This window comes from Microcoleus sp. S28C3 (assembly GCF_036700785.1).
In the GTDB taxonomy this organism is placed as follows: Bacteria; Cyanobacteriota; Cyanobacteriia; order Cyanobacteriales; family Microcoleaceae; genus Microcoleus; species Microcoleus asticus.
Window position 1 is genome coordinate 1 of the sequence record NZ_JAUBPO010000042.1, and the last position, 57,671, is coordinate 57,671.

Annotated in this window: 46 protein-coding genes (1 of these 46 running past the window's edge); 18 read left to right on the top strand and 28 right to left on the bottom strand. The window is 46.9% G+C overall.

Going from position 1 to position 57,671, the window contains the following annotated elements:
- Window positions 1–270 precede the first annotated feature (270 nt).
- Both QUA13_RS14505 and QUA13_RS14510 read left to right on the top strand, forming a co-directional pair.
- Window positions 271–1,920, top strand: coding sequence for an ABC transporter substrate-binding protein (locus QUA13_RS14505; RefSeq protein WP_333199519.1), 1,650 nt, complete (start codon window positions 271–273; stop codon window positions 1,918–1,920).
- Between the two features lie 160 nt (window positions 1,921–2,080).
- The gene (locus QUA13_RS14510) at window positions 2,081–2,740 is read left to right on the top strand and encodes a pentapeptide repeat-containing protein (RefSeq protein WP_333199521.1); all 660 of its coding nucleotides are present in this window, start codon (window positions 2,081–2,083) and stop codon (window positions 2,738–2,740) included.
- Window positions 2,741–2,934: 194 nt separating this feature from the next.
- On the opposite strand, the gene QUA13_RS14515 is transcribed toward QUA13_RS14510, so the two are convergent.
- The 4 genes from QUA13_RS14515 to acnB form a co-directional block, all read right to left on the bottom strand.
- The gene (locus tag QUA13_RS14515) at window positions 2,935–3,315 is read right to left on the bottom strand and encodes a cupin domain-containing protein (protein WP_246276847.1); all 381 of its coding nucleotides are present in this window, start codon (window positions 3,313–3,315) and stop codon (window positions 2,935–2,937) included.
- Window positions 3,316–3,464: 149 nt separating this feature from the next.
- A complete protein-coding gene (locus QUA13_RS14520; protein WP_333199523.1) occupies window positions 3,465–3,920 on the bottom strand; it encodes a nucleic acid-binding protein in 456 nt (151 codons plus the stop codon).
- Window positions 3,921–3,923: 3 nt separating this feature from the next.
- On the bottom strand, window positions 3,924–4,382 hold the full coding sequence (locus QUA13_RS14525; protein ID WP_333199525.1) for a hypothetical protein: 459 nt from the start codon (window positions 4,380–4,382) through the stop codon (window positions 3,924–3,926).
- Between the two features lie 253 nt (window positions 4,383–4,635).
- On the bottom strand, window positions 4,636–7,251 hold the full coding sequence (gene acnB, locus QUA13_RS14530; protein WP_333199527.1) for a bifunctional aconitate hydratase 2/2-methylisocitrate dehydratase: 2,616 nt from the start codon (window positions 7,249–7,251) through the stop codon (window positions 4,636–4,638).
- A gap of 571 nt (window positions 7,252–7,822) precedes the next feature.
- Here acnB and QUA13_RS14535 point away from each other — a divergent pair.
- Complete coding sequence (locus QUA13_RS14535; protein ID WP_333199529.1) at window positions 7,823–11,857, top strand: EAL domain-containing protein; 4,035 nt, start codon at window positions 7,823–7,825, stop codon at window positions 11,855–11,857.
- 233 nt (window positions 11,858–12,090) lie between these two features.
- Here the strand turns inward: QUA13_RS14535 and QUA13_RS14540 are convergent, their stop codons facing one another.
- The 6 genes from QUA13_RS14540 to QUA13_RS14565 all read right to left on the bottom strand — a co-directional run bounded on the left by QUA13_RS14540 (window position 12,091) and on the right by QUA13_RS14565 (window position 21,039).
- Window positions 12,091–16,650: a PAS domain S-box protein gene (locus QUA13_RS14540; protein WP_333199531.1), complete on the bottom strand. Its 4,560-nt coding sequence runs from the start codon at window positions 16,648–16,650 to the stop codon at window positions 12,091–12,093.
- A 1,398-nt stretch (window positions 16,651–18,048) separates the two neighbouring features.
- A complete protein-coding gene (gene mdh / locus QUA13_RS14545) occupies window positions 18,049–19,002 on the bottom strand; it encodes a malate dehydrogenase (protein ID WP_333199533.1) in 954 nt (317 codons plus the stop codon).
- A gap of 109 nt (window positions 19,003–19,111) precedes the next feature.
- Window positions 19,112–19,327 carry an NAD(P)H-quinone oxidoreductase subunit O gene (locus QUA13_RS14550; RefSeq protein ID WP_015178120.1) on the bottom strand — a complete coding sequence of 72 codons (216 nt, stop codon included), beginning with the start codon at window positions 19,325–19,327 and terminating at the stop codon, window positions 19,112–19,114.
- Window positions 19,328–19,527: 200 nt separating this feature from the next.
- Entirely contained in the window at window positions 19,528–19,680 is a 153-nt protein-coding gene (locus tag QUA13_RS14555) for a hypothetical protein (RefSeq protein WP_333199534.1), read from the bottom strand.
- Window positions 19,681–19,723: 43 nt separating this feature from the next.
- The gene (locus QUA13_RS14560; protein WP_172189653.1) at window positions 19,724–20,656 is read right to left on the bottom strand and encodes a DNA-formamidopyrimidine glycosylase; all 933 of its coding nucleotides are present in this window, start codon (window positions 20,654–20,656) and stop codon (window positions 19,724–19,726) included.
- A 2-nt stretch (window positions 20,657–20,658) separates the two neighbouring features.
- Window positions 20,659–21,039: a photosystem I reaction center subunit IV gene (locus QUA13_RS14565; protein WP_172189655.1), complete on the bottom strand. Its 381-nt coding sequence runs from the start codon at window positions 21,037–21,039 to the stop codon at window positions 20,659–20,661.
- Between the two features lie 287 nt (window positions 21,040–21,326).
- On the opposite strand from QUA13_RS14565, the gene QUA13_RS14570 reads away from it, so the two are divergent.
- Both QUA13_RS14570 and QUA13_RS14575 read left to right on the top strand, forming a co-directional pair.
- Window positions 21,327–22,151 (top strand): dihydrofolate reductase family protein, encoded by an 825-nt coding sequence (locus QUA13_RS14570; RefSeq protein WP_333199536.1) that lies wholly within the window; start codon window positions 21,327–21,329, stop codon window positions 22,149–22,151.
- Between the two features lie 191 nt (window positions 22,152–22,342).
- A complete protein-coding gene (locus QUA13_RS14575) occupies window positions 22,343–23,539 on the top strand; it encodes a GNAT family N-acetyltransferase (RefSeq protein WP_333193890.1) in 1,197 nt (398 codons plus the stop codon).
- A 384-nt stretch (window positions 23,540–23,923) separates the two neighbouring features.
- Here QUA13_RS14575 and QUA13_RS14580 read toward each other — a convergent pair whose 3' ends face one another.
- Entirely contained in the window at window positions 23,924–24,490 is a 567-nt protein-coding gene (locus QUA13_RS14580; RefSeq protein ID WP_172189661.1) for a hypothetical protein, read from the bottom strand.
- Between the two features lie 172 nt (window positions 24,491–24,662).
- A complete protein-coding gene (locus QUA13_RS14585) occupies window positions 24,663–26,258 on the bottom strand; it encodes a HAMP domain-containing sensor histidine kinase (RefSeq protein ID WP_333199590.1) in 1,596 nt (531 codons plus the stop codon).
- Between the two features lie 249 nt (window positions 26,259–26,507).
- On the opposite strand from QUA13_RS14585, the gene QUA13_RS14590 reads away from it, so the two are divergent.
- From QUA13_RS14590 to QUA13_RS14610, 5 genes are all read left to right on the top strand, one after another.
- Window positions 26,508–27,353, top strand: a complete 846-nt coding sequence (locus QUA13_RS14590; RefSeq protein ID WP_333199538.1) for a M48 family metalloprotease — start codon at window positions 26,508–26,510, stop codon at window positions 27,351–27,353.
- 112 nt (window positions 27,354–27,465) lie between these two features.
- Window positions 27,466–27,939 carry a tryptophan-rich sensory protein gene (locus tag QUA13_RS14595; protein ID WP_333199540.1) on the top strand — a complete coding sequence of 158 codons (474 nt, stop codon included), beginning with the start codon at window positions 27,466–27,468 and terminating at the stop codon, window positions 27,937–27,939.
- A gap of 264 nt (window positions 27,940–28,203) precedes the next feature.
- Window positions 28,204–30,078, top strand: coding sequence for an ATP-dependent zinc metalloprotease FtsH4 (gene ftsH4 / locus QUA13_RS14600; RefSeq protein ID WP_333199542.1), 1,875 nt, complete (start codon window positions 28,204–28,206; stop codon window positions 30,076–30,078).
- Window positions 30,079–30,384: 306 nt separating this feature from the next.
- A complete protein-coding gene (locus QUA13_RS14605; protein WP_333199544.1) occupies window positions 30,385–30,828 on the top strand; it encodes a Tse2 family ADP-ribosyltransferase toxin in 444 nt (147 codons plus the stop codon).
- Between the two features lie 29 nt (window positions 30,829–30,857).
- Window positions 30,858–31,529, top strand: a complete 672-nt coding sequence (locus QUA13_RS14610) for a hypothetical protein (protein ID WP_333199547.1) — start codon at window positions 30,858–30,860, stop codon at window positions 31,527–31,529.
- Between the two features lie 90 nt (window positions 31,530–31,619).
- Here QUA13_RS14610 and QUA13_RS14615 read toward each other — a convergent pair whose 3' ends face one another.
- From QUA13_RS14615 to QUA13_RS14635, 5 genes are all read right to left on the bottom strand, one after another.
- Window positions 31,620–32,516: a M48 family metalloprotease gene (locus QUA13_RS14615; RefSeq protein ID WP_172190088.1), complete on the bottom strand. Its 897-nt coding sequence runs from the start codon at window positions 32,514–32,516 to the stop codon at window positions 31,620–31,622.
- Window positions 32,517–32,820: 304 nt separating this feature from the next.
- Window positions 32,821–34,413 carry a B12-binding domain-containing radical SAM protein gene (locus QUA13_RS14620; protein WP_333199549.1) on the bottom strand — a complete coding sequence of 531 codons (1,593 nt, stop codon included), beginning with the start codon at window positions 34,411–34,413 and terminating at the stop codon, window positions 32,821–32,823.
- Between the two features lie 376 nt (window positions 34,414–34,789).
- Window positions 34,790–35,755 carry an NAD(P)-dependent oxidoreductase gene (locus QUA13_RS14625; protein WP_333199551.1) on the bottom strand — a complete coding sequence of 322 codons (966 nt, stop codon included), beginning with the start codon at window positions 35,753–35,755 and terminating at the stop codon, window positions 34,790–34,792.
- 336 nt (window positions 35,756–36,091) lie between these two features.
- A complete protein-coding gene (hemE, locus tag QUA13_RS14630; protein ID WP_172190091.1) occupies window positions 36,092–37,156 on the bottom strand; it encodes a uroporphyrinogen decarboxylase in 1,065 nt (354 codons plus the stop codon).
- A gap of 387 nt (window positions 37,157–37,543) precedes the next feature.
- Window positions 37,544–38,329: a hypothetical protein gene (locus QUA13_RS14635; RefSeq protein WP_333199553.1), complete on the bottom strand. Its 786-nt coding sequence runs from the start codon at window positions 38,327–38,329 to the stop codon at window positions 37,544–37,546.
- 316 nt (window positions 38,330–38,645) lie between these two features.
- Here QUA13_RS14635 and QUA13_RS14640 point away from each other — a divergent pair, with 316 nt between their 5' ends.
- On the top strand, window positions 38,646–39,191 hold the full coding sequence (locus tag QUA13_RS14640; protein WP_333199555.1) for a hypothetical protein: 546 nt from the start codon (window positions 38,646–38,648) through the stop codon (window positions 39,189–39,191).
- A gap of 26 nt (window positions 39,192–39,217) precedes the next feature.
- Here the strand turns inward: QUA13_RS14640 and QUA13_RS14645 are convergent, their stop codons facing one another.
- The 4 genes from QUA13_RS14645 to QUA13_RS14660 form a co-directional block, all read right to left on the bottom strand.
- Window positions 39,218–40,132: an LD-carboxypeptidase gene (locus tag QUA13_RS14645; protein WP_333199556.1), complete on the bottom strand. Its 915-nt coding sequence runs from the start codon at window positions 40,130–40,132 to the stop codon at window positions 39,218–39,220.
- 319 nt (window positions 40,133–40,451) lie between these two features.
- Window positions 40,452–41,213 (bottom strand): type I methionyl aminopeptidase, encoded by a 762-nt coding sequence (gene map / locus QUA13_RS14650; protein ID WP_333199558.1) that lies wholly within the window; start codon window positions 41,211–41,213, stop codon window positions 40,452–40,454.
- 43 nt (window positions 41,214–41,256) lie between these two features.
- Window positions 41,257–42,333: a glycosyltransferase family 4 protein gene (locus QUA13_RS14655; protein ID WP_333199560.1), complete on the bottom strand. Its 1,077-nt coding sequence runs from the start codon at window positions 42,331–42,333 to the stop codon at window positions 41,257–41,259.
- A gap of 107 nt (window positions 42,334–42,440) precedes the next feature.
- Window positions 42,441–43,640: a HEAT repeat domain-containing protein gene (locus QUA13_RS14660; protein ID WP_333199562.1), complete on the bottom strand. Its 1,200-nt coding sequence runs from the start codon at window positions 43,638–43,640 to the stop codon at window positions 42,441–42,443.
- Window positions 43,641–44,555: 915 nt separating this feature from the next.
- On the opposite strand from QUA13_RS14660, the gene QUA13_RS14665 reads away from it, so the two are divergent.
- Window positions 44,556–46,304: a CapA family protein gene (locus QUA13_RS14665; RefSeq protein ID WP_333199564.1), complete on the top strand. Its 1,749-nt coding sequence runs from the start codon at window positions 44,556–44,558 to the stop codon at window positions 46,302–46,304.
- A 42-nt stretch (window positions 46,305–46,346) separates the two neighbouring features.
- Here the strand turns inward: QUA13_RS14665 and QUA13_RS14670 are convergent, their stop codons facing one another.
- From QUA13_RS14670 to QUA13_RS14690, 5 genes are all read right to left on the bottom strand, one after another.
- Window positions 46,347–48,101: a Rieske (2Fe-2S) protein gene (locus QUA13_RS14670; RefSeq protein WP_333199566.1), complete on the bottom strand. Its 1,755-nt coding sequence runs from the start codon at window positions 48,099–48,101 to the stop codon at window positions 46,347–46,349.
- A 149-nt stretch (window positions 48,102–48,250) separates the two neighbouring features.
- Window positions 48,251–49,342 carry an RNA-guided endonuclease TnpB family protein gene (locus QUA13_RS14675; RefSeq protein WP_333199567.1) on the bottom strand — a complete coding sequence of 364 codons (1,092 nt, stop codon included), beginning with the start codon at window positions 49,340–49,342 and terminating at the stop codon, window positions 48,251–48,253.
- Window positions 49,343–49,441: 99 nt separating this feature from the next.
- Window positions 49,442–50,536 carry a PfkB family carbohydrate kinase gene (locus QUA13_RS14680; protein ID WP_333199569.1) on the bottom strand — a complete coding sequence of 365 codons (1,095 nt, stop codon included), beginning with the start codon at window positions 50,534–50,536 and terminating at the stop codon, window positions 49,442–49,444.
- 104 nt (window positions 50,537–50,640) lie between these two features.
- Window positions 50,641–50,820 carry a hypothetical protein gene (locus tag QUA13_RS14685; protein WP_333199571.1) on the bottom strand — a complete coding sequence of 60 codons (180 nt, stop codon included), beginning with the start codon at window positions 50,818–50,820 and terminating at the stop codon, window positions 50,641–50,643.
- 2 nt (window positions 50,821–50,822) lie between these two features.
- Window positions 50,823–51,377, bottom strand: coding sequence for a response regulator (locus QUA13_RS14690; RefSeq protein ID WP_172190102.1), 555 nt, complete (start codon window positions 51,375–51,377; stop codon window positions 50,823–50,825).
- 198 nt (window positions 51,378–51,575) lie between these two features.
- On the opposite strand from QUA13_RS14690, the gene lipA reads away from it, so the two are divergent.
- Both lipA and QUA13_RS14700 read left to right on the top strand, forming a co-directional pair.
- On the top strand, window positions 51,576–52,532 hold the full coding sequence (gene lipA, locus QUA13_RS14695) for a lipoyl synthase (RefSeq protein ID WP_333199573.1): 957 nt from the start codon (window positions 51,576–51,578) through the stop codon (window positions 52,530–52,532).
- 126 nt (window positions 52,533–52,658) lie between these two features.
- On the top strand, window positions 52,659–52,805 hold the full coding sequence (locus QUA13_RS14700) for a photosystem I protein PsaX (protein WP_172190106.1): 147 nt from the start codon (window positions 52,659–52,661) through the stop codon (window positions 52,803–52,805).
- Between the two features lie 169 nt (window positions 52,806–52,974).
- On the opposite strand, the gene QUA13_RS14705 is transcribed toward QUA13_RS14700, so the two are convergent.
- Entirely contained in the window at window positions 52,975–53,340 is a 366-nt protein-coding gene (locus QUA13_RS14705; protein ID WP_333199575.1) for a hypothetical protein, read from the bottom strand.
- Window positions 53,341–53,418: 78 nt separating this feature from the next.
- On the opposite strand from QUA13_RS14705, the gene QUA13_RS14710 reads away from it, so the two are divergent.
- A complete protein-coding gene (locus tag QUA13_RS14710) occupies window positions 53,419–54,009 on the top strand; it encodes a DJ-1/PfpI family protein (protein WP_333199577.1) in 591 nt (196 codons plus the stop codon).
- Window positions 54,010–54,263: 254 nt separating this feature from the next.
- On the opposite strand, the gene QUA13_RS14715 is transcribed toward QUA13_RS14710, so the two are convergent.
- Window positions 54,264–55,154 (bottom strand): sugar ABC transporter permease, encoded by an 891-nt coding sequence (locus QUA13_RS14715; RefSeq protein WP_333199579.1) that lies wholly within the window; start codon window positions 55,152–55,154, stop codon window positions 54,264–54,266.
- Between the two features lie 59 nt (window positions 55,155–55,213).
- On the opposite strand from QUA13_RS14715, the gene QUA13_RS14720 reads away from it, so the two are divergent.
- The 3 genes from QUA13_RS14720 to QUA13_RS14730 all read left to right on the top strand — a co-directional run.
- On the top strand, window positions 55,214–55,789 hold the full coding sequence (locus QUA13_RS14720; protein WP_333199580.1) for a GNAT family protein: 576 nt from the start codon (window positions 55,214–55,216) through the stop codon (window positions 55,787–55,789).
- Between the two features lie 270 nt (window positions 55,790–56,059).
- Complete coding sequence (purN, locus tag QUA13_RS14725; RefSeq protein WP_333199582.1) at window positions 56,060–56,731, top strand: phosphoribosylglycinamide formyltransferase; 672 nt, start codon at window positions 56,060–56,062, stop codon at window positions 56,729–56,731.
- Window positions 56,724–57,671, top strand: the 5' portion of a protein-coding gene (locus QUA13_RS14730) for a class I SAM-dependent methyltransferase (RefSeq protein ID WP_333199584.1). Its footprint extends 162 nt past the window's final position; the window shows 948 of its 1,110 coding nt (coding positions 1–948); the start codon lies at window positions 56,724–56,726; the stop codon falls past the right edge of the window. Before purN ends, QUA13_RS14730 begins: the two co-directional genes overlap by 8 nt.

Here is a 57,671-nt window from a genome sequence, read left to right on the forward strand (position 1 = left end):
GGGTCATTTTTTAACGTTATATGCTTGCTATGTAAGCATTATAACCTATTTTTATCGTATTTTATGTTTAAGTCCCGTTAGGAACTCAAAATGCCAGCGGAGGCGATCGCACTCGCGACCTCAGAAATCCGGTTTCTGACTATATTGCTCGTTAATAAACCTAGGAGCTTTGCGAAAAACCAAGTTTCTAGCCCACCCACGAGTAAACCCTGAAACTCTCCGGAGTTTTGTGATAATATTATGAGTAATTTGGAGTGTCAAAAAAAGACAATGAGAATCAACAAGCAGCAGCCTAGAATATCTATAAAACCTTCAGTGATTAAAGCTATAGCTCTGTTCTGTCTGTGCTGCTTGTTAACTGCAAGCTGCGGACAGAGAGCCAATCGATCGGTTAATGCGAGCGGCGAAAATGTTAATAACCGCGTTACTATTGGCACAACCTTGAAATTGCGGACGATCGACCCTGCGGACGCTTACGAAATTATATCGGGGCAACTGCTGCAAAATTTGGGCGATACTCTCTACACTTACAAGTCGGGAACTACTGAGTTAATTCCCCACTTAGCGACAGCACTTCCAAAAGTTAGCCAAGACGGGTTGACATATACAATCCCCTTGCGTCAAGGCGTTATTTTTCACGACGACACACCGTTTAACGCCGCAGCAATGGAATTTTCCTTGCAGCGGTTTATCAAAAATGCCGGCCGTCCTGCTTTCTTGTTGAGCGATGCAGTAGAATCTGTGAAAGCGACGGGCGAATACGAATTAACTTTTCAACTCAAAAAGCCTTTTGCTGCTTTTCCTTCCCTGTTGACATTTGCCGGTATTTGTGCAGTTTCTCCAAAAGCCTACGAGATTGGGGAGGGTAAATTTAAACCCGATACGTTTGTAGGAACTGGACGCTACAAGTTGGCGAAGTACGGCAGCGATTCTCTCAAGTTTGACGTGTTTGACAAGTATTGGGGAGAAAAACCAGTTAATCAAGGAATTGACCTTTTGCTGCTTTCTAGTTCGTCAAATTTGTTCAATAGTTTTCGGACTGGTGGAGTCGATGTGGCTTATTTGTCTATGGATGCAGACCAAGTTCGCAGCTTGGACGAGGGAGCAAAACAAGGCAAATGGCAGGAAATCGCCGGGGAAAGCAGTACGGTTAGTTACATGACGCTGAATACCAAATCTAAACCGCTGGATAAGTTAGAAGTGAGACAGGCGATCGCCGCAGCGATGGATCGCCCGCTGATTAACGATCGCGTACTGCGGGGACAAGCACAACCGCTTTACAGTTTGATTCCCACAACCTTCGACGTTCAAAAACCGATTTTTAAAGAACTGTACGGCGATGCCAACACTGCAAAGGCTAAGGAACTTTTAACGAAAGCGGGATACTCGGCCGCAAATCCTTTTGTTCTGCAAATTTGGTATCCTTCAGCTTCCACAAAACGAGCTTTAGTGGCGAGTACGATCGAGGCGCAAGCTAAACTCAAAATGGACGGGATGATGCAGGTTGAAATTAACAGCGTTGAATCTCCGACTTTGTTTCAAAATATAGAGAAGGGGATTTATCCTGCCGTTTTAGTTGATTGGTATGCCGACTTTTTCGACGCCGACAATTATATTCAGCCGTTTTTGGATTGTGCCACTGGTTCGGCCGCCGGGGGCTGTGAAAAGGGTGCTAGTCAAGGTCAGGGTTCGTTTTATTATAGCGAGCGGGTAAATCAACTGATCGACAAGCAACGAAAAGAACCAAACCCTCAAACCCGCAAAGCCCTCTTTGCCGAAATTCAAGATATACTGGGTCAAGATGTACCTTTTATCCCTCTTTGGCAGGATAAGGACTATACCTTTGCTCAGAAAAATATTACCGGCGTCCGTTTAGAACCGACACAATCTTTTCCTTTTTGGTTCCTGAAAAAGCAATAATTCTTTACAAGAATTTGCAGGAGTTGAAACGTCAATTATTATTGCATATTTTCTGCACAACAGGGTGATGATTGTCACAGTTTATGAAAGAGACCCATCACCCAACCCTCTCAAAAAATGTGGGATATTATTAAAGAGAGATATTGCTGAGGGTAAGTATATGAAACTTGGAATTTTAACAACAACAGGGCTACTGATTGCGATCGGTTTGGCCTCTGGAGTAAAAGCAGAAAACGTATCACAAGTCAAGCAACTATTAGAAACTAAAAAATGTAGCAAATGTGACTTGACAGGATCGCAACTTGCTGGTATGGATCTGAGCGGAGCAGATTTGAGCGGTGCGAATCTGCGGGGTGCAAATTTGAACGGTGCAAATTTGAACGAAGCCAAATTGAACGAAGCAAATCTGAAAAAAGCTAAATTGCAAGGTGCGAGTTTAATTGGGGCTAAATTGCACGGTGCCAATTTGGAGGGTGCTGATTTGAGCCGCGCTAATCTGAGTCTGGCCGGTTTAGTAATTGCCAGTTTGAAAAATACCAACCTCACCAGCGCTAATTTAATCGGTGCTAATTTAGAAAGCGCCGATTTGGCGGGTGCGAACCTGAGAAATGCTCGCCAGTCCGTTGCGAATTTAGCTAATATCAGCCTCAGAGGTGCCAGTGTATCGGGAATAGACGTACAGGGAGTCAACTTGCGGGATGCAAATTTGACCAATGCAAATTTGACCAATGCAAATTTGAACGGTTCCGACTTGACCGGTGCTAATTTAAAGAATGCCAATATGGCAAATGTAGATTTGAAAAACGCTTCTCTGCCGTAGGACGATCGCCAATTGCTATATCAAACTCTGGTCCTTAAAAAGCTTAATATAATAATGTAGGGGCAATTCTGAAATTGCCCCTACATTTTTTTTATTTGTAGGAATTATCAAGTTTCCGGTCGCTGCGCGGATCGTTGTTCGGTGCGAGAAGCTTTTCGCTGGCATCTGCCATTGCTTCATATTTTGATGTCGACTCAATCTTCTTCCTGAGTATCTTGGGCGAAGCGGATAATGTCATCATCGCCGAGGTATTCGCCATTTTGGATTTCAATCATCACTAGGGGAATAACGCCTGGATTTTCTACGCGGTGAGCAGTATTCATGGGAACGTAGGTTGACTGTTTCTGCATGAGAATCGTCTCTTTGTCGTCGCAGATAACTTTAGCGGTACCGGAGACGACAACCCAGTGCTCGCTGCGGTGATAGTGCATTTGGGTGCTGATGTGGTGTCCCGGTTTGACTTCAATGCGATTGATCTTGTAACGATCGCCCGCGTCTATGACTGTAACTTTGCCCCAAAACCGGGTTTGTGTGCGATCGTCAATTTTTTCGATTGTGTCCACTGTTTCCACCATCCTATTTATCTCGCTAACGGTGTCTGCAAAAATAGCTGTAGTTAAAAGTATATCAGGGATAGGGTAAGCGGGTAAGTGCGATGGGGCGATCGGCTTCTGCAACCTTCGCTAACGAGTTCATTCCTAAGTTTTTATCCCAGAATCCAGCTTCATGAGATTAATCGCCATTCGTGAGCATCCACAAACTGAGACAAATGACCCACATTTGTTGTCGCAATCACCACTTCATTGCCTGCATTTACTTCCAATATTGCTTGAGCCGCCAGAATCACATCCCCGTCAAGTGCATTGGGTTCTGCTGTTGTCTTTCCTCTGTTTCGTGCATCCGCCCACAACTGAGCCGCTAGAAGCATTACCTCGGTAGTCAAAGGACGGTAGGGGATTTGCGATTTAAGTTGATCGAGTCGTCTAATACCTGCCGTTTTATCTGCACGAATTAATTCGCGCCTCACCTCATAGTCAGCAATTTCAGGAAGCATGACAATGTAACCTTTTAGCGGCAAAGATTGCAGCCAGACTTTACCCTCTTGAGATAAAGGAGAGGCGGCTTTGGGATTTGTAACAATTCCTAAAGGCCCAGAATCTAACAAAACTATTCTGCTCATGGACTATATATGCACCGGGTTTTCTTCTAGTGCCTTGCGGAGAACTTCAGCGGTTTCTGTTTGTTCCTGTTCATCTCCATCGTCTATCCAAGACTGTAACAGCTTGCTCAGAGCTTCGTGCTGCTGTAAATAATCGATAATTTCTGGTTTTTCGTTATCCTCATTTCCTTCCTTTCGCCCCGCTAGTATTGCTCTCCTCATATTTTGATCTCTGTTGATACTTCCCTCCTTCGACTGTTTAGTAAAATCTACATTTTCAGGTGTCTCGGCGGGTTCCGACAATCCTGGCTTAATTGTCACAGTTTCCAGAAATAACCTCATCATTTTAAGCAAATTAGGCCAATATTCTCTCGGAGTTTGCTGAATTACACTGAGAAACTCTACCATTTCATTACCAATGCGAGTTTCTGGCGCTGAAGTTGGTGTCTCTGGGTTTTCAGTGATTAAAGCTCGTTCAGACATACTTTTTTTCTCCTCAAACGGATTTATAGAAATTGGCAGGTCGATATCCTGGCTCGGAATTAGAGATTGGCTATCGAACTCGCCTCTACTTATATTTTAAACAAAAAACGGGGGATGATTCATGGAGATTCTGGGATGTTTTGTTACCGCAGATGTCAGCGGATTAACACAGATGAACGCAGATAAAATTCATCTGCGTACACCTGCGTTCATCTGCATTTCAAAATAAGCAGTTCGCTGATTTTCGATGAAATTACTTGCTCAACACACCATCGGTAATTCCCAAAAGATCCTCAATGCGAGGCATATCTTCCAAAGCAATCACTCTGCCTTCATCCTCAAAACCAGCAATTTGATCGAAATTCAAATACCGATACAAATCACTAGCAAAAGGATCGATTCTTTTTGACACAATGTCGTTGTATTCTTGGACTGTGGGAATTCTACCTAACAGCGAACAAACGGCAGCCAATTCCGCCGAGCCGAGATAAACTTGGGCATCTTTGCCCATGCGGTTGTTAAAGTTGCGAGTAGAAGTTGAAAACACCGTTGTCGCATCTTTAACCCGCGCTTGATTTCCCATACAAAGACTGCATCCGGGCATTTCTGTGCGAGCTCCAGCAGCTCCAAAAATGCTGTAATAACCTTCTTCTTTGAGTTGCTGTTCGTCCATCCGAGTTGGCGGACAAATCCACAGGCGAGTTTTCACTTCCCCTGCACCTTCTAACACCTTCGCAGTGGCGCGGTAGTGACCGATATTTGTCATGCAAGAACCGACAAATACTTCGTCAACCCGATCGCCCGCAACCTCACTCAACAACTTAACATTATCCGGGTCATTGGGAGCAGCCACAATTGGCTCTTTAATCTCGTTCAGATCGATTTCGATGATTTCAACATACTCCGCATCAGCATCCGCCTCCAGCAGCACCGGATTAGCCAGCCATTCCTCCATCTTCGCTACCCGGCGCATCATCGTCCGCGCATCTTGATAGCCCCGCGCCACCATGTTTTTCAGCAGCGCCACATTGGAACGAATGTACTCGGAAACAGTCTCCACACTCAGTTTAATCGTGCATCCGGCGCAAGAACGCTCGGCCGTCGCATCGGTCAATTCAAAAGCCTGCTCGACCTTCAAATCTGGCAAACCTTCAATCTCCATAATCCGCCCAGAAAAGACGTTCTTCTTATTCTGTTTCGAGACTGTCAGCAAACCTTTTTTAATCGCCACGTAGGGAATTGCATTCACAACATCCCTGAGCGTTACTCCGGGCTGCAATTCACCCTTAAACCGCACTAAAACCGATTCCGGCATATCCAAAGGCATCACGCCCAAGGCAGCAGCAAAAGCTACTAATCCCGAACCCGCAGGAAATGAAATTCCTAAAGGGAAACGAGTGTGAGAATCGCCGCCAGTTCCCACTGTATCCGGCAATAACATTCGGTTCAGCCAAGAGTGAATAATGCCGTCTCCTGGCCGCAAAGCTATGCCGCCCCGCTGTGCCATGAAATCCGGCAATTCGTGGTGAGTTTTGACATCAACTGGTTTCGGATAAGCGGCGGTGTGGCAGAAACTTTGAATTACCAAATCGGCGCTAAATCCCAAGCAAGCAAGTTCTTTCAATTCGTCCCTAGTCATCGGCCCGGTGGTATCTTGCGAGCCGACTGTTGTCATGGCTGGTTCACAAGATGTACCGGGACGAACGCCGGACAAACCGCAAGCTTTGCCTACCATTTTTTGTGCTAAAGTGAAGCCTTTGCCTGTATCGGTGGGAATAGTCGGGCGGGTGAAAATAGTGCTGGGTTCTAGTCCTAAAGCTGCGCGGGTTTTGTCGGTTAAAGTGCGTCCAATTAATAGCGGAATTCGGCCGCCGGCGCGAACTTCGTCTAGAATTGTGTCGGGTTTGAGGGTGAAGGTGGAGATGATTTCTCCGGCTTCGTTGGTGATTTCGCCTTTGTAGGGATGGATGGTAATTACCATTCCTGTTTCCATTTTGGAGACATCGCATTCGATCGGCAAAGCGCCGGAATCTTCAGCGGTATTGAAGAAAATCGGGGCGATCGCACTTCCTAAAATATAACCGCCGCTGCGCTTGTTCGGCACAAACGGAATATCATTGCCAATGTGCCACAGCACCGAATTAATCGCCGATTTCCGCGAGGAACCGGTACCGACAACATCGCCGACGTAGGCTACGGGATGGCCTTTTTGCTTCAACTCTGCGATCGTTTGCAGAGCTCCTGGTATCTTACTTTCCAGCATCACCAAAGCGTGCAGGGGAATGTCCGGCCGGGTGGTAGCATGAGGTGCTGGCGACAAGTCGTCAGTATTGGTTTCTCCGGGAACTTTGAAGACTGTAACGGTAATGACTTCCGGCAGTACGGGGCGGCTGGTGAACCACTCGGCTGCAGCCCAAGAATCGACTACCTGCTTGGCGTAGGGATTGGTATCGGATAAAGTCAGAATGTCGTGGAAGGCGTCGAATACTAACAGGGTTTTGCTCAAGGCCCGGGCTGCGGTAGCGCCAATGGCGGTTTCGGCAGTGGGATTGAGCAAATCGATTAAAGATTGCACGTTGTAACCGCCCATCATTGTCCCCAGCAGGTAAACTGCCCATTTGGGAGCAATTAGGGGGCTGTGGATTTCACCTTTAGCAATGCCGGTTAAAAAACCAGCTTTGACGTAGGCGGCGCTGTCTACTCCGGGCGGGACGCGATCGCGCAATAATTCTATTAAGGTTTCTTCTTCTCCAGCCGGCGGACTTTTCAGCAGTTCACACAGTTCCGACGTTTGCTGGGCGTCTAGCGGCAGCGGTGGAATTCCCAAAGCGGCCCGTTCGGCAGCGGTACGGCGGTAAGATTCAAGCATTTCTCCTCTCTCCTCGGATAGTATTCGGTGGTTGGCAAGCAGGTGACTTTACTTTTTAGATTAGGAGCTTCCGCTGCTGATTGGGTAAAGTACCTCGCCATACATAAAAACTTAACGCAAGTTTAAAAACTGTAGATTTTCATACCAAAGACAGATGTGCTCTCGACTGGGATTGGATCGTATCAAACTCCAGCCGAGCAGTTTAAGGCGTTCATTGGTATTGTTCTGGTTAAGATTAATGTGTTGTGGGCTACTGTCGATCGTCCTCTGCATCCATTCCTAACAAGTTAAGCTAGGGAAGCATTTGTCAATCAGCAATTATGCTCAAAGTTTACTCGGATTTTGAGTAGAAAAACCACATTCGGGCGATCGAGGAATTATGCCGAGCGCCATATTTATGCCCGCTCACTCCCAAATCGCGAATTTCCACTCCTAGAAAAGCAGTTTTTTTGCGTAATATTACTGATTGACAAATGAAATTAAGTCTTCAGTTGTTACCAATGCTCTGCATCTGAAATCGTCATTTACCGCAAGTTGAAAAAAGTTGTCCTGCTAATGGATCGGTTAACAAATGGAAAGTTTTATCCCTGAAAACTCTGAAGACTGTCAGGGCTGTGCCTCCAAGGCAGACTTGTATCAAGAGCTGCAAGGAACAACAGAATTACTGCTGACGATCGCCAACTCAATGCCGATGCCCCTGATCGTCAGCAGTCTGGCGGACGGCACAATTCTTTATAGCAACGATTTATGCCGTCAGGCTTTCGGGCTCACAGAGTTCAAGTCGATAAAACGCCAAAAAGCCGAAATGTTCTACCACAACCCCGCAGACCGCCAGGAACTGCTGTCGCGACTCGCCGACAACGGACACGTCCGCGAGACAGAAGTCCGCCTTAAAAAAGCTGACGGCACGCTGTTTTGGGCAACTGTATCGATGCGGTATTTGACATTGCGGTCGGAAAAAGCTGTTCTGTCGGTGTTCTGCGATATTACCGATCGCAAGCGAGCCGCCGCGAAGGAGCAGGAATTGCTCGCGTCAATCCACTTGCGGGCCCGCCAGCAAGCGGCCGTCGCTTACTTGGGGCAGCAGGCCCTTGCTGAAACAGATTTGTCCGCACTCATGGACAAAGCTGCGGTTTTAATTGCTCAAACGCTGGACGTTGATTATTGTCAGTTGTTAGAACTGTTGCCCTCTGGCCATGCTTTTATGCTGCGAGCGGGGGTTGGCTGGCAGCCGGGCCTTGTCGGCAGCGCTACTGTTACCGCTTCTGCCCGATCGCAAGCAGGTTACACATTGCTAGTGGGCGAACCGACTATCGTCGAAGATTTGCGCGTGGAAACGCGCTTTAGCGAGTTGCCGCTGCTGCACAACCACCGGGCTGTCAGCGGCGTCACTGTCATCATTCCGGGCAATCGGGGAGTGGGAAGCAACTGGGGACAAGCAGAACCAGCGAACAGTTCCTCCTCGCCGGCCTGGGGCATTTTGGGGGTGCATACCAGCCAAGGGCGGGTTTTCAGTCAAGATGACGTTTATTTTGTAGAAGCGATCGCCAACGTATTAGCCGCGGCGATCGAGCGCATCATATCGCAAGAACGCTTACAAATGATGGAACGGGCGATCGAAAGTTGCAGCAACGGCATTGCAATCACCGACGCGACCGTTGCAGATAATCCGATTATTTATGTCAATCCCAGTTTTGAGCGGATCACCGGTTATCGCAGAGACGAGTTAATGGGGAAAAATTGCCGGTTTTTGCAGGGCGCCGACAGGGACACCGCCGCTGCCAAACAATTGCGAGTTGCGATTGAAGAAGGGAGAGAATCTCAAGTTATCCTGCGCAACTTTAGGAAAGACGGCACGCCTTTTTGGCACGAACTGTCGATCGCTCCGGTTTACAACTCGCGGCGCCACTTAACCCACTTTATTGGAGTGCAAACAGACATTACCGACCGCCAGCGCTCGGAAGAAGAATTATTTTTAAATTCTCAAGCTTTAGCAGCTTTTAGCGCTAATCTCAAACACTTGCACCGGATTACAACTTATCATTATCAAAACTTTGAAGAACTGGTTGACGATTATCTAACAGCAGGCTGTTTGATGTTTGGCCTTTCTATAGGGATCATGGCTGAAGTTGAGAGCGAAACTTTTATTGTGCAGGCAGCGAAAACAGATTTAGGATACTTCGTGCGAGGCTTAGAATTGAACCTCAGCGATACTTACTGCGCCGCAGTCATTAAACTCAATAAAACAGTTGCGTATTCTCATATAGGAGCAGACATAGAGATGCGCGAACATCCAGCTTATCAAAGCTGCAAATCAGAATCTTACATCGGAACGCCGATATTTGTTAATAATAAAACCTACGGAACTTTGAGTTTTAGTTCGCCCGAAATAAAAAAAAGACAATTCAAGTACGAGGAAATAGAAATCATAGAATTGATGGCTCAAAGCATCGGTAAAATTCTGGCGGTTCACCAAATGGAAGTCGAACGCCAGCAGGCTGAAAAAGAGCGATGCGAGTTGATAGTATCTCTCCAAGAAAGTGAAGAACGCTATCGCCGTTTAGTAGAACTATCTCCCGAAGCGATCGCCGTTCACAGTCAAGGGAGAATCGCCTACATCAATGCTGCCGGCGCTAAACTCCTGGGTGCGAGCTCTCCCGATGCCCTAATCGGCTTTCCGGTATTGCATTTCGTCCATCCAAACTATGTGGAAACAGCCAGAGAGCGCATCCGGCTAGTCGAGAAAGAAAATAAGCCGATCGACCTTGCCGAACAAAAACTGATGCGGCTCGACGGACAAATAATAGACGTTGAAGTTGTCGGCATCCCCGCTACTTATCAAGGCTTGACCGCCGCCCAGATTATTATCCGAGATGTCACCGAGCGCAAGCGAGTAGAACGGCAACTGCTGCACGGCGCTTTTCATGATGCGCTGACGGGTTTGCCCAACCGCGTTTTGTTCATCGACAGGCTAGGACAAGCCATCCGCCGATCCAATCAGTCCCCCGATTACAAATTTGGTTTACTTTTCTTAGATTTAGACCGCTTCAAAGTAGTTAATGATTCTTTAGGACACGTTTTAGGAGACAAACTCCTAGTCGCCCTCGCGGATCGGCTGCAAACCTGCGTGCGGGCTTCTGATACCGTGGCTAGGCTGGGGGGAGACGAATTCACCATCCTGCTAGACCACATTCAGAGCCTCAGCGACGCGACCCTAGCAGCTAAAAAGATACAAAAAGAACTGACGATGCCGTTTCATATCGAAGGACACGAAGTATTTACCACTGCTAGCATTGGCATTGTTTTCAGTGTAGGCGAAACCGCCGAGAGTGGCGAATCGAATCTCTACACTCACCCGGAAGAATTCCTACGCGATGCTGACATCGCTATGTACCGCGCTAAAGCTTTGGGCAAGGCCCGCCACGAGGTGTTTAATTTGGCGATGCACGACCAAACTATGTCGCTGTTGCAGTTAGAAAATGACCTGCGGTTGGCTATTTTGGGCAAGGAGGAATTAGGGGAAAGCAAGGATCAATGTTCGCACTTTATTGTGCACTACCAACCGATTGTTTCGATCGCCAGCGGTGCGATCGAGGGTTTTGAGGCGTTGGTGCGCTGGCATCACCCGGTTCGGGGTCTAGTGCCGCCGTCTACTTTTATTCCTGTAGCTGAAGAAACAGGTTTGATCGTGCCTCTGGGAGCCTGGGTGTTGCGGGAAGCTTGTCAGCAATTGCGCCTTTGGCAAGAAATGTTAACGGAGGAAGATGGAAGAAGTTCGATGGAAGTCAGAAAAAGGAAGAATGAAGAAAGAAGAGGGAAGAGGGCAGCGGGCAATCTACGGAATTTAACTGATTTAACAGATAGAGGGAATGAGGAACAGGGAAGAAGGAACAGGGAAGAAAGAATCGGTAAAAAATTACCAATTTCTAGTTACCAATTCCCGATTACAGATTTCCACTCCCCAGTTACCAATTCCCAATACCCAATTACCAATACTTCGGCTACCCTCAATACAAGTTCCCAGTTACAAATTCCCAATTTTCAATTACCAATTATCGATCCTTCGCAATTAACAATGAGCGTCAATCTTTCTCCGAAACAGTTAGGTCTGGCAAATTTGATCGAGCAAATCGATGAAATTTTAGCAGAAACTGGCTGCGCTCCGAGCTGTTTAAAATTGGAGATTACTGAAAGCGCGCTCGTGGAAAATGTGAAGAAAGCCAATATTGTGCTCGCCCAATTAAAAAATAGAAATATTCGATTGTCGATCGACGATTTCGGTACTGGTTATTCGTCTTTGAGTTACTTGCACCGCTTTCCGCTGGATACGCTGAAGATCGATCGATCTTTTGTGAGTCGCTTGGGGGCTGTCGAAAACGGTGACGGCGGGGGTCAGCCTTTGCAGATTGTGCGGGCGATCGTGACTTTGGCTCACAATTTGGGATTGAATGCGATCGCCGAAGGTGTGGAGACAGCCGAACAGTTAGCACAGCTTCGAGAACTAGGCTGTGAATTAGCTCAGGGATATTGGTTTTCTAAACCTTTGGACAGTTCCGCAGTGACAGAAATGCTGATAAATCTCGCTAATAGAGCAATTGTCAAGTGAGTGAGGTACAGATTGGTAAAGGGGAATGGGAAATTGGTAATTGGTAATTGGTAATAAAGTGAAGTATGGTATGTCAGCTAGGGAGATGTTTTCTACAAACTCAGAATCTCAAAACTGACGCACTAGGGAATAAATGGTGCATCAGAATTAGATTTTCGGTGATAGTTGAGAATTACCAAACTGATGCACCGTAACGCTTTCGCAATTCCCAATTCTCAATTCCCCATTCCCCATTAACAATTAGCTTTGAGCGGAATCTCGATCGCCAATTCTGTACCCTGTCCCGGCGAAGAAGTGCATTTCAGCGACCCGTTGTGTCTGTCTGTAACAATTTGATAGCTAATTGACAAGCCCATCCCAGTGCCTTTACCCACAGGTTTAGTGGTAAAAAACGGGTCAAAAAGCCGACTGCCCACAGTCTCCGGTATTCCCGGCCCGTTGTCAGCAATCCGAATGATTACCTTGCCCGCTGGCGATATTTCAGTGCGGATGCGGATGTTGCTGGGCTGTTCCCGCATTTCCTCAGCAGAACGCCGCAGATCCCGTTCTTCCAAAGCATCCAAAGCATTGCTCAAGATATTCATAAATACTTGATTTAGCTGTCCTGCATAACACTCTACTAAAGGTAATTTGCCGTATTCTTTAATCACCTCAATTTCTGGATGATTGTGTTTGGCTTTGAACCGGTGCTGCAAAATCATCAGGGTGCTATCTATGCCTTCGTGAATGTTGACTGCTTTCATTTCTGCTTCGTCCATGCGGGAGAACGTGCGCAGAGATGCAACGATTTGCTGAATTCTGTCTGCACCGACTTTCATCGAGGAAAGCAGTTTCGGCAAGTCATCCATCAGAAAGTCGAGTTCAATAGCTTCTACTTCCTCTTGAATTTCCGGGACTGGCTCTGGATAGTGGTCTTGGTAAAGTTCTATGAGGTGCAGCAAGTCTTGAGTATAGTCGTTGGCGTGGGTGAGATTGCCGTAAATAAAGTTAACTGGATTGTTGATTTCGTGGGCGACTCCTGCCACAAGTTGACCCAGAGATGACATTTTTTCATGTTGAATTAACTGCGATTGAGCGCTGGTTAATTGCTGCAAGGTTTGCTCTAATTCAAGAGCTTTATTGCGAGTTTGGGCGTAAAGATCGGCTTGGTTGAGGGCGATCGCCAATTGAACTGTAATCGCTTCCAACAATTCTACTTCGCTGTCGCTCCAAAGCCGCACAGAACAGCAGGAGCCGCAGGTAATTGCACTCATTACCCCGGAAAGTGCCTGCATGGGGATAATTAATATAGATTGGTAGCCGATCGATCGAAGGGTTTGTTTCCAAACAGGATCTGCGACTGTTTCGACATCATCCACCCGCAGCATTTCCATCTGCAAGATTGCTTCTCCCAGAGGGCCGAAGTCGGAAGCTGAATAGCGACCTGTTAAATCGGGAAGTTCGGGTAGGCGAGATTCTTTTATTGTCTCCCAGTAAGGCTCCTCCCCATCGCAGCGATACCAGGCAAAGTTGCAACGATCGATCTGCATGAAAGCGCGAATTTCCTTAACTGCGACTGTAACGATGCTGTCGAAGTCCAGGGAATTGCGGATTTGAGCGGTGAGAATATTGAGCAATTTTTCTCGATCTGCCTGCTGCTTGAGTTGGGCGGACGATCGCCTCAAGGCACTTTCTGCTAGCTTGCGATCGGTAATATCTTGGGTGACAGCTAATAGATATTGCGGTTTGCCATCAGCGTCGAGAATTGCGGTTTTCTTCGTATGAAATATGCGAGTATCGCCTTCTCTTGTTTGAATCAGTTCTTCGGGAATGTCTAAAATTTGCCGGCTGGCGAGCGCTTCCCGGTCTTTGGCGGTGAAAAAGTCGGCTTGTTCTTTGGGGAAAAAGTCGCAGTCCTTTTTGCCCATCACTTCTGCTGTACTGAAACCGAGCAACTCTTCGGCGGCCGGATTCCACAGTACAAATCGCAACTCTTCTGCTTCTTTGCAAAATACTCCTACGGGTATGGTTTTGAGAACAGATTCCATAAACTGTTGAGCGTGTTGCAGTTCTGCTTCTGTCTGTTTGCGATCGCTAATATCTCGGACGTTGGCAATGACGCTGAGATTGCCGTTGAGATGAATTCTGGACAGGGCAACTTCTACATCAAAGGTTGAACCGTCGTTGGGACGCCTCGCTTTCCATTCCACGCGGGGTGTTTCGCCGGCTAATACTCTTTCCCAAAGTTCTCCAATTTGTTCAGAGAGATTGTCGCCGCTTGAATAGTCGTTTTTAATTGATAATTTTTTTGCTTGTTCCTGGCTCACTCCGTACATTTCTAACATTCGATTATTGACATCGAGAATGTTGCCTTCTAAATCGTGAATGAAGATAGCATCGTAGACATTGTTAAATATGGTTCGCAGGTTTTGTTCGGAAACTTGCAGCGCTGCTTCTGCAAGTTTGCGATCGCCAATTTCTTGTTCTAACTGAGTGACTGCTTGGGAAAGTTCGGCCGTGCGATCGCTCACTCTGTCTTCCAACTCGGCTGCTGCTTGCCGCAGAGCTGCTTCGGCGGCTTTGCGATCGGTAATGTCCATTGCCGTGCCGAACAGTTTTACCACTTTGCCACTGGCATCGGTTTCGGCTTTGCCCAAGACGTTCACGTGTCGCAGCGTGCCGTCGGGACGATAAAGGCGGTAGTCAAAATCAAAGGGGATGCCCGCTGCGAGTGCCCGCTCTACATGAGTCTGCCACAATTCCACATCTTCTGGAGGGATCAGAGCGACCTGTTCGGCTAGGTTGGGGGCAAAGGTGGCCGGTTCGAGTCCGAAGATGCGGAAGAGTTCCTCTGACCAAGTGACAGTTCCCATTGTTGCATCGAGTTCCCAATTGCCGACGTGGGCGAGTCTCTGGGCTTCTTGTAGCTGCCGCTGGCTGTTGCGGATGGCGGTTTCGGCAACTTTGCGATCGGTAATGTCGAACAATACGCCACAAAATACGATTTCGCCGTTCTCGCTGCGGGTGGGCATGGAGTCGCCCTGCCACCAGCGAATTTCGCCGTCTGGCTTGACTATTCGCCCTTCGTAGTGCCAGGGAGAGAGATTTTCTACGGCTTCGTTGACGGAGGTGATGTAGCTTTCCACGTCTTCGGGGTGGACGCGAGAAATGAATGTATTTAAGTCTTGCATCATTTCTGCTACAGTGACGCCGCTGATATCTTCGATGCGATCGCTCATGTAGTCAACTCTCCACACTCCCTGGCTGCTGCAAAATTGAAACACTGCTCCCGGGAGGGTGGCAGCGATCGTCCGAAACCTGGTTTCGCTGACACTGAGGGCGGCAAAAGTCTGGCGCAGTTCTGCCGTGCGTTCTTCTACTCTGCGCTCTAGTTCGGCGTTTGCGTGTTGCAATGCGGCTTCTGCGCGCTTGCGATCGGTAATGTCGGTGGCTGTACCGGTGGTGCCGAGGAAGTTTCCCGTCTCGTCGTACAGGGCGATCGCGTTGAACATCAAATGTTTCATGCTGCCGTCTTTGGCGATTTGAGTGGTTTCGTACTGGAAAATAGATTCTCCGGCAAACAGGCGGGCGAAAACTTCTAAATCTTTCCGGCTTTGTTCTGGTGTCACAAAGTCAGAGAACGGCCGACTGAGCATTTCTTCTGGTTCGTAACCGTAGATGTACTTAACTGCTGGGTTGACGAAGGTGTAGCGCCCGATCGCATCGACCGACCAAATCATGTCTTGGGAGGTTTCTACCAGGCTGCGGTATTTGCTTTCGCTGGCTTTGACGGCTTCTTCTGCTTTTTTGCGTTCCGTCATGTCGCGGGAGACGCCGACAGTCATTACAACTTGGCCGTGTTCATTACAGATGGGTGTTTTGACGGTGCTGAACAGTCGCACTTCTCCGTCGCGCCGCGTCACCGGTTCTTCGGAAATTTGCAGAGTGTGTCCGGTGTTAAATACGAAGGCGTCATCTTTAATGTACTGGAGAGTATTGTCGGGATCGGCGAAAGGTGCGTCTACGATGTCTTGAAGTTCTTCTTCAGTCATGCCGTAATAATCGCGAAATGCTTTATTAGCCCAGACGATTTTTGATTGGGGGCCTTTGACTAATACCATATCGCCGATCGAATCGAGAATTTGTTGATATTTTTGCTCGCTGTCGCGGAGTTTCTGCTGCGCGGATTCGATTTCTGCTATTTGCCTCTGGGTTTGCAAGTGCAGTTCGGCTTGGTAGATTGCAACTGCTAAATGGTCGCCTACTTGTCTGGCAAATTCGATTTCGTCTTCTTGCCACTCGCGGGGTTGACCGCAGGAGTGAATGCACAGCAACCCCCACAAATGTTGCCCTTGCAGCAGCGGTACGACTAAGTTGGCTCGGATTTGAAATCGCTTGAGGATGTTGAGGTGACAAGGGAGCAACCGGGCTTTATAGATGTCGCTGACAGCTTGAACGTACCCTTTTTGGTACTTTGCTGCAAATTGTTCGCCGAAGCAGCGATCGTGGACTTTTGCGCCCAAGGATGGGCTGTATTCGGGAAGTACGTCTTCGGAGACTACTTCGCCTTCGTTCCATTCCGATTCGGGGAGGAAACGGTAGACGACGACTCGATCGGCATTTAGGAGTTGCCGGACTTCGGTGGCTGTGGTTTTGAATATTGTTTCTAAGTCTAGGGATTCGCGAATTTTGCCAATCACTCCCATCAGCGCTTGCAGCTTTTTGAACCAGGTTTGAGATTGCGTTTGTCTTTCTAGGTGAGCTAGTTTCTGGCGCAGGTTGGTTACTTCTTGATACAGGTGTTGATTAAACATAATGCTATTTCTTTAGTTATTTTGCGGTTTGGTATCGAGGTTGATGGCATCGCAATAGCGCTCTGCAAGTTGAGCCTGGTAAATCAAAATGGCAAAGGAAAAATTCTTCTGCTTCTGCTAGCAATTACCAGCTACTCACGGTACATTTCCGTAGTTTTTATGAATTTGGAGGCGGATCGAGCAGCTTAAGTGCGTATATTTACTGGGAAAGCGGGCGGTGATTTGGTACACCATAAATTTTCAATAATTGAGAATTATACTAACAAGACTTAAGCATAAACCCGGTTTGTTAAGCTAATTAAGTCAGGGAAGCTCCGAAAGTGGAAACGGAAAACCGGGTTTCATGGCGGGATCGGGAGGAGCGTCCTGACTAATTTTGACATTTTTTTCGATCGCCTCCGGTTGCAAGTGTCACCTTTTTATTATTACCGCAAACTCGATCTATGGTTTCCTTGGTTTGGCGAGCGAATATCTTGTTGGGAGCGCCTCTATTAAAATTTGTTTAAATTTAGGCGATCGCCTTTTCTAGAGTTTTCAGTAATTCTCGATTTATCTGTCCTAAATTAGATTTTATATAGTCTTTAGGGCAAGCCGAAATTTAAGATATTTTTCCTTGCATTTTCATTGTTTTATGCGAGGGTTGGATTTTTTAAACTTATTAAAATTCACCGAATCAGAGGTTAGTTTTCGGTAAAAAAGTTGAGGTAGTTGCAGGCTATGGTTAAATTGGCTCAACTCAAGGGCGATTCCCTAGCGCAACGAACCCGCACGCGCGTTCGGGATAGCTTCGCTAGCGCGTACACTTTTTGCCCGATTTTTGCATTTTTTGAGAAGTGTAAAAATTTTAGATAATACCATGTTTAGGCTATCACATTTTTGACTAAAGTAAAGTTATTTCAAGCTTCATCAATAGAAATGGCGATCGAGAGGATTAAAGTTTGGGCAAAGTAATGACAAATTCTGTACAAACTCGCATTTCGCTTTCTACCTTTAAAGTGCCACCGTGTTGTTCGGCAATAATATCGCGAGTGAGAGATCATCCTAAACCGACTGCTTCTGCTGTTGGTTTAGTTGTAAAGAAAGGATGGCAGATTTTTGCTTTATTTTGTAGAGAAACTCTGACGGCATTCTCGCGGAGACAAAGTTCAACTGCTTTGGCCAGTTTTTGCGTTTTTAAAACTTTTTTGATAGTAAATTTTCTGTTTATAAATCTGTTCCTTGCTACCCATTTTTCTGCTTTTGAAATACAGCAAAACAAGCACGATCGATGATATTTATAAAAGCGCGGTTTAAATCCTATAAGCCAATTTACGACAGAGCGATCGCACTGCCATACTCAGTATAAATTATTATATTGAAGCGGCGATCGGCTGCTGCGATCGCCGCACTGCTACAAACTTAAGAAGCAGTTTTCAGCATCGCCCTGGCTTCCTCAATATTTTGGGCAACCAATTTGCCCGACTCGATAAAGGCTGCTCTTTCGGTATCGCTGAGTTCGAGTTCGACTACTTGTTCGACTCCCTGATATCCCAAGCGGCAGGGAAGTCCCAAAAATATATCTTGCACCCCGTATTCGCCGTGTAAATAAACTGAGCAAGGCAAGAGTCGCGACTGATTAAATAAAATAGATTCTACCATCAAACAGGCAGAAGATGCTGGTGCAAAATAAGCACTACTAATCTTCATCAATCCGACAATTTCTTCGCCGCCGTGGCGAGTCCGCTGTACCAGTCGATCGATCGCCCCAGCATCCATAAGTTGATTGATGGGAATACCGTTGACAGTGGAATAGCGGGGCAAAGGAACCATTAAATCGCCGTGAGAACCGATGACAGTTGCATTGATTTCAGCATTTGAAACGCCCAATTCCATGGCAATAAAAGTTTGAAAGCGGGCGGAGTCGAGAACTCCCCCCATACCCATGACTCGGTGTTTTGGCACATCGGCAGCTTCCCAAGCTAAATAAGTCATGATATCTAGGGGATTGGTGATGACGATTAAGATTGCTTCTGGAGAATGCTCGATCGCCTGTTTTGAGGCTTCAGTGACAATTCGAGCATTGATTTTAATTAAATCTTCCCGATTGATACCGGGTTTGCGCGGCACTCCGGCGGCAATTACTATGATATTTGAGTTTGCCGTATCTGTATAATCATTTGTACCCACAATTTGGCGATCGTGGCGTTCCACTCCCCTTGCTTCCATCAAATCCAAAGCAACGCCCTGCGGCCAACCCTCCACAATATCTAGCAATACTACATCTGCCAGATTTTTCTCAGCAATTCGCTGGGCTAACGTACTGCCGACTTTGCCTGCACCAATAATTGATACGCGGTTTGATGGAGAATTCATTGGATTTTAGATTTTAGATTTTAGATTTTAGCAATCAGCTTAATTGGGGAAAGGTGCGCGGTGTGCACCCTTCGCTACATTAAGAACAGTGATGTTTCGTTTTGGTGAGTTACTTAAAATCTTCGAGTTGGTCTACCCGCAGCCAAATATTCGGGGTGGGAACTTTGCCAAATTTGACGAAGGCATAGTCGCCGCGAACATCCATCACTTCGCCCTTTGTTTCAAATATATACGAGGAAAAGCGCTGGTCGCTGGCTTTGGCTTCTAGACTGTTTTCCAATTTTTCGCGTACAGCGCGAACTATACTGCCTTTCTTGATTGCCATAACTTGCTTTGTTTAGTTTAAAAAACTATACAAATTTTAATCTAGATTTGCCTGGAAAGGACTTCTTCTTTCTTCTGACATCTGGCACCATTCTCGCTTAACAGCTTTTTCGGGTCTGTTCCACAATAGTTCAATATTCTTCTGGGCTGGGTGTCCCGCCCGCCCCTGAGAGCCTTATTGACAATGGTACAAGATATCAGTTATTCCTTCTTCCTTCTTTCCTCTTCCGCCTTCTTCCTGACATCCGTTACATCCGTTACAGAATCCGTTGCCGAACTTCCTTCTTCCTGACATCCGTGACATCCGTGACATCCGTTACAGAATCCGTTGCCGAACTTCCTTCTTCCTGACATCCGTTACATCCGTTACAGAATCCGTTGCCGAACTTCCTTCTGCTTATTGCTGACACGCTGGGCAAAAATGAGTCGATCGCCCTGCTAATTTTATACGTTCGATGGTTGTGGAGCAAGTGCGGCAGGGTTGGCCGGCGCGATTGTAAACCCAAGCGACGCCGCCGTAGTTGCCGTTGACACCTTGGACGTTGAGAAAATTGCTAAAAGTGGTGCCACCGGAGGCGATCGCCTTCTGTAAAACTTGAATAATAGCTGTATGGATGCGCCCAATTTGCTCTGCGGTCAAATCCGCGCACAGAGTTGTGGGCATCACTCCCGACAAAAACAAAGTTTCGTCTGCGTAAATATTGCCCAAACCAGCTATCAGTGACTGGTCTAGCAAAGCTGTTTTAATGGGTCGCGCCCGCCGGTGCAGCTTGCGGGCCAAATATTCTGTTGTAAACTCGTCTGAAAACGGTTCGGGCCCTAAAAGTTTCAGACCGATGACAGTGCTGGAAACCTCGGTTTCTGCCGGCACGTACCACATTTGCCCGAAGGTGCGCTGGTCTACAAACCGCAATTCTTGGTTTCCTTCAAAAAACAGCCGCACTCGCGCGTGTTTTTGCAGGGGTTCGGATTGGTTAACCCACAGCAGTTGTCCTGTCATTCGCAAGTGAACGCCCAACCAGCCGGCTTTTGAAGGAAGGAGCAAGGAAGAAGGAAGAGGGGAAGAGCTTGGAGTTTGATCCCTAAATTCCCCCCCTTTCCCTTTCTCTCTTTCTCCTTCTGGGAATTGAGATAGTTCTGCCAGTAAATATTTGCCGCGTCTGTACCAGCGGGCGATCGACTTTCCTTTGAGTTGTGTCAAAAAATCGGTCGCAGAGATTGAGCGGGCGATCGTGCTGTTTAACAACACGTCCCCGCCCAACATTTCTCGATCGAGGGTTGCTTGATTCAAACCCCGGCAAATAGTTTCAACTTCTGGCAGTTCTGGCACAATTAGCGTTGTTCTGTTCCTTGATTTGGCGAACCTTCGACGCTGCCGGTCACTTCGGCGCCCGGTTTGCTGTCCGTCGAAGTTTTCGGCTGCTGGGGGGCTCCTCCGCTGCCTGTTTTCCGGGTTTTCTCGTCTACCGTGGTTTGCTTGCCGCCGGAAGCTACTGGAGTCCCTGTTTTTGCTTTTGCTTTGGGTGCTGACACTTCCACTAATTCGCTTTGGGCGAAGTTGTTGGTGTTGACGCCTGCATAATTTACGGTGTTAAAGCGAACGATAACTGGGTATTTAATGCCGCTTTGGTCTACCGTAGCAACGGTGCCCACTTCTTGATACCAGAAGGATTCTTTGCGGAGAATCCGGACTGTAGAACCGCGTTGAACCATGAGCTTTTTTTCCTTTGCGATGAATAAACGGATCAAGCCATTTTTTTTACTTTAGTCGATCGCGCGACGCATTTAAAGTCTGCAAGGGAATTTTTACCTCTCGCGCCGTTTTTTGGCCTACTGTTTGTAAAGAAAAGTAAATACTTTGGTAGGGCGATCGCTGGGGTTGCAAAATAAATAAACTGACATTATCCGTCAAATAAAACCAGTGCGATCGAGTTGAAAACAAACTTTACAAATAGTAGTGAATTGCTACAGTTAAATGTTCTGCGAAATTCTGATAAGTAATGACTGGACTTCACGCAACAGTAATACTGGCGATCAGTGCTGACGGTAAAATTGCAGATGCAGTACGATCGCCCGCGAGATTCGGTTCTGCCAACGACAAAGCCCACCTCGAACAGCAAGTAGCAGCAAGTGACGCCGTTTTGTTCGGCAACGGCACTTTACAGGCTTATGGGACGACAATGAGAGTGATTTCGCCGGAATTGCTCAAACAGAGGGAACTGCAAGGGAAGCCGCCACAACCGGTGCAAATTGTGTGTTCGCGATCGTCCGAATTTGACCCAAACTTGCGATTTTTCCAGCAACCGTTACCTCGCTGGCTGCTGACAGGGCAAGAGACTAGGGAAACGCCATTGCCGTCTCCGTACCCGACAACAGACAGTAAGTTCGATCGCACATCTGGCACCATTCTCAAGAACGGGCAAGATGCCCGTTCCACAACAGATGAATTTGCTTGTGGAACAGGCATCTTGCCTGTTGATCAAAGGCTTATTGACAATGGTGCAACATCTCAATTCGATCGAATTATCTATGCGAAAACCGCAGGTGGAGAGATTGATTGGATTGATGCGTTTCAACAGCTAGCAAACTTCGATATCAAACGCTTGGCGATTCTGGGCGGGGGGAAGCTGGTAGCGTCTGTGCTGGCTGCTGGCTTGGTAGACGAACTTTGCCTGACGGTGTGCCCGTTAATTTTGGGCGGGGCGGATGCACCGACGCCTGTGGAGGGAGAGGGTTTTTTGGCGGATTTAGCTCCGAAATTGGAGCTTTTGGCGGTTAAACAGGTGGGACAAGAAGTATTTTTGCATTATCGTGTCGATCGATAGTCGCGCATTTAACTGGTTCCCAGGCACAGCCGGCGAACCCATGTCTAAGAGGAAGATCCTAGCAAGCGCAAGGAAAATCAAGGCTTTTCCTCTGGATCTGCAATACCAGGAAGAGCCTGCTAACAAATGTCGAACAGGGGAAATTATATTAACTTAAATGAAGTTCGATCGCTCTACGCTCAAATCTCCCTATGCTGCAACAGCCAAAACCTCAATATTCTGTAGCCTGGATTAGCAAAATAGGCGAAATCCCGCAAGCGTCGTGGGATGCCCTGGCGATGCCGCTAAAAACTCCATTTCTCGAATGGGATTGGCTGAACAATCTCGAAGTCTCGGGCAGTGCGACAGGTAAAACCGGTTGGCTGCCGCATCACTTAACAGTCTGGCGAGACAAACAGTTGATTGCTTGCGCGCCACTTTATGTCAAAAGTCACAGTTACGGCGAATTTGTATTCGATAATCAGTGGGCTGATTTAGCTCAACGTTTGGGCGTTAAATATTATCCCAAATTGATGGGAATGACGCCGTTTACTCCGGCTGAAGGCTATCGGTTTTTGATTGCCGAGGGGGAAGATGAAGACGAGTTAACCGGAGTAATGGTAAGCGCGATCGACCATTTTTGCGATCGGCACAATATCTCCGGTTGCAATTTCCTGTACGTCGATCCCGAATGGCGCGAAAGAATGGAACGCCACGGTTTCAGCAGTTGGCTGCACCACAGCTATATTTGGCAAAATCAAGGCTATCAAAATTTTGACAATTATTTAGGCGCATTTAATGCCAACCAGCGCCGCAATATCAAACGCGAACGCAAAGCAGTTGACCAAGCTGGTTTGTTGGTAAAAACGCTGACTGGCGATGAAATTCCCCAAGCCATGTTTGCTCAAATGTATGCTTTTTATGAGAATACTTGCGACAAATTTGGTTGGTGGGGCAGCAAGTATCTGACTAAGCGATTTTTTGAACAGTTGCACCACAATTATCGCGATCGAGTTTTATTTGTAGCCGCCTACGACAAGGAAGATGACAGACACCCGGTGGGTATGTCTTTTTGTTTGTATAAGGGCGATCGGCTGTACGGGCGTTACTGGGGCAGTTTGCAGGAAATCGACTGCTTGCACTTCGATGCTTGTTACTATACGCCGATCGAATGGGCGATCGATCGGGGCATCCAAAGCTTCGATCCCGGTGCCGGCGGGCGGCACAAAAAACGGCGCGGCTTTCCAGCTACGCCAAATTATAGTTTGCACCGATTTTATAACAACCGTCTGGCCCAAATTCTCAAGTCTTATATCGGTCAAATCAACGAAAGAGAACAGGAAGAAATTGATGCTGTCAACGAGGATTTACCTTTTACTAAGTTACCTCCGTTGTTACTCGGCGATTGAAATTGCTTAAGAGTAAAACTTTCGTCTCAGTTATATCCGATCGCACTCGCGGTCGGGTAATTTCATCATTCAATGCGGTTGATTTTACCTGTTATCCAAAATCAGGACACGGCGCCGTGCCGTTTCCTTACAATTAGCGGGATGGTTACATTTGAGCGAGGGCGGTGGCAGGCGATACCCGCAAGCTGCTACGACATTTTTGGGTAGGAAAACGGCAGGGTGCGGTGTCCTCAATAGCCCTGTTGTAGATGGTTAATTCGGATATTGAAATCGCGTCTACAAAAACAAAGTCCGCCTGCGCGGACTAAGAAATAAGTTAAATTAGGTATTAGTTATTGGTTATTGGTTATTAAGAGCAGCTAACTAATAACTAATAACTAATCACTAATTCAAAATTACCTTGCCATCTTCCTGAATTTCCAGGGATTTTGTATCCGCGGCCAACTCAGTTGTCGCGCCGAAACTGACTTGCAACATTCCCGGCATGGCGGTTGCTTGGGGGCGAACCAGCAGCAATCCGCCGTCTGGGCGCTGGTAAGTGAGGGTGATTGGCACTTGGATGGTTTTCAGCAAAATTTCCGATTGTTCGCCCAGAGTGCGCGGCGGGGTGACGCCTACGATTTGATAATTGATGACAGCATTGGTGGTATTCACCAGTTTAATGACTATCATGCCTTCGGCAGGGGTAACTCGCGCACTGGGCAGTGGGAAGCGGGAAGGCGTGTTTGTCGGTGTAGAGGGCATCCCACTGGGGCTGGGGCTCGCAGCCGGAGTTGGTTGGCTGACGGGTTCTTCAGTGGCTGCGGGAGTGTCTGCAGGCTGGGAAACGGGTTTTCCTTGTTGCGGCGGGGGGCCGCCGGCCTGGGAAAGTGTTGCGAGACTAACGAGTAAACCCCCGCAGGTGGCTGCTAGCAAGCTGATTTTTTTGAACGGTAGATTGTGGCGAAACATAAATAACTCCTCACGAGTTCGATCGAGGTTTTCCAACAAAGTTCATGTTAATCTATGGCGGAAATGAATTTTAAGAGCAGGGTTTGGGCCAGAGGTAAGAAGAACCAGCCTTGAGGGGTAGATTTTTTTATTAAGCGCTGAGGGCGCTGAGGAAGAGGGGAAGATAGGATTTTTAGAGGCGAGATGCTTCTGATTTGTGGGCGGGGAGGGTGACGGTAACGGCGGTACCTCGATCGACTTGGCTGTCAATGCGGATTTGGCCGCGGTGATTTTCGACAATTGCTTTGGCGATGGCTAATCCTAAACCGGAACCGGCGGCGCTGCGGTGGGTGCGGGCGGGATCTGCGCGGTAGAATCGATCGAATAAATGCGGCAGGGCTTCTGCGGCAATTCCGATGCCGGTGTCTGTTACTTTTATTTGCAGCGCTGGATTTAACATCGGCGAATTTCTTTTGTTTTTAGCTGCAAGCTGCAATTCTACTTGAATTTTACCGCCAGAGGGCGTATACTGCACGGCGTTGCTGACGATATTGGTAAAAAGTCGGGCTAGTTGATCCCAGTCGCCCAAGAGTGTAAAGTTGTCCTCAGCGTTGGGCAGATCGACAATTTCCAAAGAAAGAGAGAGATTTTGGGTAGTGGCGATCGCCTGTTGTTCTTCTATTACCTCCATCAGCAAAGCATCGAGAGGAACCTCAATCCACTGCTGCTGCACGATACCGCTGTCTTGTCTTGCTAAAAATAGCAAATCGTCAACCAAGCGCCCCAAACGGCGGGTGAGGCGTTCGATAACTTGTAGCTGTTGGTACTGCTGCGGTTCGATATCCGGTTCCGCCAAAGCTACTTGGACGTTAGTTTGAATAGTGGCGATCGGATTTCTGAGTTCGTGAGAAGCGTCAGCCGTAAACTGTTTGAGACGCCCGTAAGACTTTCGTATCGGCGCCATCGCCAATCCCGACAGCAGCCAGCCAATAGCCGCCACGCAAATTAGCGTTAAACTCGCGCCCAAAATCAAATCGAGAATTAATTGGCGGATGGGTTTTGTCACTTCAAACCAAGGATGGCTGACTCGCAAATATCCCAGAACTTGGCGGCCGATTTGTACTCGCTGCGTTACTTGTCTGAGGGAATAGTTTTGAGTTGTCCGAATGCTAATTGGTTTGGTAGAAACGCGATTTGTATTTTGTGCAATAGACTTTTCACTACCTAAATTTAGATTTTCCTGCGAACCTGCATTCAAACCGCCATCAAAATCTCTTCTTTCTCCCCTTTGCGCCTCTGCGGTTAAATCCCTCTTCCCTCTATCCATTAAATCCGTGACATCCCGTACATTGCCAGTTGCCAAACTTTCTTCTGCCTGATTTGTACCCTCAAACTGCAACTTATTATTAATTATCCAAACTGTTTCGCCGGTGCGGTTAGCGTGAATGGGAATATTCAGCGGTTCCGATAATGTAGACCACAGCAATTCGCCCGTAGGACTGAACCATTCTAAATCAATGTGGTCGTCTTCTACAGCATCGGTACTATCTCGAAAACTCGCTTGAATATTAACTTGCAACTTATTTTTATATTTGGTAGTAGGGAAACTTAGCGGTTCGATAACGAGAGTTCGCTCTATTACTTCCACAACATGATTGAGGGTGTCATCAATGCGATCGATCAAAGTATTGCGGACGTAGAAATAGAAACCAGTGGCGAACACAAGTAACAATACAGCAGTAACGGCAGTGTACCAAATAGCGAGGCGGCGGCGGGTAGCTTGGAACATATTGCGAAGGAAGTTCGGCAACTGATTGTGTAATCGATTCAACAGATTTAACCGATTTAATAACTATAACCTTCTTCTCTTCTTCTCTTCCTTCGTGTCCTAGCGCTTATGCGGTTCGTTTTAAAAAAGCCTTCTTCGCCAATTATCCAAAAAAACGATAACAATATTCTATTATTAATACTTCAGACAGATGTCGAGATAGCTGTCATGCTGGTAATCTACTCGCTAAACTTTTTAGGTATCAAGCCTGTGAACAAATTTTTATTTCGAGCCGCGATCGGGCTGTTAATGGCATTTTTTGGGGCAATTACCTATTTTACAAACGACGTACAAAATCCGGTAACAGGAGAGAGACAGCGGGTGCAGCTTTCTCCCCGCCAAGAGATAGTTTTGGGATTGCAGGCGCGAGATCAAATGGCCTCCAAGTACGGGGGGCTTTATCCCAGCCAGAGTATTCAACAGTATGTCGATCGAGTAGGAGAACGAGTTGTCAACGGTTCGGCGGCGAAACAAGCGGGTTATCCGTTTGAATTCCACCTGCTGCGAGACCCCGAAACAGTCAATGCTTTTGCTCTACCGGGGGGACAAGTTTTTATTACTGCGGGGCTGCTGCGGCGGCTGAATTCCGAGGCTCAGTTGGCTGCTGTACTCGGGCACGAAAGCGGTCACGTTGTAGGGCGCCACGCTGCGGAACACTTGGCAAAACAGCAGTTCGGCAGGTCTTTGGTAACGGCTGTTGGGGTGGCTACTAGCGACGATCGCGGGGGCGGCCAGCAGGCAGCATTAATTGCTCAAGCTGTCAATCAAGTTGTCGGTTTGCGGTACGGTAGATCGGATGAACTTGAGAGCGATCGGCTCGGTTTTCGGTTTATGACGGAAGCGGGTTACGATCCTAGAGGTATTGTTGAGGTGATGCAAATTCTCGGTGCGGCTAGGAAGGGCGAAGCGCCACCGGAGTTTTTGAGTTCTCACCCAAACCCAGAAAACCGAGTTCAAAAGTTGCAAGCTTTAATCGCGCAAAATTATCCTAACGGCGTTCCAGCTAATTTGATGTCTGGACGCGATGAGTTTGCTAAGAATGTGTCTGGCGGTTAGCAATAATTGCATCGGGCTTTACAAAAGTTATTACTAAAGGCGGATCTAAGTTCGGCTTGGAATTGGCACGATCGACTTAATGAGCGATCGAGCAATTGGAAAGTTGAAAACCATGATTGAATCTTGGATGATTATCGGCGGCGTGACTTTCTCAGTCGCCTTCGGCACTCTGTTTTTTAAACTGCGCGATATTAACTGGGCTGTCAAACTGCAAAGACCGGATTGGATGTTTTTTGAGCCTGCTATTCCCTTCATTTGGACGGTGATTTTTGCTTGCGGGGCCGGTAGTGCTGCTGTCGTGTGGGAACAGGAACCCGGTAGTCTCAAAACTTGGCTGCTGATGGCTTTGTACTTGCTTTTAGAAATTGTCACAGTTGCTTATATTCCTGCTACTCTCAGAGCCAAAAGTCTCAAAGTAGGGACGATTTTGGGAGGGGCTGGCGAGATTTTGGGAGTTGTGCTGACGTTGGCTGTTTTACCGATTTCTCAAACCGCGGCTTTGTTACTTTTGCCTTACGCGATTTGGGGTGCGATCGGCACTTATACTACTTGGGAAATGATTCAGTTAAACCCAGAAGCTGCATAAATATTTGGTGTGGATTCCTGCATAAATATTTGGTGAGTATTTCGTACCTTACACCAAGGTAATTCGGTGCGCAATACTCACCTTAGATCGAGGCAAGGTGCGCCGAAGATCGCCATCCGAGCATTGTTAGTTTTGAATTTGCTCAAAGCAACATTGGCTGGTTAACCCACCCATCGAGTGAGGGAATCCGCTTGACAGTGTGTGCGTATTAGGTGAGAAAATAAATGAATAAAACTGGTTTAAATTAAAGGATGACGGTTATCAATGGCAATTAAAGACCAGCCCCAACCACCTCGTTTTCGGCAAATTAGCAATATTTTGTTATTGCTGTCAAGTCTGTTTCTGCTGGCCAATATCTTTTTGCCGAATTTGTTCGGGCCGCAAATTCCGCAAGTGCCTTACAGCTTGTTCGTCCATCAGGTTCAAGAACAAGATGTGGCGCGAGCTTCGGTAGGTCAAAATGAAATTCGCTACCAGCTCAAAGGCGAAGGAGACAAACCCGGTCAAGTGCTGTCAACTACCCCGATTTTTGACCTGGATCTGCCTAAACTTTTGCAAGAAAAAGGCGTTGAATTTGCGGCAACTCCCCCTTCCAAAAATGGCTGGATCGGCAGTGTTTTAAGCTGGGTGGTTCCCCCGCTGATTTTTGTGGCGATTTTTCAATTTTTCGCGAACAGGCAGGGTGGCGGGCCGCAGGGTGCGCTGTCGATCGGCAAAAGCAAAGCTAAGGTCTATGTAGAAGGCGAATCGGCGAAAATTACTTTTGCTGATGTGGCTGGAGTAGAAGAGGCGAAAACTGAATTAGTCGAAGTTGTTGAATTCCTGAAAACTCCCGACAGATTTACGGCAATTGGTGCGAGAATTCCGAAAGGCGTGCTGTTAGTCGGGCCTCCGGGAACTGGCAAAACGCTGTTAGCAAAAGCAGTGGCTGGTGAAGCTGGCGTACCGTTTTTTAGCATTTCGGGTTCGGAGTTTGTGGAACTGTTTGTAGGTGTTGGTTCTGCAAGAGTTAGAGATTTATTCGAGCAGGCTAAGAAACAGGCTCCTTGTATTATTTTCATTGATGAATTGGACGCGATCGGCAAATCTCGCAGCAGTAACGCTAGCTTCGGTGGGAATGACGAACGCGAACAAACTCTCAATCAACTATTAACTGAAATGGACGGTTTTGCTGCCGGCAATACTACGGTAATTGTGCTCGCTGCAACTAACCGCCCGGAAAGTTTGGATGCTGCTTTGTTGCGCCCCGGTCGTTTCGATCGCCAAGTTTTAGTCGATCGCCCGGATTTATCCGGCCGCGAAGCAATTTTGAATATTCACTCTCAAAAAGTGAAGTTGGGCCCGGATATTGACTTGAAGGCGGTCGCCACTCGCACCCCCGGTTTTTCGGGCGCAGATTTGGCAAATTTGGTCAATGAAGCTGCCTTGCTAGCTGCTCGCAACAAGCGCCTAACTGTAGCTCAGGAAGACTTTTATGAGGCGTTTGAGCGCGTTGTCGCTGGCTTGGAAAAGAAAAGCCGGGTGCTCAACGAAAAAGAGAAAAAGATTGTGGCTTACCACGAAGTCGGGCACGCCATGGTGGGTGCTGCGATGACGGGCGGCGGCGAAGTGTCAAAAATCTCGATCGTCCCGCGCGGTATGGCAGCATTGGGTTACACGTTGCAAGTACCGACTGAAGACCGTTTCTTGTTAGATGAATCGGAGTTGCGCGGTCAAATTGCTACACTGCTTGGAGGGCGATCGGCTGAGGAAGTCGTGTTTGGTAGCATTACTACTGGCGCTTCCAACGACTTGCAAAGGGCGACTGATTTAGCTGAACGGATGGTGACAACTTACGGGATGAGTAAGGTTTTGGGGCCTCTAGCTTACGATCGAGGTCAACAAGCAATGTTCCTCAACGATGGTATGGGAAATGCCCGCCGCGCTGTCAGTGCTCAGACTGCTGAGGCGATCGACCAAGAAGTGAAGGAAATTGTCGAAACTGCACATCAGCAAGCTTTGGATATTCTGAAAACAAATCGGGAATTGTTGGAAACAATTACGCAGAAACTGTTGGAAACTGAGGTGGTGGAAGGTGACGCACTTCGCGAATTCCTGGGTCAAGTGCGGCCTTTAGATAAGGTTGCGGCTTCAGTTTAATAGGGTTTAATTAAACCGCAGATCAACGCAGATGATTCTAAATCATCTGCGTTTTGCGATCGCACTCCACGATGAGCCGACTGAAACAGACAACGGCAAACGGACAAACCCGCGTTTGCAGGGCGATCGCAAGTAATCGTATTAAGGGAGAGCAATCACAGGGCGCTCTCCCTGATACTCAAATCAAAATAAATGAGCAGTGACATCTCACGAATTAGCTGCAACAACAAAGAGCGATCGCATGAAACCAATGCAGCAATTACATTATGATTGGTCTGGCGATCGAGTTGGGCTGATAAAAGGCTAATGGCAAGACTCTATTATCGAGGCATGGCAGAAGAAAACGGTAAACCCAAAATGGGACGCAGCGCGAGGCTACTGGGAGTCAGACCCAGTATTGACATTGATATTGAGCAAGTGCCCAAAGACTGGTTGGATGAACAAGGTTATTTACTACCAGAAACAGAACGCAAATCTTCAGAGGAGTCTGTCACTGTAGCCATTAGAAACACAAAAGGAATGTCTGTATCCCTCTCTATCGAAGGCTTACAACAATTCCGCAAACCCCCAAAATTTGGCGGAATAGGAAAAGATCCTCTTTGGCAGATTGACGACAGCAAGATCGTCGGAGATATTGAAGCTGTGCAAGATAGTCCAACTCATGTCAGTATTTTGCCAAGCGCTACAATGCTTTTAGAGAAATATGAAGCAGCCCTGGCCCAGACACAGAGCGAATGGGAGAAAGTTTGATAATTTAATTAGTCAACGGGAGAACAGCAATGGCATGGGTGTTTAGCTTATCGGCTGAATGTGGCACAAAGCAATCGGAAGCACAGCAATTTGCTCAATATTTCAATAAAAGTTTCTGCGTGCTCTCAAACGGTAGAGTTTCCCAATGTCGGGCAGAAATTTTTCAGGATATAGAAGAAAATTGGTGGTGTCGAGTTTGTCCAAGTGGGATCAGTGAGATTGGCATTGACACTCCAGAAAGTGCTTATTTAATGACGGAAATAGGTAGATTTCTGTATCTACGTTTGCGGTTTGCTCCACCGTTTCGGTATGCTTTAGTTGGTATGGAAGTAGATGAGTTTAGAACCTACAGCGAATTGATTGAAGAGCCTGGCTTGGCTTTTCCTGGATTGGTTTTAGCTGAAGCTGTTTGGCAAGCAACGGGAGCATCTTCGGTTTTTCAATCGTTCAGTCTGGGATATGTTTGGAAGCCCTATGAAGGTGAAGTTTATAGACCACTACTAGCATCACCGGACTTAAAGAACCAGCCTGATGAATTGCTGCGTGGGGTAAATCCTTTCAATAAAGGCATCACGCCTCACAGTAAAGACAAAACTGTGCGATATGTACGGCCAAAGCGATGGCCCTTTACCTATCGAAATCACAGTCCGATATATCCGGAAAAAGCGATCCCCCTTCACCTATCGAAATCGAAGAATTAGTCGCTTCATACAGCGAGCATTATAAACATAGAGAAACCCGGCTGCTTCAAAACACCGGGTTTCTAAATATTGTTGCTGCATTTTCGACGATCAAATTCCGGGCACGTAGGCCATAACAGGAGTACCTTGCTGCTGCTGCGCGATTTCCAAAAGGCGTTGAATGCGCTCTTCTGTCGGCGGGTGAGTGCGGAAAAGTGACTGCAAACCTTTAGTGGAAAAAGGATTCACAATCAACAGCGGCGACATCGCAGGATTGCCGTGCATCGGAATTTCACGACCGATTTTCTCTAATTTTTGCAGTGCGTTTGCTAAACCGATCGGGTTATTGGTAATTTCTACCGCACCGCTGTCTGCTGCAAATTCCCTCGTCCGAGAAATCGCCAATTGAATTACGGTGGCTGATAGCGGTGCTAAAATGATTAAAAACAGCAAACCAAAGGGATTTGGTCCTTGTCTGCTGTCGCGCGTTACCGGGCCGTAAAGCGCTCCAAAAGTCAGAATTCGCCCGACAAATGTAATTGCACCGGCAATTGTTCCTGCAACTGCTTGAGTGAGTGTGTCGCGGTTGCGGATGTGCGTGAGTTCGTGCGCTAAAACGCCTTCCAATTCTTCGCGGGAAAGCAGATTGATGATGCCTTCAGTAACTGCTATTGTCGCGTGTTCCGGGTCTCTTCCTGTGGCGAATGCGTTGGGAGATTGAGTAGGAACTAGAAATATTTTTGGCACCGGAATTTGGGCTTTTTCGCTCAGCGATGCTACCATATCGTAGATTTCAGGTGCTTCGCTGCGGGCGATCGGCTGAGCGCGGTAAGCCATTAACGCAGCCGTGTCGGAATAGTACCAAGAGCTAAAACTTGAGAAGGCGGCTAGCGCTAAACCGATGTAAAGTCCTTGCTCGTTGCCGATTAAATAATAACTTCCTAAAACGAGAAGGCCGCTTAGGAGTCCTAAGAGAGCGGCTGTTCTGAGTTGATTTGTTCCTAACATGGCGGGTTGAGGGCGATCGCTATTTTGATATTTTTGAGCTTGTAATTAGATTTTCATAGTTGGGGGCGATCGCGCCTCTATCTGCCGAAATAACTGCTGCCGCCAATAGTAGTATTTCACGTTTTCAGTGAGAAACTGGGAATTCCTCGGGAGGCTCTCTCGCCTTCTCTCAAGAGGCGGTAGAGCCGCAGGATATGACATTGCCAGCCAGAACCTGGAACCCAGATTAAAAACAAAATAAACGCAGACAATCTTACATTCATCTGCGTTTACCTGCGTTCATATGCGGTTGAATTCTTCAACCCTAAACCGCTTGCACTTGCTTTTCCTCAACAGCAACAGGTTCTTGATATACAGTTTGAGACTCATTAGCCAAAAAGTCAGCCAATTGAGCTTCAATTTCATCCCGCACAATTTGGCGGTATTCCAGAAAATGCTCGTTGTGAGCACACACAGTCAAATAATGATCCCAAACCGCAGGATTGCGCTTGAGAATGCTGAACAAATGATGCCAAAACTTCCAGCGAGTGCTACGCTTGACTCCCTGCCGCCACACCACAGTTAGCAGTGCTCGCAAGTCTATCCAACTGGGAACTCTCGCAGGTATCTTTGCTGTAGGTGCACCTAACATTAAGAAATGGCGATAAGTCCGGTCTAAATATTTCTCAGCATCGTACACTTCGCAGAATGCCTCGACATATTCGCGGGCAATATCTTCGAGAGGCCGCGTCGGGATAAAGTTCATCAAGGTAGTCTGGTTGAGGTTGCCAGATTTGTCGCGCAACCGCCCTTCTTTTGCTAGCCTGTGGGACAATGCAGTGTGCGGCAAAGCTTGCAGCATTCCAAAGGTTGTGCTCGGAATAGCTGCTGCTTCGGCAAACTGGACAATCCGCTGACCGGCACCGGGTTTTTCGCCGTCGAATCCGATGATGAATCCGGCCATTACTCGCAAACCAGTTTTCGCAATTAACTCTACTGATTCGATCAGGGAATTGCGGGTATTTTGGAATTTCTTGGTCATTTGCAGGCTTTCTTCATCAGGGGTTTCAATCCCTAAAAACACTGCATTGAAATTGCAAGCTACCATCATCTCCATCAATTCTTGGTCTTGGGCTAAATCGATGGATGCTTCTGTGTTGAAAGTAAAGGGGAATTTGTGTTCTTCTTGCCAAACTTTTAAGTCTTTTAGCAACAGTTTGACGCTGCGTTTGTTGCCGATAAAGTTGTCGTCTACCATGAACACGCCGCGCCGCCAGCCCAAGTTGTAGAGATAGTCTAATTCTGCTATCAATTGTTGGGGGTTTTTGGTGCGGGGTTTGCGGCCGTAGAGGACGATGATATCGCAGAATTCGCACTGGAAAGGACAGCCTCGGGAAAATTGAATTGACATCGAATCGTAGGCGTCTAATTCCAGCAAGTCGAAGCGGGGGACTGGGGTTGTGGTAACATCGGGTTTTACGCCGTCCGATCGATAAATTCCGCTTTTTTCGCCCCGTTGTATTGCTTCGACGAACATCGGCAAGGTGATTTCGCCTTCGTCGAGAATCAAGTAATCTATGCCCGCTGCTTGAGGTTCTTCTGGTACGGAAGTCGGGTAGGGGCCGCCGCAAGCTACGGATTTACCGCGCCGTTTTGCTTCGCGAATTATGTCTAGCAAATCTTCTTTTTGGACAATCATTGCGGACAGAATAACGAGCTCTGCCCATTCCCATTCTGGTTCGGTGATTTGTCTGATGTTGCGATCGACTAACTTAAATTCCCATTCTTGGGGTAAAATAGCTGCTACCGTTACCAAACCCAGCGGTGGCAGCAGCACTTTACGATCGACTAATTCTAGGATTTTCTCGTAAGACCAAAATGTTTTCGGAAACAGGGGGTAAACTAGGAGAACTCGCATTATATGTTAAACCTCACATCAGTAAACAACTTGCGATCGGGCTGGCGTGTTTGAGAGTTTGATCGACTCTCAAGACTTAATGTTAAGGCTAAAATTACGATCTTGCACTCGATCGAATATCTGGCGAGGGGTGAAACCCCCTAAGACAAAGATCGTCAGCGCAATTTTTAGCTTGCAGTTCCCTGTTAAAGTTTGCAAATGCTGATATCTTATCGTATTTGACCCTTAATTGACGATAATCGCATTTAAAAAGCATGGGACTAAGGCAAAAAAGAATTTGAAAAACTTACATTATTCGTAAAATACACCTCGGCGCACCCTACATATATTTCCTAAGGTGCACATTCCCTCTTCCCTCTTCCCTCTTCCTTCTCCCCTAATTTGAATCTTTGCCGGGAATCCCGCTAGTTCTTAACATATCGGCCACTGTGCCGCAGTAACTCGGCATTCCTATGCTTTCGGGATTCACAAGATTTTGATAGGTAAAATGGCGGTAGCTGATGCAAAATCTATCCCAAGCAGCCACCTGAATTCGGAACAGCCAAATAAAGAAATTGGCTAGCCAAGCTGACAAAGTAATCCGAAAAAATATCTTTTTATTCAAATACTGGCAAGCTTGTTCTACCACTTCGTTAGCTGTAATCGCTGGATTTCCTAGCACAAAATGTCGCGGTTCCTCGGAAGCCGGCGGATGTTCAACTAAATAATTAACTACTTTAGCAATATCTGCGCCGTGGATGAAGTGAAAACTGCCATCTGCCTTAAACCAGCGAATCAAACCAATCCATTTTGCGACAAGTGGCAGGCCAGATGACAAGTGAGAGACAGGTTTTTCTGCGTCTCCTCCCAATACTAATGTCGGGTAAAGTGCCGTAATTGGAGGCACATTTGTCAAAGCTGACAAATGCACCATGCAGTTGTATTTTGAGCTAATATAATCTGTCCCCAGTTCGCCGGCTTCTTTGAGCAAATTGTTGTCTCGACCGAGAATACTGGCTGTTGAAAAATAAATTACTTGTTGGCAAGTCTGTGGCGAAAGTAGTTGAATTAGGCGGAGAGTTTTGGTTATGTTAACATCAAAAACTTCTTGAGTTCCTCCCCAAGCAGTTGCGGCTACAATTGCTACATTTATTGTTTGGAGAAGTTCGGCGTGTCGATCGATATCTCGCATATCGCCTTGTATTATATGGATGCCGGGGCGGGCTTTCCAGTCAAATTTTAATTTTTCGGGGTTGCGAACTAAGAGGTAAAGTTCGTGGTTTGTTTCTTGAATCAAAGTTTCGGCCATGTAGTGACCGATACAGCCACTTGCACCCGTCACAAAAATTTTTTTGGAGTTCATTTTGCCGCAGGAGAAGAGGAAGGATTTGACGCTTTTTCGATGCTAGGGAGACGGCATGGCCGTGTCCCTACAAATATCAGATGCAATTAAACTTAAATCTTACAGCATTCTCAATAACAGGCAAGATGCCTGTTCCACAAAAATTAAATTTTCTTGTGGGGTGGGCATCCTGCCCGCCCAATAAGGGACTATTGCAACAGGTGCAAAATGTCAGATTAACCGGACTCACTCGGATTATATATGTTTTTTCCACGGTAGGGATATGGCATTGCCCTATCCCTACAAATATCAGGTGCAATTAACCGGATTCGATCGGATTCTAGAATCGAAATCAAATCAAGCAGCAACTGCAAGCAATTTGTCGGCTTGTTTTGCGGTTTCAAAGAAGAAACGCACGTTATCTTCGGGAGTTCCCGGTAATACGCCGTGTCCCAAATTGAGGATGTGTCCGCGATGACCGGCTTTGCGAATTGTATCAAGAATTCGATCGCGAATAAACGGTTGAGAGCCAAACAACACGCCCGGATCGAGATTTCCTTGAACGTTCATATTCGGGCCCAAACGTCGGCGCGCGTCGGCCATATCCACTGTCCAATCGACGCTGACGATATCCGCGCCGGATGTTGCCATACGTTCGAGGATGCCGGCACTTCCAGTGACTAACAGAATTAGCGGGGTGTCGGGATGGGTTTTTTTGACTTGCTCGAACACCTGTTTCTGGTAAGGTAGAGCGAAGGTGTCGTAGTCTTGCGGGGACAGTTGGCCGGCCCAGGAGTCGAACATTTGCACTACTTGCGCGCCGCAGTCGATTTGATAGCGCACGTAAACGGCGATCGCATCTGCGAATTTTGAGAGCAACTGATGCAGTAAAGTTGGATCGGAAAATGCCATGTTTTTGATAATGGCATAATCCTTAGAACCTTTACCCTCAACCGCATAGGCCGCCAGCGTCCACGGCGCGCCCACAAAACCGAGCACGGTGGATTTGTTGCCGACTTCTTCGCGCAGGGATTTGAGGATAGTTTTGATAAACGGCAAGCTTTCTTCCGGGTTCAGCGGTTGCAGGTTGTCGATTTGCTGCTGAGTGCGGATTGGTGCGTGGATAATCGGGCCTTTGCCTTCGGCGATGTCCATGTCGATGCCCAAACCGGGCATGGGGGTGACAATATCGGAAAACAGAATTACGCCGTCGGGTTGAAACGCGCGCCACGGCTGAAGGGAAACTTCGATGGCAACTTCGGGAATTTCGGAACGTTCGCGAAACGAGGGATACTTTTCTCGCAAATCTCGATAAGCCTTCATGTAGCGGCCGGCTTGGCGCATCATCCACACAGGCGGGCGGTCTAGGGTTTCGCCGCGGGCTGCCCGCAACAACAAGGGAACTTCATTTAATGCCGACATTTTAACTTTTCTCTACCTTAGATATTTTAATGCCTTTGGTAGCTTACCACTGTGCGATCGTCCTTTTCGACAAAATCTTGTGTGTACAAATGTGTATTTTGTCATGGCCAAAGAAAGTGAGGCGAGGGTCAATCGATTTTAGATTTTAGATTTTAGATTTTAGATTTTAGAATTGAAGCATTGACGCCACGGATCAATTCGGGGGCTCCTTTATCGGATACAGGTTTTTTATTTCTGGACGGATGAATCCGGGGGCTTGTATCCTGGATGCTTTCGGTCAGAGATCGACTGTCTATAAAGGACTGGTATAAATCCTGTGTATACGCAAAGAAACCGGGTTTCTTCGTAGAAACCCGGTTTCTGATCCCGCGCTACAGTTTGATCTACTTACCTCGTTACGCACACTCCGCCTACGGATACGCGACATTGATCGCGGCCCTCATCGAACCTCCTATTATCATCCACCCTCGCCGAATCTAAATCTCTAGTCCGCGAATTGTAGTAATAATCTCCCGCCGGAAAGTTTCTAGTCGGGACAGCGCAGTAAGTCGAGTTTTGATTATTATCGTCAAACCTTACTCTCACCACAGAACGTCTCTCGCGACAATCAACAGACCGCAAGCCAAAATCATCTTGCAGAAGCTGTGCTCTGTCATATCGACTTTCATATCGGTCGTTATCTCGCCCGGTGTACCAATCGTCCCGCGAATTGCGAGATCGTCTGTCGCCCCCATCAATTCCCGCAACTTCTAGGGTGTAGCTACCGCCTCTGGCAGCATCTTTTGCTAATACTAAAAGTTTGTACTCACCACCACGGGGAATTTGATAATTAAAAGAACGGTCTTGCGTAAAAGCAACTTGTTTGTTGTTCTCGTAAAACAGTACCATCACGGGAGTAAAACCGCGACTTCTATCTGTGTCTAAAAATACTTCAATGTTATCGCCTTCGCGAGCGCTGAATGTGTATTCTTGGCCGCGCAATTCTTCCGTCGGAGAACCCGGAACCCACATATTCCGAAAACGGTAAATCGGGGAAGTGCGGCGAATTACTCCATCTATGCGATCGTTATTCTGTATCTGTTCGCCAACTGCACTAGACGGAATGCCAGTGAGTGCCAATCCTGCAACTAGCACAGTGGCAGCAATACTGTTTAACAAGTTGTTCGTTCTCATATCAACCTCTTTGGGAAAGTTTTAAACTCTTTTTGCTGTGTTGGCAGCGACATTTCCACATATAATCCATTTTAAATGTATTTTTGCCTATCTAGTGTTAGCCTCATCCGACCGGACTATTTTGTCGCTGTAAACTCTGGTCAGGCAGGATTTACGCCACCCCTCTGCATATAGCGTGAACGTAGGGGCAAACCTCCCGCAATTCGCCGCAGAATGTCGATCGCCCAAAACCTCCGTAGATTTACTTATAGTGGTTGGAGCTGGAAAACTTTGATAGAATGAAACATCGCTGCTTAGAATTAGGTAGTGGCAATTGATGCAATTCACGATCGTGTTTTTTGCGATGCCATTAAATTTAAATCCGTTCTTCAAACTATTGTACTCGCTCTTGCCCTACCGGGAAGCCACCCTTAATCTACCCTTTTCCAAAGAAGTAGTCCGCCAACGGCTTGCTGCAAAAGTTCCTACAGGTTTAATTGTTCACAAACCTATAATTGGAGGGAGGCGAATTCTTTACTGCTACCAAATCGAGCTTGATGGTTATTTCCTCCGCGCGACAATTACTGGCGGAGATTGGAGAGGGCTTTTGGTAGCGACAGCACAAATTCAAGACATTCCAGGCGGTTCGGTGTTGCCATTGAAGATGCGTCTTCCCAGTTTATCTATTGTCTTTTTACTGCCTTTGGGATTGGGTTGGGTTGTATTTTTTGTTACAGAAAAACCACCCTTAGAAATCCTCCCATTTTTCCTAATAATTTTACTATTATCCTATGCTTTATTTGTGTATCTTTTTCGCTACCATGCAAAACGCACCTTAAATATTCTGAAATCTACAATTCTTTTACAGAACTCTGCTGAATGATTTTCAGGCTATCTAAAAAGTGGTTTTTACCCGCAACTGAGCAATCCCGAATCAGCGTCAAGACTCGCCATAATTCCCATGGGTAAAGCAGCGTTAACCCCCTCGTGCCCGAAGGGCAAATCCGAGACAATCGGAATATTCAAATCCCCCAGCCGATCGCGCAAAACCTCTTCAATGCTAAAACTGGGAATACTCGGGTCAATCTCGCACCGACTGAAGCGCCCCAAAGCAATGCCCCGCACCCCAGCGAAAGCCCCCGCCATCCGCCACAAAGTCAGCATTCGATCGACTCTGTAAGGAGCCTCGGAAACATCCTCAAATGCGAGAATAACCCCGGTCAAATCCGGTTGATACGGGGTTCCGAGCAAATGAGAAGCCACCGTCAGATTCGCCGGAAACAGCCGTCCCGTGGCTTTTCCGCTGCCCCATCCTTTACCTTGCAAAGATTGTAAGGGACGACCTTCGATGCAGTCAAAAAGTCGATCGACAGACCAATCCGGTTCAGCAGCCAAAGTTGTCAGCATCGGCCCGTGAACACCCCAAATCCCCAATTTGTCGTGATTCCACAGCAAAGCAGTAATGTCGGAAAAGCCGATTAACCATTTCGGCGAATGGGAATCGGGAGTTGGAAATTGGGAGTTTTCCGCCTTTCCCACATTTCCTTTTTCCAAAAGTCGAGTGCTGCCGAAACCGCCACGAACACAGAGAATACCGCGACAATCCGGGTCATTGAGGGCATCTGCTAGCTGTCGGACGCGGTTTTGGTCGGAACCGGCCAAATAGCCCCAGCGATCGTCAAAACCTGGTGTTAATTCAACTCGATAGCCGCGGGATTTCCAAATTTCTACACCCTTTTCAAAGTTGGTTGATTCTCGCAAAGTGCCACTAGGGGCAATTACTTTGAGCAAATCTCCTGGTTGCAGAAATTTTATGTCAGTCATTAGTTATTAGTTATTAGTTATTAGTTATTAATTAGATCCTGTTTGGTGAATCGAGCATAATTCCGTAGGGGCGGGTTTTACAGACAATTTCTGACAGAAACAGACAATCTCGCAAACCCGCCCCCACCCACCCATAGGTGTAGACCTACATTTTCGGATTCGATGCAAATTTCAGGTTGATGTGGGTTATCGGTTGTGGCGGGGCGGGTTTATCTAGATTGTTGGTAATCGTTAGATATTGTCGGTGAAACCCGCCCCTACAGGATATGGTTAATTATTGATTTAGGAGTGAGTTTTTCAGATTGTTTGTTAATCATTGCTAAGGCAAAGTTAGAATTTCCACCCCAGAATCAGTAACAGCCAGAGTGTGCTCGAATTGAGCCGAAAGCTTTCCATCCTGGGTGATCGCAGTCCAACCATCGGCGAGAATTTCCACTTCCCAAGTACCCTCATTAATCATCGGCTCGATCGTAAAAACCATGCCTTGTCTGAGCTTCTTCCCCGTGCCCCGCTTGCCGTAGTGCAGAATTTCCGGTTCGGTGTGAAAGACTCGGTGAACCCCGTGCCCGGCAAAATTTCGCACTACCGAAAAACCCTGTGCTTCAGCATATTCTTGAATCGCTGCACCGATGTCTCCGGTACGAGCACCCGGTTTAACTTCCGCAATTCCTCTTCTTAAACATTCCTCGGTTACTTCAACTAACTTTTTCGCTACCGGTGAAGGTTTTCCGACAAAAAAAGTCTTGGAAGTATCGCCGTGATAGCCGTCAACTAAAGGCGTTACATCAATATTAATAATGTCGCCTTCTCTCAGAATTTGTTTAGCATTGGGGATGCCGTGACAGACTACTTCATTGACGCTAGCACACAGAGATTTAGGAAATCCTTTATAACCTAGCGGAGCGCTTTTTGCTCCGTGTGCCAAAGTCCAGCGTTCGGCTTCGTCGTTAATTTCGAGAGTGCTGACACCGGGTTTAACCATTGGTTCTAGGTGTAGGAGAAGTTCGGCAGCTAAACGGCCTGCTTGGCGCATTTTTTCGATTTCTCTACTGGATAAAAGCACTAAACGTTCGGTTGCCATAGTTTTTTCTGTTTTCTTTTTTTGTGATCGATTAAGAGTTTATTTAACTCAATTTTAGAATAGATTTGAACCAGTGTTCAAAACGATCGCCCAAAGCTCCCAAAGAATATTCTACCTCTGCTTGTCGCCGGCAAGCGCTGCGGTCAATTTGGTCTAAGCGGGCGATCGCACCTACCAAGCCATTTACACTATCAGGCTCCACTAAAAAGCCCGTCAGTCCGTCTCGAACAATTTCGGCAGGCCCCCCGCGCTCGTAAGCAATCACAGGCACACCGCACGCTAAAGCCTCGATCGCGACATTTCCGAAAGCTTCCACCCAGCGCGGCGTCATCAACAATGCTCGGCACTGACGGACTTGCTCTTGCATTTGGGTTGTTGTCAGAAACCCTAAATATTCTACCGGAGCATCCGGGTAATCTGCACAAATTTTTTCCCAATAATCCTCATGTTGCATTTTGCCCATAATTTTTAGGGGAATGCCTGTAATTTTCGCTGCCGCTACTGCATCTTCTAAGCCTTTTTCCGGGGCGATGCGACCAAGCCAAGCTAATTTGGGTTCCGGTTGGCTGCAAAATTCGTATAGCGATAAATCTATGCCGCTTCCCAACAACTGACACTCCTTGGCAAAGGCAAAGGTTTCGGCTTGGGAAACGGTGTAAACTCCGATCGTACCGGGAAATTGGGCGGCGGTTTGTCCGGCGATGCGATCGAGCGATTCAGAAACGGAACCCATGCTGATAAAATGGGCGATCGGAGTCCTCAAAAATGGCGTCAAATAAAACGGCAGCCAATCGTAGGCAAAGTTAACAATGACATCCCATTCATCCTGAACTTGGCGAGCATATTCCCACATATTCGCCAGCACAGAATCGGCGGGCATCACAATAGCAGCATTGTAATCTTGTGTTTGGGCGGTTACTTGCAAATCGCCTGTTATTTCGATTACTGGAATTGATTCTAAGACTGATCCTACTGGTGCTACGACTGCTATTTTATGACCGCGGCGCTGCAATTCTTTAGCAATGTTAAGGACTGTAAGTTCGACACCGCCGCCCAACCCGGAACCGAGTTTACCTACAGAAGTTGACAGGAACAATAGTTTTAAAGAGTTATTAGTCATTAGTCATTAGTCATTAGTCAGCCTTGACTAATTCTAACATAATCTAAATTCTAAATTTTTCACTCTCCAATCTCCAATCTCAAATTATTTAAAAATTGCTAGATTTATCAATCTCTCCCAGAGCGCGGACGGATGCGATTCAACTGATTGATGGCCCAGCGAGCAGTTTCCTGAACTTCTGGATCGGGATCGTCCGTCGCACGGTGCAACAAGTGACTGATTTGATTCACCAATTCGTAAATCCGCGTCAAGTCGCGAATCGCATTTTTACGCACTTCGGGGTTTTCATTTTGCAGCGAAATTGACCAGGCATTATTCATGGGTTTGAGCGTGCGAATGCCAATTTCCGACAGACTTGCCAAAATTAAACTGTACTGCTTCGAGTCAGAATTTGCTAGCAAATCGAGCAACGGCTCAACTGCTCTGGAATCTCCCTGCTGACCGAGTTCCCAAATTGCTTTGCGCCTTTTTGCCGGATTTAGGTGCTGCAAATCTTCAATCAGTGCTTCAATAATATCAACTTTAGGTCTACCATCCGTTTCTGGAAGGGAAATATCTTTCTTCCGACTCGCTAGGGAATCGGCTCGATTAGTTGTTTCGGGAATGTTGAAACCTGTGTCGCTGTAGCCGTTGCTGTTAGTTTCCAAGGGCACGGTGTCGGAATTAATTCGATCGCCCTCGACAACTGCATCCTCGGATTCTGGTTCCCCCAATTCCCGGATAAACGGTAAAGGCCGATCGCTGCTGTCGAGACTGTAGTCTTTTGGCAAATCAAAATGGTAGGGCAAAGCTGGCCGCGGTTTTTGTCCCCCAAAAGAAACATCTTGATGTCCAATTTCCTGCGAGTTTGTAGGAGAATCGGGATTAGTGAATTGAGAGTTTCTTTGGTTGTGGCGATCGACTCTCCCCCGTCTTCGCCTTGAATGATTTGACTCGCCGTTGCTAACTAATTTGAGCATGATAAATACTGCCGCTGCCGTGACGACAACTGCTGCCAAACCCAACATTAACAACCCCCGCTGACGAGACAAAATGACAATCAAATTAGATATCGGTTTGGGGATTTTGGAATTAGATTTAGACGCTTTGGACGGCTTAGATTTGTTTTTATCGGGAGCTGGAGACGGTTTTGGAGGGTTGGAGTCCTGGCGATCGTCCGGGGGAGAGTTCGCCTGAGCAATTTCTAGGGAAACAGCCCGGTAGGAGGCATTGAGTACCTGTTGCCTTCCGTCGGCACTGGGACTGAACGCAGCGCCCAGACAGGCAATGCAGGTGAACAAACATACAAAGGAGCGGTAGTGCGCCATAAGACTCAATCCGGTTTTGAGAGGCAACGCCGCATGACGAGCTTTAGTTTAACCTTGAGTTAGCTCGATCCTAGCTGCTATGCGCTTAACTAACTCACAAATAGCACCAGACTCGCCAAAAACCCGGGTTTGAGAGGGCAGCGAGCCAGCCAGATCTGATTAACACAATTGCGTCATTGACGTGGAAGTCCTTTAACTAATTAGTTTGAGATGAGCTACATCGGCGGCCGCGAATAAAGCAGCGGCATCGAGAAAATTGATTGCAGCTCACCTCAGCAAGCGGAGCCTTAGCTGCGTGCTGTGCACGCGCAGCGCCACGGGGCTTCCGGGGCGCAGGCGGGCAATTGTTGCTCGCCGTCTATTTCTGACGGATAGCGTGGCATGACCAAGAGTTTAACAAGCTTCCGAGCCTGCCGGTCGATCGTTTTTGTCTTAATCTGGACGGAAGTCGGACAAGGTGTATTTGCAGTGGAAACGATAAACAGCATTTTTGAGTGTATTCTTGGCTGCTAAACCGAATATTTTCAGTACATTCCAGGACGCAATCTCGATCGAAGAAACCGGGTTTTTTTATCGAAACTGCTGTAAGAAAGAGAGCGCTGATTTGACCAATGTTAATTTCAAGGGGGGGAATTATGGCGGATAGAAGTTTTTGGGCGATCGACTAAGATAACCGTTAGGAAATATTGTATTCAGCAAGCAAGCGCCAAAAATCATACTATCTTGTAGAACTGGGCCAGTTTAGTTAGGAGCTATAGTGAGAGCGAGTAAACTGTTTCACGCACGCGCCCTCTCCCTACGTTCTGTTTATTTGTACCCACTTACTTAAGCTAAATCAATCGGTATTTAATCCTGTGCCGCCAAATTTGATATAAGATCGAGCTAAATTTCTAGTGTGAGAGAGTAGAGGCATTTGTGAGCCAACAAGATATTTTAAATTTAGCAAAAGAAGGCGATGCCCTGGCGATCGCATTTCTGATCGGCCAAGCACTCGAAAGCTTCGGGGTCAGGGCCAAAGCCAGCCGGGAAAATGACACCCTGCACCTGCTGCTGGAAGCAGAACAATTGCCCACAGAAGAAGCCTGCCTCCGAGTCGCAGTCAAAGGGTTGCAGCGGCTGCAACCAAATAACGTTTACTCAGTGACAGTTTACGGACGGCGGGGCGGCCAGCAATTGCCGGGTTGGACTCAGACGGTAGAATTAAAAAAACGCTTGACTTCCGCACCCGTGAGTGCATTAGTTGCCGTGAATGCAGCATTAGCTGCGAGTGAAGCAGTAGCAGCGAGTTTACCCGCTTCCCCAATTCCTGTGGCTTTGCCAAAGCTAGAAAAAACTCAAAATGCCACAATTGCGCCCACTCAAACACCAGAAAAATCTCCGCCCCAACCCCCGAAAATCCCAACTCCAAAACGCACAAACCAAAGGCAGCAAAAGCCATCACCGCAGCCAGAGTTAGCCCGCACTAAAACTAAAAAATCTGGGCTGTCAGTCGGTGTTCTGAGTCTGATTCTCGTGCCGATATCCGGCTTTGTTCTGGCTTCTCAACTTTACAAATCCTCAAGCACCGCTACTATTAACCCTCTAACGTCAAACCCTGCGGTACAAAAAGTGAGCTCGACACCGGCACCTGCAACCGCAGCCAAATCCCTTCCAGCTCCAAAATGGCCCTCCCCGGCTGCCAAAAAACCTGCCGCTGTGCCCGCAACTGTCAGCATCAAAGCAGTTGGCGACATGATCCCCGGCACAAATTATCCGTACAACAAACTGCCGCCAAAAAAAGAGCTTTTATTGGAGTCGGTAAAACCGTACCTCAAAGGAGCTGATATTCTGTTTGGCAATTTTGAAAGCACGATGACCGATTATCCTTACAGTTCCAAAGCAGGCGGCGGACGAATGCTGTTTGCCTTTCGGACGCCTCCGAGTTATGCCAAAATTTTCAAAGATGTTGGTTTTGATATTTTGAATGTTGCCAACAATCACTCTTACGATTTTAACGAGCAGGGATTTAAGGACACGATTAAAAACATCGACAGCAACGGCATGAAAGCTGTTGGCAAAAGAGATCAAATTGTTTATCAAAATGTCAAAGGCGTGAATTTTGCCTTTATCGGGTTCAGCAACTACGGCGAAGTTCACAATTCCTTGCTGGAACTGAAAGCGGGAGCCGAAGTTGTCAAGAAAGCGAAGGAAAAGGCTGATATTGTAGTGATATCAGTTCATGCTGGAGCTGAAGGAACGGGAGCTCTGAATGTGAGAAACAAAAACGAATTATTTTACGGAGAAAACCGGGGGAATATGGTTTTGTTTTCACGGACGATGATTGATGCGGGAGCAGATTTGATTTTGGGACACGGCCCGCACGTTCCCCGAGCGATGGAGCTTTATAAAGGGAAATTGATTGCTTATTCGCTGGGCAATTTTTTGGGTTATCGCACTTTGTCCACAGCAGGAGCACTCGGTCAATCTCTAATTTTGGATGTGAAAATGACTCCGCAAGGGGATTTTGTTTCGGGTAAGATTATCCCAGTCGAACTTAATCGGCAAGGCATCCCATCTATTGATGACGATTTTAGGAGTGTGGGGTTGATTGACCGTTTGACAAAAAGCGATTTTCCCAAGACTGATTTGAAAATTGATGACAAGGGGATAATTTCCAAGAAATGATCGGGGCAATTATTTACCGAAGAAGTGCCTTATGACGAGAAGCTATACTTCCGGTGACTCCTCAAATAAGCGATCGCCCCGGTGCAATCCATCTGCCATTTGATAAGTTTGTGCTTGCGATCGCACTGTCGGGGCATGGGCGGCTAAATACCTTGCCGCCGCCACTAATACCACAATGCGATCGCCCGCATTTTCTAATAAAGCATACTGGCGAAATGCTGCTTCTACCTGCTGAATAACGTGGAAATCCCGATTTTCCCGCAGCATCAGTTTTCCTAAAACTGCCATCAACCGTTCTGATTTGCCGCCGCTATATAAGTATTTTGCAACTAATTTACCGACTGGATTCACCTGTTGCTGTCTGTCCAACAAGTCTGGCAGTTGTTTGAGCAATTCCTCTGGATTCTCAACTACATCTGTTGGTTCTGGAAGTCGCGCAGGCGGTACATTTAAGAAACGGTTGAGATATACGGCGATCGCTGCATCGAAAACTCCCCGCAGCAACTCTATTGAAGGCGATCGTCGCAATCCTTGATGCACCGCATTCGCAAAGGTAAAGGGATGGTGCGCTGAATTCCAGTCGCTGTGGTCGTTATTCGTATTAAACCGGGCTACGCGGAGGGCAGCAGCATAAGTGACTGCACTCGCTAATTCGTCTTCGCTACAACCTTCTTTCAAGGCAGTTAAAAGTGCATCGACGATCGCCAATACATCTTCGCCCAACAACATCGGAATTAACTGTTCTCTTCCCAACCAATTGCCCCGGTGCGATCGGCCCATTTCTAAAGCTGCCGGCAACTGCGCCATCGCTGACTCTAAAATTGCCACCACATCCACAGGGTAGCGCCAAGAACTCGACTCTTCCATGCGCGCCGCATTCGCCAAACCACCCACCAAACTCGCGAAAATAGTTTCTGCCCCTTCCCAATTCACTGCATCCAGGGCTTCTAACGCCTTGTTAATAAAGTCGAGGCTGTGACCGACATCAATGTAGCGGTGGTCAGTAGCGGCCGCAAACAGCATATCAGCAATTTGTTCTCGTTCAAGAGGCGCGCGTACTGCTGTCAACAAACATCGTTCCGCCGCTTCGCTGTCTCTGATTTCAATAAATTGCCGGAACCAGCTTTTGAGTGTCTCTGCATCAACCTCAGAATTAGGCAAGGGGTGAACCGCAAAGTGAGGGGGTGCGCCTGCACTATCGCGGGCCACTGCCGAAAGTCCCTGATAGAGGGCACGGGGTCGGTCTTCTGGATCTAGATAAGGCAGGATATTCATCAAGCAGGTGTGGATCGATAAACCCGTATCCCATCCCGATTTGTTGTAGCGGGTGCCAAACTCTAATCCGATTTGGAAAGGTTCGCTGGCAGTTGCCCCCATATCTAGCAAGGCAATCACTGACTTGGCGATGACTAGAGAAATTCCTTGTTCTAACCCATCTTGAAGTCTCTGGCGCTGGTGGGCGTAAGGGTCAAGCTGTTGTGCTAAATTTACCCAAACTTCCCCGTCGCGAATTTCCGCTGGGAACGATCGCACGTCGTCAGCCCAAGAGTCAAAAGTACCGCCGCTGGCGACATCAAAGCGGGCGTAGTGCCAAGGACAGGTGACTATGCCATCTTTGCAAGTGCTGCCGTTGAGGGGAAAACCCATGTGGGGACAGCGGTTGTCGATCGCGTATACCCGATCGTTTGAGTAAAAAAGGGCGATCGCGTGTTTTTCCAAATTCACTAACAAACTGCCCTTTGTCTCGACTTCTGCAAGTTTCGCAGCGCTAACGTAATAGCCTGAAGTCTCAGCCATAAGTTTTTAAACTACTTTATATATAAACTAGATTAACTGCTTCGTAAAACTTACTCGAACTTATCTAAAGCCATCTTTAGACACAATCGATGTTCACTTCCTACGCTGTTGGGTAGACGGCTAATCCCAAGATAAGTAGGCTATCCCCCTCAAGCCGAGGGTTCCCAATTTAAAATATTGATGCTCGCATTCCAGTCGCGATCTAAAGATCTGCCGCAAGCAGGACAATCAAAAGTCCGAATGCTTAGCGGCATATCTTTTTTAGTGCCGCAATTAGAACAAGTTTTCGTGCTAGGAAACCATTGATCGACTAACACTAAATTTGCTCCATACATTTTGCACTTATAATCGAGTTGACGCTTGAATTCGTAAAAACCCAAGTCGGATATTGCCCCAGCCAGCTTGTGATTCGCCATCATCCCCTGAACGTTCAAGTTTTCAATCTTAATTAGTTTGAAAGTTTGAGCTAAATAAGTTGTTAGCTTGTGAAGAAAATTTAAGCGAATGCGAGCTATCCGCGCGTGAAGTCGGCTAATTTTATTGTAGGTCTTGCGCTGGTTTTGGGAGCCTTTTACCTGTTTTGATGCTTGGCGCTGCAAGGTAGCAAGCTTGATTTTCGCTTGCTTTAACGGTTTTGGTGCATCAAAGACCTGCTGGTTTGACAGGGTGGCAAAAGAATTAATGCCGACATCGATTCCTACAGAACTTTCAGATTGATGAACTGGCAAACGTTCGGCATCAACGCAAAAGGAAACAAACCAGCGACTTGCTTCTTTTGAAATCGTAAAAGTTTGAGATACGTAGCCGCAATCTAGGGGTTCGTCGAGTCTAAAAGTTCCCAAAGTAGGAATATTGATGGTTTTGCCAGCGCTTAATAAAACTTTGCCGTTAGATGAATCGACCCTAAAAGATTGACCGGATCGGCGGCTAGCAAATTTTGGATGACCTGCTTGGACAGAGCGATACCGACTAAAAGCATCTTTCAAGTCAATTAACGCATTTTGGTAAACTCGGCTAGATAATTGGTTCATCCAACCAAATTCAGGCTGTTTCTTAACGTAGTTGGTGAGAACTTTTTTAACTTCGTTGAGTACCTTGGAGTCCGTAAATTGCCCCTCGCCATACATTTGAGTACGCAAGCTCAACCCCATGTTAAATACTACGCGCCGGAATCCTGCGTGTTTTGCCATTAAAGTCGCTTCCTTGTTATTTAGTTTCAGCGCTCGTTTAATAGCAAACACAAAACTTTCTCTCAATAACGAACTATGGATAATTTTAGCAAACTATTTGGCGCTTTAGTCAAGCTCAATCTCGATCGCCAGCAGGTTTATGTTTTGGCTTTATTCCAAATTCATCACCGATAGCAAAGCTTCTTTCATCTCCTCTACCGTTGTTGTCGCCGTACCGAATTGACGCACGACAATACTAGCCGCCAAATTGCCCAAAACTGCCGCTTCCCAACCGGATGCACCGACGCACAAAGCTAAAGTCATTGCTGCTACAACTGTATCTCCAGCACCGGTTACGTCGAATACATCAGTCTTGTTAAAAGGGGGAATGTCCCAACTTTGAATGGCAAATTCCCCCTTTTCACAAATGGATGTTGGAGGGGGTGAATTTTTGATTTCTTCGCCGTTCGCCCTTTCAAACAAAGTCATCCCTTCTTCGCCGCGAGTAATCAGGATTTTTTGAGCTTGAGTTAAGTTCAACAAATCGCGTCCTGCTTGCATTAAAGTTTGAGGGTTTTTGATAGCATATCCCACTGCTTGCTCGGCTTCTGGCAAGTTCGGAGTAAATAACATTGCTCCAGAATATCGCTGCAAATTTGTTTGAGCGTCTACAATTGTTTTGCCGGGAACCACTGCCGATTCGATCGCCAAATTTGTCAAAACTCCGTCGCCGTAGTCGGAACAAACCACTGCATCTACTGTCGGTATTTGCTGCCGGATGTAGTCTGCCAGTTGCAACTGCAAATCTAAATCCGGCAACTCGTCCGATTTGCGATCGACTCGGACAATTTGCTGAGTCACCGACTGCCGCGCGTGCCCGGAAATGCGAGTTTTGGTGACAGTTGGACGCTGCGAATCGATTAAAATCCCAGCCGTATCAATTCCCGCCGCCTCAAAAATACCGCACAAAGCCTTTCCCTGGTCGTCTTTTCCCACCAAACCAGCAACTTTTACTTTGCCTCCCAGTTTGGCTAAATTGTAGACAGCATTTGCGCCACCTCCGGGTACTTGCTGAGTATTTTCGTAGCGCAAAATCAACACAGGTGCTTCGCGGGAAATTCGCTCTACTTGTCCGGTAAGAAACTCGTCCAAGGTCAAATCTCCGATCGCTAATACCTGCGCTCGATGGAAGCAGTCTAATCTTTTCAATAATTGCTCTGTTGAGGCACGCAGTTGAGGCAAAAAATCGGAATAGTCGTTAGTCATTAACCAAAAAAATGAGACTGAGGAGTTGATTGTTGAGTGTGGAACGAGCGGGAATTAAAAATCCTAATATTAATTAATAATTAATTTCCTCCCTTATTTTATTTTTAACTTTTAATTGATTTTCTGGCTGGGATTTTGAGAAACCAGTTGCAGGCTGTTGGCGATCGCACTCGCTCAAACAATTGGGCAAAAAAATGCGGATAAAAGCGCAGCCATTCAGACTCAAGAGAAAGTTTTACGGTGTGGAAGTTTCCTTCTACATAAGTGTCTTCAAAAAACAGCAAAGTTATTTCAATTTCTGCTTGATGATCGTAATCACCTGAGTCATTTGTTTTTTGAGTGCATCAATTTCCGCTTGCATTTTTGCCATTTTCACAGTCATCGCCTGAATTTCGGCCGCACCCGCTCCAGAAGTGGGTGCAGCAGCGGCGGCGGCTGGGGCTTCGGGCACCGGTTTCTTTTTCGCCAGTACCATCGCCGATTTGATTGCCTCGGTTAGCTGCTTCTTCTCAAAGGGTTTGGCGATGAATGCAAAAAAATGCTTCTCAAAGGGTTTCGGAATTTTTTCCATCACCTCTTCTTCGCGGCCCGACATGATCACCAAAGGTATCTTAGAAAGCTCGGGATGGGCTTGCACTTTTTGATAAACTTCCCAACCGCTGACTTTCGGCAGTAGGAAATCTAACATAATTAGATTCGGACGGGCTTGACGGATCAGTTTGAGTCCCTCTTCACCGTCTTTTGCTTCTAGAACTTCAAAGTTACCCTGAGGCAACATCTCTCGGACTCGGACGCGGATGACTTTACTGTCATCGATTACCAAGATTTTTTGACCAGCCACGACTGACTCCTTCAGTAATGAATGAGTGATGATTTGCAACCTTCAGTATATCCCTAACAGAATTCTACCCATAATTCTGGGCGAGTTTAGTTTTGTTGCACTTGGGCGCGATTCGGGTTTAGGGTGAGGTTGCTACAAGTTCAGGGACTTTGATTTCGGATAGGATCGAAGGCATTAACTCGATCGCCACTTAATTATATGTCGCCCCAAACTCCTCAAACTCCTACAGTCAAAGCAGTTGCCGCCCAAATGCGGGGTGAAATAGAGGCGATGCCGGAGTGGTTGCGCAGGCCCGTTGGCAAAGCTAGCGAACTTTCGCAAGTGCAAAAAATTATTAAACAGCGGCAAATTCACACGATTTGCGAGGAGGGCAGATGTCCCAACCGGGGCGAGTGCTACGCCCAAAAAACGGCGACTTTTTTGTTGATGGGGCCGACTTGCACCCGCGCTTGTGCTTTTTGTCAAGTAGATAAAGGTCATTCTCCGATGCCCCTCGACCCGGAGGAACCGCAAAAGGTGGCTGAGGCTGTGCAGTTGTTGGGTTTGCGCTATGCGGTGCTGACTTCGGTGGCTAGGGACGATTTGCCGGATGGGGGTGCGGGTTGGTTTGCCAGGACGATCGCCCAAATCCGCATTCTGAACCCGGATACTGAAGTGGAGGTGCTGACGCCGGATTTTTGGGGGGGAATCGGGAGGAGTTCAGAGGGGGAGAATTCCGGCCTCGATGAGTTGCAGCGAGATCGGATTCGCACGGTGGTGGAGGCTAAACCGGCTTGTTACAACCACAATATTGAGACGGTGCGCCGGTTGCAAGGGCCGGTGCGGAGGGGGGCGAAGTACGATCGCTCGATCGACGTTCTGCGTATTGTTAAGCAATATGACCCAAATATTCCCACCAAATCCGGTTTGATGTTGGGACACGGAGAAACCGAAGCCGAGATAGTCGAAGCGATGACCGATTTGCGGGAGGCCAAGTGCGATCGGCTCACCCTCGGTCAATACATGAGACCGTCTCTAGAGCACCTCCCAGTGCGCAAATACTGGACGCCGGCCGAATTTGACCGTTTCGGGTCGATCGCCCGGGAGATGGGGTTTGAGCGCGTGCGATCGGGGCCTCTCGTCCGCAGTTCATACCACGCCGGAGAGAGCGATTGAAATTAATCTCTATTTAACTCGGTATAAACTCATTGTTACAAAAAATAACTCTAGAGGATTGTGCATAAGTGCGACGCTCTCTGCTATTTGTAAATAGAGTGACATTATGAATTAGGAGCTTTACCTATGGCAGAGATAGCGAAGAACCAATTAAAATCCGAGTCCGTGATGAAAACGGGCAAGTTCCCTTACACCTTTCGCGCAGCCTGGTTTCTGTTGCTGTTAGCTATCAATTTTTTGGTTGCAGCCTATTATTTCCATATCATTGAATAGTTCTGCAACTTGATTTTTAGCAGACCCTGCTGCTCTCGACCTCAACGTCGAAGAGACGGAGAGAGGGAGAGGGGGAGAGTTTTGAGTTTTGAGTTGGCGAGAATATGACTTCATCCTTCTAACTAATGACTGCTGACTTCTTCCCTCTTCCTTCTAACTAATGACTTCTCTAGCGATTTCTAGAGGATTCTAGCTTTGACAACCGCTCTTTAATTTTGATAACATCTTGCTTCGTTTCAATTGCCAAAGTTGCTAAATTGTCAAACATCGGGTCTCCCGACCGCACTCTAGGATTTGTCCGACTAGCACCCGGAAGGTTAGGAGACTGAGGCCTGTTAACTCTAGAACCTTGATTCTGCAAACTGTAGATTTGTCCTCTGAGTTCAGAAATTTGAGTTTCTAATTGAGTAATGCGAAATTCTAATTGAGTTGTGGATTGAGCGGGCGTGACAATTGGCGCAACAGCAATTGCTAAGACGCAAGCCAGACAAAAAAGACAGATTTTTATGGCGCGATGGCGAAGATTTTTCGGCATAGCTTTAATAATTGAAATTATACCACTTCTACCATAACAAATCGCCCCTATTTTTGGTCTCTATCAGAAGTATGTCTTATGGCAACTAGGAACGTAGCTATTTTAATGTTCGATGATGTCGAGGTACTGGACTTTGCAGGCCCTTTTGAAGTGTTTGCGGTGACATCAGAATTAAGTAAGGGCGAGCGACCTTTTGCAGTCTCTACGGTAGCCGAACATCCCGGTGCTGTCAACGCCCGCAACGGTTTGAGCGTAAATCCCCACTGCACCATTTCCGATTGTCCGCCACCGGATATTTTAATTGTACCGGGAGGACAAGGTACGAGACAGTTAATCAATAATTCAGCAGTTGTTAATTGGATAAAAGATTGTGCGCCAACCGCAGAATTAGTGCTTTCTGTCTGTACGGGTTCGCTGCTTTTAGCAAAAGCTGGCTTGTTGGAAGGTTTGGCAGCAACTACACACCATCTGGCATTGGATTTATTGAGAGAATTAGCGCCCAACACAACTATTATCGAAAATCAGCGATTTGTAGATAACGGCAAAATCATCACCTCTGGGGGAATCTCTGCGGGAATTGATATGTCTTTGTACGTTGTCGGCAAGCTTTTGGGAACAGCACAAGCTGAACAAACAGCAGAGCACATGGAATATAAAATTGGTAATTAGGAATCCAGTTAATTCCGTCCTTATGCAAAACCTGTATATCTAGGGTGCGAAGTGCGTATCTCACCGCTATAATTCTTGCGCGTCAAACTACGCATAACCTAATTATACCAAGTATGAAAATCGAGCATCTCTATGGACACGGCAATGCCGTGTCCTACTCCCCGCACCGGAAACGGCAATGCCGTGTCCCTACCGTTCCCTTTTAATAATTGGTATAAGATTGAGGATTGTAGCAAGACTTTTTTAAATATGTATTAAGAATCTTCGCCCCAAACTTTTAGCTGTAAATAGACTAATACTAAAGCTAAAGCCATCAGGAAAGTTGCCGCTGCGGCTGCATAGCCAAAATCAAATTGCGAAAAAGCTTGCTCGTAAATATAATAAACTAGCAAATTAGTAGAGTTTAAAGGGCCGCCGCCGGTGATGACGTAAACTTGCTCGAAACTCCGCAGGGTAAAAATAGCAGTAGTGACTGTAGCAAATACTAAAGTCGGTCGCAAACCGGGTAAAGTGATGTACAAAAATTGCTGCCAAGCATTAGCTCCATCCAATTCTGCCGCTTCGTAACGATTTACCGGAATTGCTTGCAATCCTGCTAAAAATACTACCATATTAAAGCCTAATTGTTTCCAAACACTGAGCAGAATTATCACTGGCATTGCCCAAACTGTGCTGCTAAGCCAAGGAATTGGATTTAAGCCGATCGCATTTAGGGCATTATTCACCGGGCCTTCGGTTTGAAACAACCACCGCCAACCCAAGCCAACTGCAACTAAAGAGGTAATCGAAGGAATAAAATAAGCGGTGCGGAGAGCTCCTCGCCAAGCAAACGAGCGATTTAGCAAAACTGCTAAGCCCAATGGAATCACTAAACTGGGAATGACTGTCGCAGTAGTAAAATAGAGCGTATTTTGGATAATTTGCCAGAAATCCGGGTTGGTGACTAGACGCCAGTAGTTGTTCAAGCCAATCCAACGCACTCCCGATTGGGTAAAGCTGCCGCTGGTAAAGCTGAGGTAAAATAAATAGGCGATCGGCCAAATCAAAAAAATACCCAGAAACAGCAAAGCTGGGGCCAGAAAAGTCCAAGCTGCGATCGAATCATTATCCAACCAGTTAAAACGCCCAAATTTAATCGGAACCATTGGCTTGTAAATTTTAGCTTTTAGTTTTAAATGGTATCACAATATAGGTCAATGTCAAAATGAATCTTCTCGATATTTTAGCCAATTTACCCACTATAGAAACTGAGAGACTGCTGCTGAGAAAAATTACTTTAAACGATGCGAGCGATATGTTTGAGTATGCCTCAAACCCCGAAGTATCACAATACACAATGTGGTCAACCCACACCTCGATCGAAGACACTAAATACTTTCTCAAGTCACTTACAAAAATGTACAAAAGACGAGAGCTGGTAGATTGGGGACTCGTCCATAAAGCCGAGAAAAAGTTTATCGGGACTTGCGGATTTGTGGAATGGAGCATGACGCACAGCCGCGCGGAAATTGGCTACGCACTCTCTAGGAGCTATTGGGGCGAAGGATACATGAGCGAGGCTGTCAATGCAGTGATTGAATTCGGTTTTCGGGAGATGTTGCTGAATCGAATTATGGCTCGATGTGAGGTTAACAATATTGCTTCGGCTCGGGTGATGGAAAAAGTGGGGATGCAATGGGAAGGGATTTTACGACAGCACCTATTTGTGAAAGACAGATATTGGGATCTGAAAATTTATTCGATTCTCAGGGAAGAGTTTTTTGATAATATTGTAGAATAGGAGTTAATCAGTAGCTCAGCGAAAAAAAATAATATACTTAGGACTTAGGCAATATCTCCATGTAGAGTGCGCCGAAGCACACATTACCCTTTACCTGTATTGTAGAAGACGAGTGAATAGTTTTTATTTTTATGACCGAGAATTTCTTGATGGTACCCGCCACGTGATTGATCCGTGGAATCAATCCAAAATCTAAAATCTAAAATCCTCACGCCCCCGAATTTATCCGTGGGGTCAATCCAAAATCTAAAATCTAAAATCTAAAATCGAATGACCGCTAATCCAGTATCTGCTAATTCCAATGCCTGCCTGATTTCTCCTGAGATTGGCAAAAGTTTGATCGCGCCGGCCCATCCTCCCTTAAAACTAGGAGTTTTAGCATCAGGAAGCGGCAGCAACTTCGAGGTAATTGCACAAGCTATCCAAAATCAACAACTCAACGCTAAAATCCCAGTATTAATTTACAACAACCCCGAAGCCAAAGCCGCAGCCAGAGCCGAAAAATACGGAATTCCCTCGATTCTGCTCAATCACCGCGAGTGCAAAAGCCGCGAAGAATTAGATACAAAAATTGTTAAAACTTTCCAAGAATATGATGTAGAATGGGTAGTGATGGCGGGTTGGATGCGGATTGTTACCAAAGTTTTGCTCGATGCTTTTCCCGATCGCGTTATTAACATTCACCCCAGTTTGCTGCCGAGTTTCCCAGGAATTCATGCCGTCGAGCAAGCACTGGCCGCTAAGGTTAAAATCACCGGATGTACGGTGCATATCGCCCGTTTAGAAGTAGACAGCGGGCCGATTTTAATGCAGGCTGCGGTGCCAGTATTGCCTGATGATACCGCAGAAACCCTGCACGCGAGAATTCAGGTGCAAGAGCACAAGATTATGCTCGGTGCGATCGCACTTATTGCCGAATCCAATCGAAAATATTGTGACTAAAAACCTCACCAATGCCGCATCTATCCCCGAATTGCCCGTCAGCGACTCACCCGAAACAGGCCCGCCGCTGATAGACTCGAATCGCCTGAAATTAATTCTCAAAGAAAGGCTCAAAAAGAACATCGGCATCAAGGGAGAATTCTATCTGCCTTGCTTGCCATCGATGCTAGACGACTATCTTAAATTACTGTCAGACTTTTTAAACATTCTGGGACAAAACATCAACGCTGCCCAAACCCAAAACTTGCGAACATTAATCGCCAACGCCTTAGCAGAAGGATTCAAAAATTCCCCCCACGCTAATCTAATAGTCTCATATTTTCCCGCCAATTCTCAAAGCGGTTTAGCTGGCGGTATTACTCTGAATACCAAGATTCAAGTCGAATCCATGGCCCAGAAATATCATAGCTGGCCGGATATTCGCCCCGAACCTTTATTCGGCAGCCATCCCGATGCTAAAGTTATCGCCACTGCCGCTGAATTAGGCGAACCGGGAAAAGCACCTATTTTAGATGTTGGTGCGGGTCCAGGGCGCAATAGTTTGCCCTTAGCAAGGTTAGGCCATTCCGTGGATGCGATCGAATTAACACCCATATTTGCTGAAAAACTATCAGCAGCAGCAACCGCCGAAAACTTGCCGGTAAATGTCACCCAAGGCGACGTTTTAGACCCATTATTGAGGATGAAAACTTATCGGTACAAATTAGCCATCGCTACCGAAGTTCTCTCTCATTTCCGCTACCCCGAACAAGTCCGCCTGTTCCTCGGCAAAATGTCCGATGCTGTTTTAAGCGGCGGGCTTATCTTATTCAGTGCTTTCTTAGCAGTAGATGGATACGAACCCGACGAGATGGCCAAACAAATGTCTGAATTGTGTTGGTCTTATCTGATTACCAGACAAGAATTGCAAGCAGCGATAGAGGGTTTGCCATTAGAAATT

What these genes read in the sequence shown, in the direction of transcription:
- QUA13_RS14505 (WP_333199519.1), top strand. Translation starts at nt 271, where the DNA reads ATGAGAATCAACAAGCAGCAGCCTAGAATATCTATAAAACCTTCAGTG.
- QUA13_RS14510 (WP_333199521.1), top strand. Translation starts at nt 2,081, where the DNA reads ATGAAACTTGGAATTTTAACAACAACAGGGCTACTGATTGCGATCGGT.
- QUA13_RS14515 (WP_246276847.1), bottom strand. Translation starts at nt 3,315, where the DNA reads ATGGTGGAAACAGTGGACACAATCGAAAAAATTGACGATCGCACACAA.
- QUA13_RS14520 (WP_333199523.1), bottom strand. Translation starts at nt 3,920, where the DNA reads ATGAGCAGAATAGTTTTGTTAGATTCTGGGCCTTTAGGAATTGTTACA.
- QUA13_RS14525 (WP_333199525.1), bottom strand. Translation starts at nt 4,382, where the DNA reads ATGTCTGAACGAGCTTTAATCACTGAAAACCCAGAGACACCAACTTCA.
- acnB (WP_333199527.1), bottom strand. Translation starts at nt 7,251, where the DNA reads ATGCTTGAATCTTACCGCCGTACCGCTGCCGAACGGGCCGCTTTGGGA.
- QUA13_RS14535 (WP_333199529.1), top strand. Translation starts at nt 7,823, where the DNA reads ATGGAAAGTTTTATCCCTGAAAACTCTGAAGACTGTCAGGGCTGTGCC.
- QUA13_RS14540 (WP_333199531.1), bottom strand. Translation starts at nt 16,650, where the DNA reads ATGTTTAATCAACACCTGTATCAAGAAGTAACCAACCTGCGCCAGAAA.
- mdh (WP_333199533.1), bottom strand. Translation starts at nt 19,002, where the DNA reads ATGAATTCTCCATCAAACCGCGTATCAATTATTGGTGCAGGCAAAGTC.
- QUA13_RS14550 (WP_015178120.1), bottom strand. Translation starts at nt 19,327, where the DNA reads ATGGCAATCAAGAAAGGCAGTATAGTTCGCGCTGTACGCGAAAAATTG.
- QUA13_RS14555 (WP_333199534.1), bottom strand. Translation starts at nt 19,680, where the DNA reads ATGTCAGGAAGAAGGAAGTTCGGCAACGGATTCTGTAACGGATGTCAC.
- QUA13_RS14565 (WP_172189655.1), bottom strand. Translation starts at nt 21,039, where the DNA reads ATGGTTCAACGCGGTTCTACAGTCCGGATTCTCCGCAAAGAATCCTTC.
- QUA13_RS14570 (WP_333199536.1), top strand. Translation starts at nt 21,327, where the DNA reads ATGACTGGACTTCACGCAACAGTAATACTGGCGATCAGTGCTGACGGT.
- QUA13_RS14575 (WP_333193890.1), top strand. Translation starts at nt 22,343, where the DNA reads ATGCTGCAACAGCCAAAACCTCAATATTCTGTAGCCTGGATTAGCAAA.
- QUA13_RS14580 (WP_172189661.1), bottom strand. Translation starts at nt 24,490, where the DNA reads ATGTTTCGCCACAATCTACCGTTCAAAAAAATCAGCTTGCTAGCAGCC.
- QUA13_RS14585 (WP_333199590.1), bottom strand. Translation starts at nt 26,258, where the DNA reads ATGTTCCAAGCTACCCGCCGCCGCCTCGCTATTTGGTACACTGCCGTT.
- QUA13_RS14595 (WP_333199540.1), top strand. Translation starts at nt 27,466, where the DNA reads ATGATTGAATCTTGGATGATTATCGGCGGCGTGACTTTCTCAGTCGCC.
- ftsH4 (WP_333199542.1), top strand. Translation starts at nt 28,204, where the DNA reads ATGGCAATTAAAGACCAGCCCCAACCACCTCGTTTTCGGCAAATTAGC.
- QUA13_RS14605 (WP_333199544.1), top strand. Translation starts at nt 30,385, where the DNA reads ATGGCAAGACTCTATTATCGAGGCATGGCAGAAGAAAACGGTAAACCC.
- QUA13_RS14610 (WP_333199547.1), top strand. Translation starts at nt 30,858, where the DNA reads ATGGCATGGGTGTTTAGCTTATCGGCTGAATGTGGCACAAAGCAATCG.
- QUA13_RS14615 (WP_172190088.1), bottom strand. Translation starts at nt 32,516, where the DNA reads ATGTTAGGAACAAATCAACTCAGAACAGCCGCTCTCTTAGGACTCCTA.
- QUA13_RS14620 (WP_333199549.1), bottom strand. Translation starts at nt 34,413, where the DNA reads ATGCGAGTTCTCCTAGTTTACCCCCTGTTTCCGAAAACATTTTGGTCT.
- QUA13_RS14625 (WP_333199551.1), bottom strand. Translation starts at nt 35,755, where the DNA reads ATGAACTCCAAAAAAATTTTTGTGACGGGTGCAAGTGGCTGTATCGGT.
- hemE (WP_172190091.1), bottom strand. Translation starts at nt 37,156, where the DNA reads ATGTCGGCATTAAATGAAGTTCCCTTGTTGTTGCGGGCAGCCCGCGGC.
- QUA13_RS14635 (WP_333199553.1), bottom strand. Translation starts at nt 38,329, where the DNA reads ATGAGAACGAACAACTTGTTAAACAGTATTGCTGCCACTGTGCTAGTT.
- QUA13_RS14640 (WP_333199555.1), top strand. Translation starts at nt 38,646, where the DNA reads ATGCAATTCACGATCGTGTTTTTTGCGATGCCATTAAATTTAAATCCG.
- QUA13_RS14645 (WP_333199556.1), bottom strand. Translation starts at nt 40,132, where the DNA reads ATGACTGACATAAAATTTCTGCAACCAGGAGATTTGCTCAAAGTAATT.
- map (WP_333199558.1), bottom strand. Translation starts at nt 41,213, where the DNA reads ATGGCAACCGAACGTTTAGTGCTTTTATCCAGTAGAGAAATCGAAAAA.
- QUA13_RS14655 (WP_333199560.1), bottom strand. Translation starts at nt 42,333, where the DNA reads ATGACTAATAACTCTTTAAAACTATTGTTCCTGTCAACTTCTGTAGGT.
- QUA13_RS14660 (WP_333199562.1), bottom strand. Translation starts at nt 43,640, where the DNA reads ATGGCGCACTACCGCTCCTTTGTATGTTTGTTCACCTGCATTGCCTGT.
- QUA13_RS14670 (WP_333199566.1), bottom strand. Translation starts at nt 48,101, where the DNA reads ATGGCTGAGACTTCAGGCTATTACGTTAGCGCTGCGAAACTTGCAGAA.
- QUA13_RS14680 (WP_333199569.1), bottom strand. Translation starts at nt 50,536, where the DNA reads ATGACTAACGACTATTCCGATTTTTTGCCTCAACTGCGTGCCTCAACA.
- lipA (WP_333199573.1), top strand. Translation starts at nt 51,576, where the DNA reads ATGTCGCCCCAAACTCCTCAAACTCCTACAGTCAAAGCAGTTGCCGCC.
- QUA13_RS14700 (WP_172190106.1), top strand. Translation starts at nt 52,659, where the DNA reads ATGGCAGAGATAGCGAAGAACCAATTAAAATCCGAGTCCGTGATGAAA.
- QUA13_RS14705 (WP_333199575.1), bottom strand. Translation starts at nt 53,340, where the DNA reads ATGCCGAAAAATCTTCGCCATCGCGCCATAAAAATCTGTCTTTTTTGT.
- QUA13_RS14710 (WP_333199577.1), top strand. Translation starts at nt 53,419, where the DNA reads ATGGCAACTAGGAACGTAGCTATTTTAATGTTCGATGATGTCGAGGTA.
- QUA13_RS14715 (WP_333199579.1), bottom strand. Translation starts at nt 55,154, where the DNA reads ATGGTTCCGATTAAATTTGGGCGTTTTAACTGGTTGGATAATGATTCG.
- QUA13_RS14720 (WP_333199580.1), top strand. Translation starts at nt 55,214, where the DNA reads ATGAATCTTCTCGATATTTTAGCCAATTTACCCACTATAGAAACTGAG.
- purN (WP_333199582.1), top strand. Translation starts at nt 56,060, where the DNA reads ATGACCGCTAATCCAGTATCTGCTAATTCCAATGCCTGCCTGATTTCT.